64 protein-coding genes and 1 riboswitch (1 of these 65 only partly in view) are annotated in these 56,562 nt (G+C 38.7%); of the genes, 21 read left to right on the forward strand and 43 right to left on the reverse strand.

What is annotated here, in order from left to right:
• Nucleotides 1–252: 252 nt before the first annotated feature.
• The 4 genes from HMPREF2802_RS07265 to HMPREF2802_RS07280 form a co-directional block, all read right to left on the reverse strand.
• Nucleotides 253–1,740: an APC family permease gene (locus tag HMPREF2802_RS07265; RefSeq protein WP_002472589.1), complete on the reverse strand. Its 1,488-nt coding sequence runs from the start codon at nt 1,738–1,740 to the stop codon at nt 253–255.
• Nucleotides 1,741–1,810: 70 nt separating this feature from the next.
• Nucleotides 1,811–2,173, reverse strand: coding sequence for a DUF423 domain-containing protein (locus HMPREF2802_RS07270; protein ID WP_040806816.1), 363 nt, complete (start codon nt 2,171–2,173; stop codon nt 1,811–1,813).
• A gap of 24 nt (nt 2,174–2,197) precedes the next feature.
• Nucleotides 2,198–2,593 (reverse strand): DUF5327 family protein, encoded by a 396-nt coding sequence (locus HMPREF2802_RS07275; protein WP_070503326.1) that lies wholly within the window; start codon nt 2,591–2,593, stop codon nt 2,198–2,200.
• A 7-nt stretch (nt 2,594–2,600) separates the two neighbouring features.
• Nucleotides 2,601–3,254, reverse strand: coding sequence for a uracil-DNA glycosylase (locus HMPREF2802_RS07280; RefSeq protein ID WP_070503328.1), 654 nt, complete (start codon nt 3,252–3,254; stop codon nt 2,601–2,603).
• 175 nt (nt 3,255–3,429) lie between these two features.
• Here HMPREF2802_RS07280 and thiD point away from each other — a divergent pair, with 175 nt between their 5' ends.
• Nucleotides 3,430–4,260 (forward strand): bifunctional hydroxymethylpyrimidine kinase/phosphomethylpyrimidine kinase, encoded by an 831-nt coding sequence (gene thiD, locus HMPREF2802_RS07285; RefSeq protein ID WP_070503330.1) that lies wholly within the window; start codon nt 3,430–3,432, stop codon nt 4,258–4,260.
• Nucleotides 4,261–4,708: 448 nt separating this feature from the next.
• Nucleotides 4,709–4,882: a C1q-binding complement inhibitor VraX gene (gene vraX, locus HMPREF2802_RS12155; protein WP_049409110.1), complete on the forward strand. Its 174-nt coding sequence runs from the start codon at nt 4,709–4,711 to the stop codon at nt 4,880–4,882.
• A gap of 420 nt (nt 4,883–5,302) precedes the next feature.
• Here the strand turns inward: vraX and HMPREF2802_RS07290 are convergent, their stop codons facing one another.
• The 7 genes from HMPREF2802_RS07290 to hxlA all read right to left on the reverse strand — a co-directional run bounded on the left by HMPREF2802_RS07290 (nt 5,303) and on the right by hxlA (nt 11,576).
• The gene (locus HMPREF2802_RS07290; RefSeq protein ID WP_070503331.1) at nt 5,303–6,700 is read right to left on the reverse strand and encodes an MFS transporter; all 1,398 of its coding nucleotides are present in this window, start codon (nt 6,698–6,700) and stop codon (nt 5,303–5,305) included.
• 190 nt (nt 6,701–6,890) lie between these two features.
• Complete coding sequence (locus HMPREF2802_RS07295; RefSeq protein ID WP_070503333.1) at nt 6,891–7,154, reverse strand: hypothetical protein; 264 nt, start codon at nt 7,152–7,154, stop codon at nt 6,891–6,893.
• Nucleotides 7,151–7,534 carry a hypothetical protein gene (locus tag HMPREF2802_RS07300; RefSeq protein ID WP_070503335.1) on the reverse strand — a complete coding sequence of 128 codons (384 nt, stop codon included), beginning with the start codon at nt 7,532–7,534 and terminating at the stop codon, nt 7,151–7,153. The genes HMPREF2802_RS07295 and HMPREF2802_RS07300 overlap by 4 nt, the downstream gene beginning before the upstream one ends.
• Nucleotides 7,506–8,648, reverse strand: a complete 1,143-nt coding sequence (locus HMPREF2802_RS07305) for a thiolase family protein (RefSeq protein WP_070503337.1) — start codon at nt 8,646–8,648, stop codon at nt 7,506–7,508. The genes HMPREF2802_RS07300 and HMPREF2802_RS07305 overlap by 29 nt, the downstream gene beginning before the upstream one ends.
• On the reverse strand, nt 8,645–10,021 hold the full coding sequence (locus tag HMPREF2802_RS07310; RefSeq protein ID WP_070503339.1) for an AMP-binding protein: 1,377 nt from the start codon (nt 10,019–10,021) through the stop codon (nt 8,645–8,647). The genes HMPREF2802_RS07305 and HMPREF2802_RS07310 overlap by 4 nt, the downstream gene beginning before the upstream one ends.
• 372 nt (nt 10,022–10,393) lie before the next feature.
• Nucleotides 10,394–10,942 (reverse strand): 6-phospho-3-hexuloisomerase, encoded by a 549-nt coding sequence (gene hxlB / locus HMPREF2802_RS07315; protein WP_070503341.1) that lies wholly within the window; start codon nt 10,940–10,942, stop codon nt 10,394–10,396.
• A gap of 1 nt (nt 10,943) precedes the next feature.
• Nucleotides 10,944–11,576, reverse strand: a complete 633-nt coding sequence (hxlA, locus tag HMPREF2802_RS07320) for a 3-hexulose-6-phosphate synthase (RefSeq protein ID WP_002472586.1) — start codon at nt 11,574–11,576, stop codon at nt 10,944–10,946.
• A gap of 451 nt (nt 11,577–12,027) precedes the next feature.
• Here hxlA and HMPREF2802_RS07325 point away from each other — a divergent pair, with 451 nt between their 5' ends.
• From HMPREF2802_RS07325 to HMPREF2802_RS07340, 4 genes are all read left to right on the forward strand, one after another.
• On the forward strand, nt 12,028–12,387 hold the full coding sequence (locus HMPREF2802_RS07325; RefSeq protein WP_040806807.1) for a YojF family protein: 360 nt from the start codon (nt 12,028–12,030) through the stop codon (nt 12,385–12,387).
• An 11-nt stretch (nt 12,388–12,398) separates the two neighbouring features.
• Nucleotides 12,399–13,064, forward strand: coding sequence for a bacillithiol biosynthesis deacetylase BshB2 (gene bshB2 / locus HMPREF2802_RS07330; RefSeq protein WP_002472548.1), 666 nt, complete (start codon nt 12,399–12,401; stop codon nt 13,062–13,064).
• 15 nt (nt 13,065–13,079) lie between these two features.
• A complete protein-coding gene (gene folE2, locus HMPREF2802_RS07335; protein WP_002472552.1) occupies nt 13,080–13,958 on the forward strand; it encodes a GTP cyclohydrolase FolE2 in 879 nt (292 codons plus the stop codon).
• A 979-nt stretch (nt 13,959–14,937) separates the two neighbouring features.
• On the forward strand, nt 14,938–15,276 hold the full coding sequence (locus HMPREF2802_RS07340) for a transcriptional regulator, SarA/Rot family (RefSeq protein WP_040806096.1): 339 nt from the start codon (nt 14,938–14,940) through the stop codon (nt 15,274–15,276).
• Between the two features lie 184 nt (nt 15,277–15,460).
• On the opposite strand, the gene HMPREF2802_RS07345 is transcribed toward HMPREF2802_RS07340, so the two are convergent.
• The 3 genes from HMPREF2802_RS07345 to tadA form a co-directional block, all read right to left on the reverse strand.
• Nucleotides 15,461–16,027, reverse strand: a complete 567-nt coding sequence (locus HMPREF2802_RS07345; protein ID WP_049405936.1) for an NADPH-dependent FMN reductase — start codon at nt 16,025–16,027, stop codon at nt 15,461–15,463.
• 16 nt (nt 16,028–16,043) lie between these two features.
• Nucleotides 16,044–16,916: a Cof-type HAD-IIB family hydrolase gene (locus HMPREF2802_RS07350; RefSeq protein ID WP_002471175.1), complete on the reverse strand. Its 873-nt coding sequence runs from the start codon at nt 16,914–16,916 to the stop codon at nt 16,044–16,046.
• 108 nt (nt 16,917–17,024) lie between these two features.
• On the reverse strand, nt 17,025–17,519 hold the full coding sequence (tadA, locus tag HMPREF2802_RS07355; protein WP_070503343.1) for a tRNA adenosine(34) deaminase TadA: 495 nt from the start codon (nt 17,517–17,519) through the stop codon (nt 17,025–17,027).
• A 64-nt stretch (nt 17,520–17,583) separates the two neighbouring features.
• On the opposite strand from tadA, the gene HMPREF2802_RS07360 reads away from it, so the two are divergent.
• Both HMPREF2802_RS07360 and HMPREF2802_RS07365 read left to right on the forward strand, forming a co-directional pair.
• On the forward strand, nt 17,584–18,195 hold the full coding sequence (locus HMPREF2802_RS07360) for a deoxynucleoside kinase (protein WP_070503345.1): 612 nt from the start codon (nt 17,584–17,586) through the stop codon (nt 18,193–18,195).
• A complete protein-coding gene (locus HMPREF2802_RS07365; protein WP_049405929.1) occupies nt 18,195–18,857 on the forward strand; it encodes a deoxynucleoside kinase in 663 nt (220 codons plus the stop codon). Before HMPREF2802_RS07360 ends, HMPREF2802_RS07365 begins: the two co-directional genes overlap by 1 nt.
• Before the next feature lie 145 nt (nt 18,858–19,002).
• On the opposite strand, the gene HMPREF2802_RS07370 is transcribed toward HMPREF2802_RS07365, so the two are convergent.
• A complete protein-coding gene (locus tag HMPREF2802_RS07370) occupies nt 19,003–19,242 on the reverse strand; it encodes a hypothetical protein (RefSeq protein ID WP_049409094.1) in 240 nt (79 codons plus the stop codon).
• Between the two features lie 178 nt (nt 19,243–19,420).
• Nucleotides 19,421–21,454, reverse strand: a complete 2,034-nt coding sequence (locus HMPREF2802_RS07375) for a helix-turn-helix transcriptional regulator (RefSeq protein WP_070503347.1) — start codon at nt 21,452–21,454, stop codon at nt 19,421–19,423.
• 467 nt (nt 21,455–21,921) lie between these two features.
• Here HMPREF2802_RS07375 and HMPREF2802_RS07380 point away from each other — a divergent pair, with 467 nt between their 5' ends.
• On the forward strand, nt 21,922–23,073 hold the full coding sequence (locus tag HMPREF2802_RS07380) for a YSIRK-type signal peptide-containing protein (protein ID WP_070503349.1): 1,152 nt from the start codon (nt 21,922–21,924) through the stop codon (nt 23,071–23,073).
• 197 nt (nt 23,074–23,270) lie between these two features.
• Here the strand turns inward: HMPREF2802_RS07380 and HMPREF2802_RS07385 are convergent, their stop codons facing one another.
• The 8 genes from HMPREF2802_RS07385 to HMPREF2802_RS07420 form a co-directional block, all read right to left on the reverse strand.
• On the reverse strand, nt 23,271–23,597 hold the full coding sequence (locus HMPREF2802_RS07385; protein WP_070503351.1) for an antibiotic biosynthesis monooxygenase: 327 nt from the start codon (nt 23,595–23,597) through the stop codon (nt 23,271–23,273).
• Between the two features lie 4 nt (nt 23,598–23,601).
• Nucleotides 23,602–23,979, reverse strand: a complete 378-nt coding sequence (locus HMPREF2802_RS07390; protein WP_049405827.1) for a YbaN family protein — start codon at nt 23,977–23,979, stop codon at nt 23,602–23,604.
• A 377-nt stretch (nt 23,980–24,356) separates the two neighbouring features.
• Nucleotides 24,357–24,761 (reverse strand): hypothetical protein, encoded by a 405-nt coding sequence (locus HMPREF2802_RS07395; RefSeq protein WP_176744784.1) that lies wholly within the window; start codon nt 24,759–24,761, stop codon nt 24,357–24,359.
• 15 nt (nt 24,762–24,776) lie between these two features.
• Entirely contained in the window at nt 24,777–25,472 is a 696-nt protein-coding gene (locus HMPREF2802_RS07400) for an HAD family hydrolase (RefSeq protein WP_070503432.1), read from the reverse strand.
• Between the two features lie 364 nt (nt 25,473–25,836).
• Complete coding sequence (gene lepB, locus HMPREF2802_RS07405) at nt 25,837–26,418, reverse strand: signal peptidase I (RefSeq protein ID WP_070503353.1); 582 nt, start codon at nt 26,416–26,418, stop codon at nt 25,837–25,839.
• Nucleotides 26,419–26,510: 92 nt separating this feature from the next.
• The gene (locus HMPREF2802_RS07410; RefSeq protein ID WP_070503355.1) at nt 26,511–27,890 is read right to left on the reverse strand and encodes an AAA family ATPase; all 1,380 of its coding nucleotides are present in this window, start codon (nt 27,888–27,890) and stop codon (nt 26,511–26,513) included.
• 210 nt (nt 27,891–28,100) lie between these two features.
• Complete coding sequence (locus tag HMPREF2802_RS07415; protein ID WP_002471161.1) at nt 28,101–29,177, reverse strand: branched-chain amino acid aminotransferase; 1,077 nt, start codon at nt 29,175–29,177, stop codon at nt 28,101–28,103.
• A gap of 205 nt (nt 29,178–29,382) precedes the next feature.
• The gene (locus HMPREF2802_RS07420; RefSeq protein WP_002471166.1) at nt 29,383–30,342 is read right to left on the reverse strand and encodes an NAD-dependent epimerase/dehydratase family protein; all 960 of its coding nucleotides are present in this window, start codon (nt 30,340–30,342) and stop codon (nt 29,383–29,385) included.
• Between the two features lie 289 nt (nt 30,343–30,631).
• Between HMPREF2802_RS07420 and HMPREF2802_RS07425 the strand changes: the two genes are divergently transcribed.
• Nucleotides 30,632–31,270, forward strand: a complete 639-nt coding sequence (locus HMPREF2802_RS07425; protein WP_070503357.1) for a FusB/FusC family EF-G-binding protein — start codon at nt 30,632–30,634, stop codon at nt 31,268–31,270.
• A 151-nt stretch (nt 31,271–31,421) separates the two neighbouring features.
• Here HMPREF2802_RS07425 and HMPREF2802_RS07430 read toward each other — a convergent pair whose 3' ends face one another.
• A complete protein-coding gene (locus tag HMPREF2802_RS07430; protein ID WP_049408587.1) occupies nt 31,422–32,312 on the reverse strand; it encodes a LysR family transcriptional regulator in 891 nt (296 codons plus the stop codon).
• Nucleotides 32,313–32,441: 129 nt separating this feature from the next.
• On the opposite strand from HMPREF2802_RS07430, the gene HMPREF2802_RS07435 reads away from it, so the two are divergent.
• Entirely contained in the window at nt 32,442–33,623 is a 1,182-nt protein-coding gene (locus HMPREF2802_RS07435; protein WP_070503359.1) for an MFS transporter, read from the forward strand.
• A gap of 204 nt (nt 33,624–33,827) precedes the next feature.
• On the opposite strand, the gene HMPREF2802_RS07440 is transcribed toward HMPREF2802_RS07435, so the two are convergent.
• The 3 genes from HMPREF2802_RS07440 to HMPREF2802_RS07450 all read right to left on the reverse strand — a co-directional run bounded on the left by HMPREF2802_RS07440 (nt 33,828) and on the right by HMPREF2802_RS07450 (nt 35,410).
• Entirely contained in the window at nt 33,828–33,959 is a 132-nt protein-coding gene (locus HMPREF2802_RS07440) for a beta-class phenol-soluble modulin (RefSeq protein WP_002471158.1), read from the reverse strand.
• A gap of 142 nt (nt 33,960–34,101) precedes the next feature.
• On the reverse strand, nt 34,102–34,233 hold the full coding sequence (locus HMPREF2802_RS07445) for a beta-class phenol-soluble modulin (protein WP_002471171.1): 132 nt from the start codon (nt 34,231–34,233) through the stop codon (nt 34,102–34,104).
• A 583-nt stretch (nt 34,234–34,816) separates the two neighbouring features.
• Nucleotides 34,817–35,410, reverse strand: a complete 594-nt coding sequence (locus HMPREF2802_RS07450; protein ID WP_070503361.1) for a histidine phosphatase family protein — start codon at nt 35,408–35,410, stop codon at nt 34,817–34,819.
• A gap of 217 nt (nt 35,411–35,627) precedes the next feature.
• On the opposite strand from HMPREF2802_RS07450, the gene HMPREF2802_RS07455 reads away from it, so the two are divergent.
• The 5 genes from HMPREF2802_RS07455 (at nt 35,628) to HMPREF2802_RS11850 (ending at nt 38,806) form a co-directional block, all read left to right on the forward strand.
• A complete protein-coding gene (locus HMPREF2802_RS07455; RefSeq protein ID WP_070503363.1) occupies nt 35,628–36,569 on the forward strand; it encodes an agmatinase family protein in 942 nt (313 codons plus the stop codon).
• Between the two features lie 48 nt (nt 36,570–36,617).
• Entirely contained in the window at nt 36,618–37,835 is a 1,218-nt protein-coding gene (locus HMPREF2802_RS07460) for an Nramp family divalent metal transporter (RefSeq protein ID WP_070503365.1), read from the forward strand.
• A 106-nt stretch (nt 37,836–37,941) separates the two neighbouring features.
• Nucleotides 37,942–38,118 (forward strand): hypothetical protein, encoded by a 177-nt coding sequence (locus HMPREF2802_RS12160; protein ID WP_002471157.1) that lies wholly within the window; start codon nt 37,942–37,944, stop codon nt 38,116–38,118.
• Nucleotides 38,119–38,145: 27 nt separating this feature from the next.
• Nucleotides 38,146–38,346, forward strand: coding sequence for a hypothetical protein (locus tag HMPREF2802_RS07465; protein WP_002471179.1), 201 nt, complete (start codon nt 38,146–38,148; stop codon nt 38,344–38,346).
• A gap of 295 nt (nt 38,347–38,641) precedes the next feature.
• Nucleotides 38,642–38,806, forward strand: coding sequence for a DUF6440 family protein (locus tag HMPREF2802_RS11850; RefSeq protein ID WP_242244425.1), 165 nt, complete (start codon nt 38,642–38,644; stop codon nt 38,804–38,806).
• A gap of 95 nt (nt 38,807–38,901) precedes the next feature.
• On the opposite strand, the gene HMPREF2802_RS07470 is transcribed toward HMPREF2802_RS11850, so the two are convergent.
• Nucleotides 38,902–39,975 carry an amidohydrolase family protein gene (locus HMPREF2802_RS07470; protein ID WP_070503367.1) on the reverse strand — a complete coding sequence of 358 codons (1,074 nt, stop codon included), beginning with the start codon at nt 39,973–39,975 and terminating at the stop codon, nt 38,902–38,904.
• A 260-nt stretch (nt 39,976–40,235) separates the two neighbouring features.
• Nucleotides 40,236–40,338: riboswitch (TPP riboswitch) on the forward strand.
• 350 nt (nt 40,339–40,688) lie between these two features.
• Here HMPREF2802_RS07470 and thiC point away from each other — a divergent pair.
• Nucleotides 40,689–42,425: a phosphomethylpyrimidine synthase ThiC gene (gene thiC, locus HMPREF2802_RS07475; RefSeq protein WP_049409065.1), complete on the forward strand. Its 1,737-nt coding sequence runs from the start codon at nt 40,689–40,691 to the stop codon at nt 42,423–42,425.
• A 224-nt stretch (nt 42,426–42,649) separates the two neighbouring features.
• Here the strand turns inward: thiC and HMPREF2802_RS12475 are convergent, their stop codons facing one another.
• The gene (locus HMPREF2802_RS12475) at nt 42,650–42,763 is read right to left on the reverse strand and encodes a type I toxin-antitoxin system Fst family toxin (RefSeq protein WP_308409851.1); all 114 of its coding nucleotides are present in this window, start codon (nt 42,761–42,763) and stop codon (nt 42,650–42,652) included.
• Nucleotides 42,764–43,353: 590 nt separating this feature from the next.
• Between HMPREF2802_RS12475 and HMPREF2802_RS07480 the strand changes: the two genes are divergently transcribed.
• On the forward strand, nt 43,354–44,295 hold the full coding sequence (locus tag HMPREF2802_RS07480; protein WP_070503368.1) for a lactate/malate family dehydrogenase: 942 nt from the start codon (nt 43,354–43,356) through the stop codon (nt 44,293–44,295).
• Between the two features lie 506 nt (nt 44,296–44,801).
• Here HMPREF2802_RS07480 and HMPREF2802_RS07485 read toward each other — a convergent pair.
• Nucleotides 44,802–45,881: an aldo/keto reductase gene (locus tag HMPREF2802_RS07485; protein ID WP_070503370.1), complete on the reverse strand. Its 1,080-nt coding sequence runs from the start codon at nt 45,879–45,881 to the stop codon at nt 44,802–44,804.
• 269 nt (nt 45,882–46,150) lie between these two features.
• Between HMPREF2802_RS07485 and HMPREF2802_RS07490 the strand changes: the two genes are divergently transcribed.
• Both HMPREF2802_RS07490 and HMPREF2802_RS07495 read left to right on the forward strand, forming a co-directional pair.
• Nucleotides 46,151–46,543 (forward strand): hypothetical protein, encoded by a 393-nt coding sequence (locus HMPREF2802_RS07490; protein WP_002471494.1) that lies wholly within the window; start codon nt 46,151–46,153, stop codon nt 46,541–46,543.
• Nucleotides 46,544–46,558: 15 nt separating this feature from the next.
• On the forward strand, nt 46,559–47,224 hold the full coding sequence (locus HMPREF2802_RS07495; RefSeq protein WP_083307608.1) for a hypothetical protein: 666 nt from the start codon (nt 46,559–46,561) through the stop codon (nt 47,222–47,224).
• A 136-nt stretch (nt 47,225–47,360) separates the two neighbouring features.
• Here the strand turns inward: HMPREF2802_RS07495 and HMPREF2802_RS07500 are convergent, their stop codons facing one another.
• From HMPREF2802_RS07500 to HMPREF2802_RS07515, 4 genes are all read right to left on the reverse strand, one after another.
• Entirely contained in the window at nt 47,361–47,606 is a 246-nt protein-coding gene (locus HMPREF2802_RS07500; RefSeq protein WP_070503372.1) for a hypothetical protein, read from the reverse strand.
• Between the two features lie 78 nt (nt 47,607–47,684).
• A complete protein-coding gene (locus HMPREF2802_RS07505; RefSeq protein ID WP_070503374.1) occupies nt 47,685–48,881 on the reverse strand; it encodes an ABC transporter permease in 1,197 nt (398 codons plus the stop codon).
• Complete coding sequence (locus HMPREF2802_RS07510) at nt 48,878–49,558, reverse strand: ABC transporter ATP-binding protein (protein WP_070503376.1); 681 nt, start codon at nt 49,556–49,558, stop codon at nt 48,878–48,880. Before HMPREF2802_RS07510 ends, HMPREF2802_RS07505 begins: the two co-directional genes overlap by 4 nt.
• The gene (locus HMPREF2802_RS07515; protein ID WP_070503378.1) at nt 49,555–50,649 is read right to left on the reverse strand and encodes an efflux RND transporter periplasmic adaptor subunit; all 1,095 of its coding nucleotides are present in this window, start codon (nt 50,647–50,649) and stop codon (nt 49,555–49,557) included. Before HMPREF2802_RS07515 ends, HMPREF2802_RS07510 begins: the two co-directional genes overlap by 4 nt.
• 237 nt (nt 50,650–50,886) lie before the next feature.
• On the opposite strand from HMPREF2802_RS07515, the gene HMPREF2802_RS07520 reads away from it, so the two are divergent.
• Complete coding sequence (locus tag HMPREF2802_RS07520) at nt 50,887–51,501, forward strand: YIP1 family protein (RefSeq protein ID WP_070503379.1); 615 nt, start codon at nt 50,887–50,889, stop codon at nt 51,499–51,501.
• Between the two features lie 136 nt (nt 51,502–51,637).
• Here the strand turns inward: HMPREF2802_RS07520 and HMPREF2802_RS07525 are convergent, their stop codons facing one another.
• From HMPREF2802_RS07525 to HMPREF2802_RS07560, 8 genes are all read right to left on the reverse strand, one after another.
• Entirely contained in the window at nt 51,638–52,051 is a 414-nt protein-coding gene (locus HMPREF2802_RS07525) for a hypothetical protein (RefSeq protein WP_070503381.1), read from the reverse strand.
• Entirely contained in the window at nt 52,048–52,263 is a 216-nt protein-coding gene (locus HMPREF2802_RS07530; RefSeq protein WP_070503382.1) for a hypothetical protein, read from the reverse strand. The genes HMPREF2802_RS07525 and HMPREF2802_RS07530 overlap by 4 nt, the downstream gene beginning before the upstream one ends.
• A 367-nt stretch (nt 52,264–52,630) precedes the next feature.
• Nucleotides 52,631–53,386: a M48 family metallopeptidase gene (locus tag HMPREF2802_RS07535; protein WP_070503383.1), complete on the reverse strand. Its 756-nt coding sequence runs from the start codon at nt 53,384–53,386 to the stop codon at nt 52,631–52,633.
• A gap of 89 nt (nt 53,387–53,475) precedes the next feature.
• A complete protein-coding gene (locus HMPREF2802_RS07540) occupies nt 53,476–54,432 on the reverse strand; it encodes an ornithine cyclodeaminase family protein (RefSeq protein WP_070503385.1) in 957 nt (318 codons plus the stop codon).
• 308 nt (nt 54,433–54,740) lie between these two features.
• A complete protein-coding gene (locus HMPREF2802_RS07545; RefSeq protein WP_002471496.1) occupies nt 54,741–55,292 on the reverse strand; it encodes a TetR/AcrR family transcriptional regulator in 552 nt (183 codons plus the stop codon).
• A complete protein-coding gene (locus HMPREF2802_RS07550; RefSeq protein ID WP_040806280.1) occupies nt 55,261–55,653 on the reverse strand; it encodes a DUF3147 family protein in 393 nt (130 codons plus the stop codon). The genes HMPREF2802_RS07545 and HMPREF2802_RS07550 overlap by 32 nt, the downstream gene beginning before the upstream one ends.
• A 15-nt stretch (nt 55,654–55,668) precedes the next feature.
• Nucleotides 55,669–56,031 carry a DUF3147 family protein gene (locus HMPREF2802_RS07555; RefSeq protein ID WP_002471490.1) on the reverse strand — a complete coding sequence of 121 codons (363 nt, stop codon included), beginning with the start codon at nt 56,029–56,031 and terminating at the stop codon, nt 55,669–55,671.
• A 399-nt stretch (nt 56,032–56,430) separates the two neighbouring features.
• A protein-coding gene (locus tag HMPREF2802_RS07560; protein ID WP_002471470.1) for a GNAT family N-acetyltransferase crosses the window boundary here: on the reverse strand, nt 56,431–56,562 show its 3' portion. The gene runs 375 nt beyond the window's last position; 132 of the gene's 507 nt are visible here — the last part of the coding sequence; its start codon lies beyond the right edge, outside the window; its stop codon occupies nt 56,431–56,433.

Raw genomic sequence — 56,562 nt, forward strand, 5'->3', positions numbered from 1 at the left:
GGTAGCTCTTTCAAATGCAGACAACCACTGTGTATAATGAAATTAAAAGTGGCCGCTTCATCAGCTTAAATGATGGAGTGGCATTTTGTTATGTATAATACCCAACATTAAATTGATCACTTATACATGCTTGTTCCTTATTAGGTCTTCAGATTTTTCATACCTCTTTCATTGCCTATATCAATTTTTAGAACGTATAAGAAAAACGCCAACCTCGTTCGTTGGAGGTTGACGCTTCAATTGCTTAGTTGTCTACTTATTTGTACGATTGGTACTATTTTCATCTACTAAATCAGCAATGTCATCTTCACTTCTATTCAAGATTAAACGACTTAACTCATCATTATCGATACGTCTCAACTTCGGTAAGCGGATAAAGAAGAAGATGAGACCTAACACTAACCAAGCCGCTAATGCGATGTAAGAAGGTACAGAGAGTGATGCTGGTGAGCCTGGAATTAATAACAGGCACAAGAAGATAAATGAAATCACTGAACCAATAATCGCAAAGGTCTTGTAAACCGGTGCGTAAGTCTTACTTGTTTGGTCGTAACTGAACAGACGAACTGCTGATAGACAAGTGACAAAGTAGGCGATAGATACGCCAGTAGATGACATATCAACGATCCATTGTAAGGCTGTACGACCGAGCCATGGTGCAATGAGCGTCATCGCAACTAAGAAGATGACCGCTACATATGGCGTCTTGTACTTCGGATGCAGTTTACTGAAGACCGTAGGCATAATACCTGAACGTCCCATTGAGAATAAGAGACGACTTGAACTCATTAAGAAACCGTTTAAGCCGGTAAAAATACCCATAATAATCGCGATAGATAGAATCGCTAAACCGACATAACCAAAGGCTTCTTGAGTTTCAGCACCTGTCACCCATAACTGACCATTCACACCGTTATTTGATGTTGTGAGCCAACCTGTGAAGAAGAGCATCACAACGTATGTTAAAGCAGCTGCGATTAAACTGAACGAAATTAGTTTGAATGATTTATTAGGTGAAAAGTTAAACTCTTCGGCTGTCTGTGGAATATTGTCGAAACCAACGTATGCCCAAGGGGATATCGCCACGATCGACACGATAGACCAGAACCAGCCTTTATGTTCGTTCGCTAAAGGTTTCAAATTCTCTAAAGAGAAGTTGTTACCGAAGAACGAACCAAAGAAGAGTAAGAGCACTGTAACGACGAGCGCAATACAGAAATAATACTGTAAAGAACCTGACACGCTAGCGCCCACAATCGCAATAATCATAAATACAATAAGTAGAACGGAAGCAATAATAATTTCCGTTATGTATACATCCCATCCAGCGATGGTATATAACTTCCCAGTCTGCAATGCACTTGGGAACAAGAACTTAATCAGTAAACTGAATGCAGTTGCATTGAGAGCTGCTACACAAATATAGCCAAATGTTAAGAACCAAGATGAGAAGAAACTCACATATCTTCCAAATCCTAAGAAACTAAATGCAAACGCGCCACCAGAAACAGGGAAACGCGATACTAATGCACCATAACTTACCCCTATGAGAATAAGTAATAATGCGCCGATAAAGATACCGATTGATGCTGGGATGGCTCCTGATTGTTTAATCCAGTCACCTGGTAGGATAAAGGCACCCCAACCTATACAAGAACCATAGGCAATGGCCCAAACGAATTTCTCAGATAGGTTTTGCTTTAAATTCCCTCTATCGACTTTTTTATTATTTTCGCTCATAAATTAAACTCACCCCATGAGATGTACTATACCCAAAAGGTGAGTTTTTATAACACAAATCACTATTAATTTATAATTTAAAAGTTGCGATGACTAACATTAGCCAACTTGCAATAAACAAGACACCACCGATAGGCGTAATTGCACCTAATACGCGAACTTGTGTTAACGCTAAGATGTAAAGAGAACCACTAAATAAGATAATTCCAATAAACATGAGCCATCCTGCCCAGTTCACGTTAATGTTTGTTGTACCGCTAATAATACCGATCGCGAGCAGTCCTAACCCGTGATACATTTGGTACATCGTTGCTTTTTCCCAGACAGACATGTACTTCTCTGACAGTTTCCCTTCAAGACCATGTGCACCAAACGCACCTGTTGCTACTGCCATTAATGCGTTTAAAGCACCTAGAATAATAAATACTTTCATCATAACTATTTCACCTCTATAAGTTTAAAAATCAAATATTGAATCACCATTACCAATTTCATCATCGGTAACCATCTTATTCGACGGCAAATCACTGCTTTGACTTTGTTGCATCGACGCGGGAACCTTTCCACCCATCGCTTTAATCTCATCTACCGTCACATCTTGTTGTGATTTTTGTGATGAACGAGATGATGCTGCAGATTGAGACGGATAACTAGAAGCGCTATAGTGTGTCTTATTCACTTCTGGATAGTGTTGACGTGAAGTAGATGCGTTCTGCGTGCCTTGCTGTTCGACATACAACGAAGTGAGTGTATGTATGGCGTACAAGTGCTTTTCAAATGCCGCATCACTCGTTGCTTCATCTGCTTGTACTAACTCACTTTCAATCAATTGAATGAGTTTGTCTTTATTCATTCTTAAATCACTCACCTTCACACCAATTTACAGGTTCAATACCATGTTCTTCTAAATACGCATTCGCTTGGGAATACGGCTTAGATCCAAAGAAACCGCGATACGCAGACAATGGACTTGGGTGTACCGACTTAATAATATGGTGTTTTGACGTATCGATTAACTTGATCTTCTGCTGAGCTGGTTTGCCCCACAGAATAAACACGACATGCTCTAAATTGTCAGACACGGCTTGAATGACTTCATCCGTAAACGTTTCCCAACCGATATCACGATGTGAGTGCGCTTCACCTTTACGGACAGTCAACACGGTGTTCAATAACAACACGCCTTCTCTTGCCCAATCCTGTAGGTGTGGAGAACGTCTGACACAACCAATATCATCTTGCAATTCTTTATACATATTGCGTAATGACGGCGGAAACTTAGCGTTAGGCTGCACAGAGAACGCTAAACCATGCGCTTGATTCGGACCGTGATAGGGATCTTGTCCCAGTATTACTACTTTAACCTTATTAAAGGGTGTTAAATCAAAGGCTTGATAGATATTCTCTCTATCTGGATAAACAATTTGCGTCGTATATTCTTTTTCTAAGAAATCATGCATCGCTTGGAAATCGTGTCGCGATGTGATGTCGTGAAAGATATCTGCCCATTCCATTCTTCTTATCACCTCACCGTTTATCGTAACACATCCACCTGTCTAGCGTTACTTAGAAATTGTGACGGTCTCTTATATTTTACCTTTAAAGATACAAGAGTTAGAAAGCACGTCGATGTTGAGCAATTTGGAAACGTGGTAAAATAAAAGTAAAGACATTTAGGGAGTGAAGATAATGGCACTTAAGAAAACATTAACAATCGCTGGCTCTGATACGAGTGCTGGCGCAGGAATGCAAGCGGACTTAAAAACATTCCAAGAACTCGATACGTATGGCATGGTCGCATTAACTTCTATCGTTACGATGGACAAAGAAACATGGTCCCATGATGTGACACCTATTCCATTCGACGTCTTCGAGAAACAATTAGAAACAGCGATCTCTATCGGGCCAGATGCAGTGAAGACCGGTATGTTAGGTACGCAAGAAGTCATCAAACGTGCAGGCGAAGCATTTGAAGAATCTGGCGCAGATTACTTCGTTGTAGACCCAGTAATGGTTTGTAAAGGTGAGAATGAGGTACTAAACCCAGGCAATACAGATGCAATGATTGAACATCTCTTACCAAAAGCAACGATTACTACACCTAACTTGTTTGAAGCGGGTCAATTAGCTGGTCTTGGCACGTTGAAATCAATTGAAGATATGAAACGTGCTGCTGAAATCATCCATGACAAAGGCGCGCAACATGTCATCATTAAAGGTGGTAAAGCGTTAGATCAAGATAAATCATACGACCTTTATTATGATGGCGACAAATTCTATCAATTAACGACAGACATGTTCCAACAAAGCTATAACCACGGCGCAGGATGCACATTTGCGGCAGCGACAACAGCATATCTCGCAAATGGTAAAAGTCCTAAAGATGCTGTAATTGCTGCGAAAGCTTTCGTTGCTTCTGCGATTAAAAATGGTTGGAAGATGAACGACTTCGTTGGTCCAGTAGACCACGGTGCATATAATCGCATTAAACACATCGATGTAGATGTGCAAGAAGTGTAAGAGAGCTTACAAAACACTTTGATATAAGTTAAATTCACAGGAGATAAGGCTACGAAATGAGATAATCTTTTAGTCTTATCTCCTTTTTATATATAAAAATATTATGTTTATTACATATATTAAAATAAATAATATATGTAATAAGTTAAAATAGCTCTTATAACCAATTAGGAATAAATTTTCAATGTGTACTTGAGACGCTTGATGGAACTAGACCACAACGAAAATCCATTCTTCGAACTCTTTGAGCGTAAAGAATTAGTTGAGTGTGGCCCCATAAGCAAGCGAAAGTTTAACATTGAAAATTGGACATTTTTAATATTATATAGGTCTCTTTCCACTCTCGTACGAAAGGCGTAGTTAAAGTTGATACTACAGACTCATGTGTTACATAGACATATCCTTTATAGTGTTAAGTGTAGAGAGAGAAAGGAGGTCATGAAACAACATGATAATCTACAATAAGATAGTTGAAAATGGCAAGCCAATCTACGAAATCATAACCAAAACCTTTAATACGATTTCAGTTAAATGTGATGAAACCTTAACTTCCAACGATATATACAAACTACTCTCTCTACTAGAAAGTGACGTAGATCAAATGGCAAATCACTGTTCCTAGTCATTTTTCACCTCAAAATCGAAAATATAATTTACGTAAGATACACAATTTTTGACACAAAGAACATTGAATTACTCCCTTTTTGTAAACAGAAGTATGATATTCCGTATCGACATGTCATCTCATTGCCCCCTTCAATGAGTGACCCCTGTTGATACAACCATCCCTATAACCCTTTAGCACTTATATTAGACGAAGTTTGTCCCACTTCGACTGTTTGGAGAGCAACTCGAAACATTTCTAATATAAGTGCTATTTTTTTACCCTCTCACTTATATACACGTTGTTCCCGCCGGAATTACTTCTTTTTTCTTAAAATTTTTTCTAAATCACGCCAGTACTTTTACTACATAAGAAAAGAGAGAAGAACGACAACACGTGAATGTCATCATTCTTCTCTCATAACATCATCTTAAATGATTAAATACGTTGTTCTTTCTTCCACCATAAAGCTTTCTCTGGATATTTCACGTAATAATCATGATCTCTCTTATTGTCCACGTTTGGATATGAACCTTTGAGAGATTTTCCTGCCGTACTCACATGTAAGAAAGTGATCACTACGATACCAATCACGCTGATCGTAACGAGGTAATAGGCTGGCATAAACACATTACCTGTCTTCGCAACTAATGCTGAGGCTACTAAAGGCGTAGTACCGCCAAATAGAGACACAGATACGTTGAAGGTAACTGCTAACGTACGGTAACGCACATTAGTGTAGAACATTGACGGTAGTGATGCCGGCATTGTTGCTTCGTAAGTCGATAGGAAGAAGCCGAGCATAAACACGCCGAGAACAATCAATGGGATTGAGCGTGTTTGGAATAGCGTAAATGCGATAACACTAAAGATCGCTGTTCCGATTAATCCGATGAGAAAGACTTTCTTCTCACCAATCTTGTCAGTTAAGCGACCAAACATGAGTGCTAAGACAATCATGAAGGCCATGACAGCTACTGAAATAGAAGAAACTGTAGTTGGGTTAATCTTAATGATCTCTTCTAAATATGTTGGTAAGTAAGCTGTGATCATGTAGTTCGTTACGTTAAAGAACATAACTGCCACGAGACAAACTAGGATATTCTTCCAATAGTAACGAATAATCTTGAAGAAATGAATCTTCTCTTCTTTCGGTTTTGTCGCCAATTGATTCTCGTAAACAGGTGATTCCTCTAAACGACGACGTAAATATAGACCGAACAAACCGAGTAGTAAACCACAGAAGAACGGGATTCTCCAGCCCCAAGTATTCATCTGCTCAGTAGTTAATGACGCTGTAAGGACTGCAATTAATATAGAAGCTGCGATATAACCAGCCAATGTACCAATTTCTAAACCACAACCTAAGCGGTTACGTTTCTTGTCTGGAGCAGTTTCAGCAATATATGACATCGCACCTGCATATTCACCGCCAGTTGAGAAACCTTGAATCGTACGTCCGATAAGTAACAATATTGGCGCCCACATACCGATTTGATCATAAGTAGGTAATAGGCCAATCAGTAATGTTGAGAACGCCATAAGTATAATCGTGGACGTCAGTACAACTTTACGCCCAAACTTGTCACCTAATATTCCGAAGACAATGCCACCTACAGGACGCAATAGGAATGCGATGGCCATTGTGGCATAGGTATAAATCAATTGCATTTGTGATGGAAGTTGCGTATAGAAGTTATGCCCAATTACTCCTGCTAAATACGCGAACAGTCCGAAGTCAAACCATTCCATGGCATTACCGATGCCGGTCGCAAATACTGCTTTCTTCGCTTTCTTTGCATTAACATAATTAATTTGTTTTGAATCAAATTCCATCTTTTCAATTTCTCCCCCTTTGTTATGCTTAACTATTATAGCGAAGTAAAATATTTTGTCAAACTTAAATTTAAAAGGGGTATATTAAATCATAACCTTAAATTTTTATTAAAAAATAGCGATTCAAAACAATATATGTAACAATTTTTAACCTAGTACAAGGTTTTTGTTTTTTCATTTTCACTAATTGTTAATTCTTGCTAATTTGAATTGTCACTTCTTGTGATTGATTCAAAATGTGAATGGTCTGATCGTCAGTATTTTGAATTGTCAACGTTTCACCTATCATGACGCTTTTACGATAGTTAATTGTAAAATGCATCCACGTAACCCCAAGCGTTGCCATACATCGCTCAACGATGAATTGCCCTGGCACGATGCTCGAATGAAGCGGGTTCTCGTCGTCAACCATGCTCAAGTAACGTTCAACTTCACCACGAGAAAATTGCATCATTCTCTCACCTCTTTTACAAATGTCTGCTGAATCGTTACAGCTAGTTGTCCCTCCTCGTAAAGCACCAACTGCAACTGATATTTCGAAAAATGACGTATTTGACGCACATTTAATACGCGTAGTTCAGCCAAATAACGGCGGTGAACATCCAAAGTCAAATTCTGTTCCACATTTGTCTCTCGAAGTTTGAGTTCTTGGCCATTAATGGCTTGAAATAAATCAAATTCTGGCCAAAGTCGCGCACAATAAAGGACGGGCACACTGCGCGACCCGTCATCGACATCGCCTATCAACATTCGGTAACGCTCAACTTCTCCTTCATCAAAATGCACCCATTGTTGCTCTACATCTTCAGGTCCAAGGTTGGAATAAGATGGCATTGCCCATACCTCCTCCTATGCCCATAGTTGCTAAAGTCAGACCGTCACATTTCATATTGAACAATCGGGTCACGAGCGCCGCACCACTTGCACCATAAGGGTGTCCTATCGCAATCGCGCCACCCCAACGATTGAGTTGCGCTTCAGAAATTCCGAGTTCCCTTTGACAGGCAAGCACTTGAGAAGCAAAGGCTTCATTCAATTCAACTGCTTCGATATCACCCATCCGTGTTCGATTCCGCTCAAGTAACGTTTCCACTGTCGGAATAGGTCCAATACCTAATAAGGTTGGATCAACACCATGCGTTAAACCATCCACAAATTGTAGTCCGTGATTGTAACCTAATGCTCGTGCAGTACGCTCTTCCATCACAAGCAACACTACAGCCCCGTCATTTTTCATACAGCAGTTGCCTGCAGTGACCGTTCCGTCAGAAATGAGTGGCTTCATGCGTGATAACAATTTCTCACTAAGTCTCGGTTTCACGCTTTCATCTCTGTCTACACGCTGCCCTTTGACCGTTAAAGGAAGAATTTCATCAGCTAAGTGCTCTTCCTCATAAGCTTGTAATGTGCGTTTATGACTCTGATAAGCAAAATCATCTTGGGATTCCCTTGAAATGTCATAGCGCTGGGCAACATTCTCGGCCGCTTCAATCATCGACGGATCTTGTCCCTCAGGCGCAAATGACGCGCGTTCATAAATTTCTGGCATCGTTGTTTCATAAACAGATTGAGGCCGCTTGATCTTCCACGGTGCTCTACTCGTACTTTCAACACCCCCAGCAAGATAAATCTGCCCTGCGCCCGCTTGAATCATTCGACAAGCGTACAAGATAGATTCCAATCCTGAACCACATTGACGATCTAAAGTGAGCCCAGGAATCGTTTCCGACCATCCTGCTTCAAGCAACGATTTACGCGCAATATTCCCTCCATTACCGACGACGTTACCGAGTATCACATCATCTGTTCGATATTTTAATTCTGGACATTGTTCACTCAAATGTTGAAATAAAGGCTTTAATAGCATCTCAGGTTCTAAAGACCGGAGCGCACCACCATATTTTCCAAACGGTGTACGCTTGGCCGCTACAATAACTGGTTTATTCATCTCTTTAACCGTCCTTCCTCATAAGCTAGTGCCATCCGTTTGCGAGCAATTTTACCACTGGCCGTATACTCCATCTCAGCCACTCTCAACAGTTTAGACGGAATTTGATAACGTGCACACCTTTCTTCCATAAAATGTCGAAACTCGCGATAAGTCAATGTTCGTTCTCCGACATATAACATCACAGCAATCTGACCAAATTGCGCATGTGATTCGCCTATAACTAACACTTCAGAAATATCAGGATGTGTCAACGCTTGTTCCTCAATTTCAGATGGATAGACGTTGCGTCCACCAATAATGAGCCGGTCTGCTTGGCGCCCATGAAGAAAGAGATGATGTGTCTCATCAAGCGAAGCGTAATCCCCAATTGATATCCATGTTGACTGTGCCGCTATCGGATGCCCGACATAGCCACTAAAGGTCATATCGCTTCGCACGAAGAGTTGACCGATTCCCACTTCGTCCTGCGCTCTCAATTCCACTTGAACATTCGGGAAACATCGCCCTACAGAACGCACTGGCGCTTGTTGATTGTAGTTGTAGCTAATGAAACTCGCTTCTGACGTACCGAAGAATTCAATAATATGAGCACCTTGAAAGCGCGCCTTAATCTGTTCAAAGATTTCTGCTGGCAACTTATCTCCTGTGGTAAAAATATCTACACACTCATCCGCGATAAAGTCAGCATGCAAACTATAACGCAACATCGTCGGCACTAGGAACAATGCCGCGGGTGCCTTTACTTCTGCAATACTCTGCATCATCTTAGTAGGTTCGAAGTGATTCATACCGATAAACGTACGACCACTATAAAGTGCGTAAATACAAGCATAAAGAGATAGTGAATGGGATAACGGTCCAGGCGCAACGATGGCGTGAACTTCAGGAGATAACAATCGCTCATTCTCTCGATAAGATGCGAGCCATGAAGCTTCATTACGATAGTAAGCTTTAGGTAGTCCTGTAGTACCTGAAGTAAAGCCAATATGTAGTAAACCTTCTATCCTATGATGTTCATCGTTCTCGCTGTATGCTGGTAAACTTGTGGGCTGTACCTCGCCGCCACTCTGTATAATCACCTCAATCTCATAGCGTTGGTGTATTTGTTGAAGTTGCGTTTCAGACCATTTGGGGTCCATCACACATGGAACTGCCTCACACTGAAGGAGCGCCAAATAGTAAATGAGTGTTTGAGCTTGATCATGAAACCCTACTGCCACCTTAGTTTGAGGCGTAATTGAAAGCTGTTCCGCATACCTTTCAATGAGATCTTGTAGTTCCCCGTATGTGTAGCGTTGACCCTCAAATTGTAAAGCTAGACGTTTCGGACATCGCTCGCTATATACTTGAATCTTCTTCAGAATTTCCATATTCGCACCTCTTATCGTTAACTTATCACCTTATTATATTAACATTCCTGTACTATACTCGAATGTTTTTGCGTTATGTCATGATTATTTTATTCATTTTAAACGCTGAGTTATCCGTAATTTCACATCGCAAGTGGTAGCTCAGGGTCACTATTTCCCAATTTTGCAGTCAAATTTGAGTTAACATGTAACGAATGTTCCACACTTGCCTTATATTTTTTGAAAAAGTGGTGACGCAGCCCATTTTCACTACATAATGTAAAACGTAAGCTCACCCCACTCCTCCCCAACCATTCCTCAAAACCACAAAAAAGTACCAACGCATAAGCCGAAACTTACCGCGTTGGCACTTTCAAATCATCACCTATATTATTATTCTAAATTAGCGTGATTCTGTTGCATCGTTTCTTCACTCACATCAAGTTCTTTCATCAAGTCAAGAAGGAGACTATCTAACAGGATTTGAGATGCCTGTTCAAATAAGCTGCCTAAAGGTTGCGCTGAACCTTCTGCATCATGTTTCGTACCTGCTGGCAACTCAATCACTGTATTCGCTAATTCACCGATTGGAGATTCTGGTTTCGTACTGAGCAGCACCACTTGGGCACCTACAGATTTCGCTTTATCGGCAAGTAAACGTAGATGCTCAGTTGATCCTGAACCAGAAATTACGATGAATAAATCGCCTTCGTGAATAGAAGGTGTCGTTGATTCACCAATCACGTGCGCATTTTTACCAAGTTGGTTTAAACGCATCGCAAAGCTATTCGCTACAAATCCTGAACGACCCTTGCCTGCTACAAAGACATGTTCCGCATTGAGCACCTCTTGCACGAATGCTTGCGCTTGCTCCGCTTCCACATGCGCAAGCGTGCTATCTAATTCGTCAAGCACGAGACGATAGTTCGTTAACTCAGCCATCTTATTTACCTTCAATCGCTGCTTTACATTGTTTAGCTGCTTCAACTGGGTCGTCAGCGTTTGCGATACCGCCACCTACAATCACTAAGTCTGGTGATTCAGCCGCAACTTCTTCGATTGTCTCTGGTTTAATACCACCAGCGATAGCAATCTTAGAGTTCTTGATTACGCCTTTAACCTTACGTAAGCTGTCGAGTGGTGATACACCTTGTGCTTGTAAGTCATAACCAGTGTGCACTGCGATGTAGTCCGCACCCATTTCGTCTAATTCTTTCGCACGTTTTTCTAAGTCTTGCACTGCAATCATGTCAACGAGTAATTCTTTGCCATGTTTGTGTGCTTCTTCAACAGCTGCTTTGATAGATGCATCTTCAGCCACACCTAAGATAGTTACGACGTCAGCGCCAAATTTCACAGCTTGGCTCACTTCGTAGTCCGCTGCGTCCATGATTTTCAAGTCAGCTAATACTTTCACGCCGTCGATGTTTTCGTCCATGTGTTGAACTGATGGTAAACCTTCATTGATGACGATTGGTGTACCGATTTCTACGATATCTACGTAGTCTTTCACTTTATTTGCTAATTCTGCTGCTTGTTCTTTATTTAATAGATCAATTGCTAATTGTAATTCCAATGAGAACATCCTTTCTTTATCTGCTTTTCATAAAATGCGTGTTCTTTTTTATTACTTAGCATCTTCTTATTTCGAGATTATCTTGCATTATGTTACTACCCTCGTCCTCTCATTTTAAAACGAAGGAACAAGGAGCACTTACTCACACCTTAACATAAATGACCGAGCATTTTTATCAATATATTCTGAATCTCAATCACTGTGTCACTCTAACTCGGGTAAATCATCACTTTCTTGAGCATAGATATACATTTCTGAGTCTTTTTCTAGTAAAATAGAAAGATAATGAGTCTAATGCGTGGTTGAGGAAGTTGATTCAGTGAAACACTTCAATGAAACTCAACCCGTTAATATTGCCAATATCATTTTAACTGTAGCGTGGTGCTCACCTAACACGAGAATGTTGAGCACGGCTACAGAAGTGGATATAGACCGATTGGAGGAAGAATCGTTGGAACCGATTGATGCAGAACACGTACAATCAATACTCTCATCCTATGCGAATACGCCAGTTTATTTGCATGTTGAAACAACGAATGGAGCCTACGCGAACCATTTCGATCAACGCGTATTTAATGCTGGGGCTTTCTTAAGAAATATTCAACTCTCATTCGAACATGCACAACTCAAAGGTGGCCACAAAGATCCTTTCCGTGTCGGTCTCAAACTCAAAGAGAACGGTTGGGTCTATGTACAGGGACTAACACATTACGAAATCAATGAGGATGGCGAATTCTTAATCGCTGGGTTTAACTACGAGGGGCAGCTCGCAGCGACTTTAGAAATCAGCAAACATCCATTTAAAGCTTAAGGAGGAATACTATGCCAGAGGAGACACATGTGCTCGTCATCTTTCCACATCCTGATGACGAAACCTTTTCATCAGCTGGTACGCTCGCACGTTACATTGACCAAGGCGTACCTGTCACTTATGCCTGCTTAACCACAGGCCAGATGGCACGTAATTTGGGTAATCCACCTTTTGCGACACGCGAGTCACTCCCAACGATACGCGAACGTGAACTTGAAGCAGCTGCAGAAGCCATAGGGATTACTGACTTGCGTAAAATGGGACTGCGTGACAAGACAGTTGAATTTGAACCACACGACGAGATGGACGCGATGGTTCAATCACTCATCGATGAATGCCAACCATCTGTCATCATTTCATTCTACCCACAATTTGCTGTGCATCCAGACCACGAAGCGACAGCAGAAGCAGTCGTTCGCACAGTAGGTCGCATGCCAGCAAACGAAAGACCACGCTTACAACTTGTTGCATTTAGTAATGATGCACCTGAGAAGTTAGGTGACCCTGACATTCTCAATGAGATCAGTGATTATAAAGAGGTTAAACTTCGCGCATTCAAAGCCCACGCTTCTCAAATGGGACCTTTCTTAGAGGATCTTGCTAGCCCTGAAGTTGGCGGAGAAGTCCAAGGCTTTCTCGAAGTTGAACCTTATTGGATTTATAACTTTGAATCTTAAAGTGGAGGATATAGCATGAGTGAATTTGATTTATCTACGAGAGAGGGTCGCTGGAAACACTTTGGTTCCGTCGATCCTATTAAAGGTAATAAACCGACGTCTAAAGAGAAGATGACTGACTTACAGAGCACGAATAAAGACTTTCTCTTCGAAATTGAAGAAGTAGGGATTAAGAATTTAATTTATCCAGTCAATATTGATCGTTTTCAAACAGCAGGCAACTTTAGTTTCTCAACAAGTTTGAATCAAGATGAGAAAGGCATCAACATGAGCCGTATACTCGAAAGTGTTGAAAAACATTACAATCACGGTATTGAACTCGACTTTGATGCTTTATATCAAGTATTACGTAGCTTACAAGAAAGCATGAATCAATCATCAGCAGGTGTCGATGTCTCAGGCAAATGGTTCTACGACCGTTACAGCCCTCAAACTGACATCAAAGCTGTGGGACACGCTGATGTCACTTACGGACTTGCGATTAAAAACGATAACGTGACACGTAAAGAACTCACGATTGAAGCAGCAGTAACCACACTTTGCCCTTGTTCCAAAGAGATCAGTGAATACTCTGCGCACAACCAACGCGGTATCGTCACTGTGAAAGCATATATTGATAAAGACGCAGAATTAAGCGATGATTACAAATCTGTCATCCTAGACGCAATGGAAGCGAATGCAAGTTCTGTCTTGTACCCTATCTTGAAACGTCCAGACGAGAAACGTGTGACAGAACGCGCTTATGAAAATCCTCGTTTCGTCGAAGATTTAATTCGCTTAATCGCAGCAGATTTAGTCGAACTCGATTGGCTCGAAGGCTTCGATATCGAGTGTCGTAACGAAGAATCTATCCATCAGCACGATGCTTTTGCGAAATTGAAACATCGCAAATAGATTTTTTAAAGCAATTTCGGCGTTAACAAAGGATTTCTAGAACAAAGATGACAAACTTTAACTATGAAAGTCTGAGATTTACTTCAAAAATGTACGATCGCAATACGTTAAAGTGATTTTCATTCATAGTTGTTGTTAATTTTAAAGTGAATATAGAGATGTACTATTGCTTTCTCAATAACTAATTTCGAAATCAGTTATGTCGAGGGAAGTGGGACGGTGAAATCAAATCGATTTCTGTCTCACTTCCTCTTTTTTTATACTATAGACACTTCTTAAAGTAATATTTATTAAATCTCTTTTTACTTTAAAGGTGTAGTTTGAATAGAAATCGCATTATCTTGTTAATTTTTAATTAGATCAGTAAAATTTTAACCGATATTTCTTCTTTATCCGTGATGATAATAAATTTTATGTGACACAATGTGAAAATATCGCGTATCGGATTTATTTTATTCATAGTACAATAACAAATATACTGTCATTATAAATTTTAACTAGACTAAATTATATATCACATCGACTGTGATATAACTCAGAAACTGAATGCTTGATAGTGCTATTTTTAGAAATATCCAGGACTACTTAAATACTTATTTTCCTATTATCTCTCCGCTTCTAAATATACTTAGCCTTACTACAGAATATCCAACTGCTTGATAAAGAAATACTCCGCAGTCATATCTATCATTCTTATAAGTGCTTAACTATCCGACAACTCAATACTGAATTCAGCTTTCATTAAATTACAGACTTTTCACTCATATGCACAAAGTGATTTTGGGGATCATTTTAGCAGTTAATTCTTTAGAAAATTCTTACTTATTAAAATAATTTTAGTCTCACAATGATTTTATGGTCAAAATGATTAATGACAATATATGAATAATTAATCGCTACTACATACGTCTATCACACGCATAGGCTTTACAAATTGGGGAATTGTTTAACATTTTAAATACTATTTGAGGTGAATGAAATGGACATGATCGTTTACGAGGAAAAGCGTAATACCATTAAAAAGGAAATCAAAAATATTTTAAAGTTGTCGCTCACTGAGGTCATCTTATTACAAAAAATTCATGAGCTCAACTCTGAAAAATTAGATGTTATCGAGCTAAAAAAGCATTTGCATAACGGCAATGCACCAATTTCAGCACAACTCAATGACTTGATTAAAAAGGGATATTTCAAAAAACAAAGAGATACGAAAGATGAACGCCGCATCTTCTTGTACGATATCAATTTAACTAAAGTAGCAGAGGCACTTGCAGAATATCACAACATCGTTTCACTTATCGTAGATACAGAAATCTAAATCTAATGATGATTTAGCCTCCAACCTAAGGTGACGAGCGTCATCACTTGAAATCAACACTAATCATAAACACTACACGAATAAAAACCGATCCACTCTCGCATTCCCTGTGGATCGGTTTCTATTATTACATATTTACTTGAACTGAGTTAGAAACTCCAAACTCCCACTTACACATCTCACTTTATTTCAAGTGTTCATAAGGACTATTCTTCGCAAACGACACGATTTGATCAACAAATAAACGCGCACGAAGTTGGAATTCTTCATTCGCAAGATAATACGTACCATCATCAAGCTTGTTATAATCAGAATCATGTGTCGCAATTTGTGTTGGCACTGCAATACCTAATAACGTACGCACGATCAATCTTAAATGAGAAAGTGGTTCTGCACTCACTATACCTCCACTATTACCTACGAGGCCTACAGGTTTCATCTTGAAGTCATCCATCGTTAAGTGGTCTAACGCGTTTTTCAATATACCAGAGTAAGAACCATGATAGTTTGGACTGCCAAGTACAAAGAAGTCCGCTTCACGTGCTTTCGTCTGTAAATCTTTCATGTTTGCTTTATATGTTTCTGATGGTTCAGAAGCCCCTGAAACATCAAGTTGATGAATTGGACGATCTGCTAAATCAAAGATTTCCACATCAAATTCATGATCTTCAAATTGTCCTTTTAAGTATTTAGCTAAAGCAGCGGTATGTGAACCGACTTTTGCACTTCCTACGATAATTAATCCTTTCATCTATAATCACCTCATATTACTCGTAATTGTGTTCATCTAAATATTTGATAATCGCGTTACCTACGCCATCTTGTTCGTTCGATTCTGTGATATAGTTTGCCACAGCTTTCACTTCGTCTGTCGCGTTCTCCATCGCCACAGGATAACCTACGCGTGATAACATTGAAACGTCATTCAAGTTATCACCGATTGCCATGACTTCATCCATATCCACGCCCAGTTTCTCAGCAATGCTTTCTAGTGCAATTCCTTTCTGAGCGTCACTATGCGTAATCTCAATATTACCTCGAGATGAGGACGAAATAGCCAAATGATTCGATTCAGATAAACGCTTACTTACACGATCAATCTTTTCTAAATCACTATCAAACGCGAGTACCTTCATGATCAATTCGCCTGGCACAGACTCAATCTTACTGTAATCTTCTACGACTTTCAGCGAACCATTGTCAATACGATCTTGAATCGCATGCTTAATCTTCTCAACATCGGCTTGTTGACCCGCGCGTTCAGCAATATCTACGTAAATCTCTAAATCTCGATCAGGATTCTCAGTATAAATCCCTCTATTCGTGTAAATTTGATAATACACATCTTCATTATCGAGTTCAGTCGTAATACGTTGCACTAACTCATGATTGAGATTAGAAGTGCTGATAATGTTAAAAGATTCATCGCGTACTTCTGCCCCGTTCAAACAAATGTAAGGGACCTTCAAACCGCTATGCTCTACAGGTGTGCTCGCTTCATAGAAAGCACGGCCGGTCGCAATAATGACAGTGATGCCCAAAGACTGCGCATAGCGAATTGCTTCGGCATTCTTCTCCGATATTTCATGTGATGCATTTAACAAAGTACCATCCATATCTGATGCTATGAGCTTAATCATTCTATCTCTTCGTTCCTCTCTCTTTAAGATTACGCCGTTTATATGATCAAGATGTTAAATAGTTGTCACATTTAAGCAGCATATTCTCATTCTACCATTTAAACGTCGTTATGTATGCTCGTCTGTTCGTATGATTTTCACTGACTTTTTACGCTGTCTCATCTGACGAAAGAACTGACGCAACAACTCACCGCATTGACCTTCTAGTACACCTGTACGTAGTTCTACACGGTGGTTAAAACGCGGTTCCTGAACTAAATTCATCAGGCTTCCAGCACATCCGCCTTTCGGATCGGTAGCGCCATAGACCACGGTCGGAATACGGCTCATCACGATAGCACCTGAACACATCACACACGGTTCCAACGTGATATATAACTGACAATCCTCTAGGCGCCAACTTCCCATGACCTCCGCAGCCCGTGTAATAGCAAGATGTTCGGCATGCGCAGTAGGATCTTGACTTGATTCACGCAAATTATGCGCACGTGCGATGACAGTATCTTGATAGACAATGACCGCGCCTATTGGGACCTCTCCAATACGTTCTGCCTTTTTCGCCTCTTCAATCGCCAGCGTCATATAATATTCATCTAACGTCATCTGTCTGATTCACCTCTGATGTGATAAAATAACTACTGTCTATTTTAGCATTGGAGCGATAAAGATGAAAAAGACTTTTATAGCTATCGAAGGACCCATTGGTGTAGGGAAATCCTCTTTAGCACACAAACTGAGCCAAACCCTTGGTTATCAAGAAGAACAAGAAATCGTTGACGACAATCCTTTCCTCTCAGATTTCTACGATGATATTTCTAAGTGGAGCTTTCAAACTGAAATGTTCTTTCTTTGTAATCGCTACAAACAATTTCAAGACCTTGCCAAGAGCGAGAACAACGTTGTGAGCGATTATCACATTTATAAAAATAAAATCTTTGCGCATAATACGTTAACGGCAACCGAATTTGATAAATTCTCAAGAATCTACGATATACTCACAGAAGACTTAATCATGCCAGATACTGTCATCTTTCTAGATGCAGATCTTGCAGTACTCAAAGCGCGTATTAGACATCGTAATCGCAGTTTCGAAACCCAAATAGAAGATGACTATCTCACTCAGTTGAAAAGTGATTATCGCAGATTCTATACTTCTTTAGAACAAAATGGCGTCAATGTCATTTATATAGATACAACACATCTCGATTTCGTGAATAATGAAGAAGATTATTCTTACATTTTAAACTTACTTGAACCGATGATTGGAGGCACACATTGATGAATGACTACGGTATTCCTCAAGATGCAGTAATTACGATAGCGGGAACGGTGGGTGTAGGGAAGTCTACACTTACACAAGGCCTAGCTGACCGTTTAAATTTCCGCACTTCTTTCGAGAACGTCGAGCACAATCCCTATCTCGATGATTTCTACAAGGACTTTGAACGTTGGAGCTTTCACCTGCAAATTTATTTCCTAGCAGAACGTTTCAAAGAGCAGAAACGCATGTTTGAATACGGTGGCGGTTTCGTCCAAGACCGCTCAATTTACGAGGATGTGGACATCTTCGCGAAGATGCATGAGGAGCAAGGTACGATGAGCCAAGCGGACTACAACACTTATTCCGAACTCTTTGACGCGATGGTGATGACGCCGTACTTCCCGCAACCAGATGTTCTCATCTTCCTCGAATGTGATTACGATGAGGTGATTGAGCGCATTCGTCGTCGCGGTCGCGATATGGAAATCAACACAGACCCTGAGTATTGGAAGAAACTTTACGACCGTTACGAAGCATGGATTGATAACTTCAAGGCATGCCCAGTCGTTCGCGTGAATATTAATGAGTATGATTTATTTGAAGATCCCGCGTCATTAGACCCTGTCATTAAGAAGATTAAACACGTGATTGATACCCATCGCCAAGTTGATCCTCGCTAATCTATGACTTTTGTGTTAGGTAAAAGGAAAGTTCAACATCAACAAGCCCATTTCTATCACCTTTGAATAGAAATGGGCTTGTTTGTAATAATGCGGTAGTAAATTGATCAAAAATACTACCATAATTTATTACTTTCCTACACATTTAACGTCTACTTTTCGCATAATGTGCTGTCACTGCAGCTAAAATTAACGTTAAAATAATATAAATGATAATCGACACAAAGATAATCAACTTATGTGGGTTATCCAATGAAAATGGTAGAGGTGAATAACTTACCGTTATCGCATGTTTCGTGATAAATAAAGCTGCGATCATCTTCAGTGTAGACCAAGCTGAACTCAATGTAATTAAACCTAATATCAATAAAGTAATTCTCTTCATGCAAGTTACCTTCTTTCTGATGTTTGTTGTCTGGTATAGTACTACACTTTATATCATACTATAAGTTTCACCGAAAAAGTGAATATTTTTCGATATTCATCTCTTTTCCATTTTCATAGTGACGTGCTTTCAATACTCTCACTTACCTGCTCATTTTCCCAACTACACAAAAAGCAAACTACAAATAAATGGTGACTAAGGTCACTGCATTGGCTTTCGCTTTAACCATATAAGGTTCATGTTGAAAGTCGTGAGAGTCCACCGTCAGTTTCGGTCTATTGTACTTGTTCAATTTATACTTTAAATGCGTCGGAAGTTGCTGGCCTGACGAGATATTATCCGAAATAATCGAGTTTAAGCAGCCTTTCTCTACATCCGTAATCGTCTCAGTAGACACGATATAGCTCTGCTGTTGTGCTGCATCACTCATATGCAAAGCGTATAACGTTTCATCATAACTAGAAGCAGATGTAGACACCGGAGAAGGATTATACAACAGAATGTTATAAGCATAGTTCTTCTTCGTTAGGATATAATGATCTCCATAATAACTCGCTGTTTCTCTGAAGTTAGCGAGCATATAACTCATAAACGTATACACCGTCTTCGTCTCGTAATCATTAAATATGGCCAGATCGCTTTGATTCTCTTGTCGATAAGAGAAATAGACACTCACCCCTGCAAGATGCTGTCTTAATGCAACGACCTTTTGTATATAATTTGCAATCGCATTCACTTTCTCGTGCTTAATCGCTTCTTGATTCAGAAAGATAATACTTTTAGGAAGCTCAATCGAACTGAGGAATTGTTTGAGGTGGTTTAAAAATGCTAAAGATTCCGTTTCAGTAATGATTTGTTTCTTATTTAAACGTTTTAAATCCAATGTGTAGTAATCTGTCTTCAAGCAAGAAAGTTGTTTTAATTGTTGTTGATGACCAAAAAGATAGACATCTGTTAAATCAATGGCAGTCAATATTTGAATACCGAATATTTCTGAATTAAATTGCTCGATGGAATCTAAATATTTCAACTTCCAATCTAGCAACAGTAACACCTTAAGTGACTTCAAACTATCTCCTGAAGTCGTCTCAAGCTCTAGAATTCTAAAGTCTCTAATCGTCTCCTCCACGATACGGTATTCCTCTACGCTCTCAATATGCAGAGCGAAAGGTACTTTACCCTTCAACAAACGCTTAATCCCTTGTATCATACGTTGCGCGTTAGGCGCTGTTTGACTAATGTAGACGAAAGCAGATAATCGATGCGCCGTATAATTCTTATACGTATAAATCTGTTCATCCAATATGCCATCCAGGTCGTCAAAGCCACCAATATTAATCAAGTTAAAGTAAGATAAATGGTCGTCATCGATACAATCATCATCTATCACAATACTTTGTTGATGTGTCTGCTTCGCTCTTCGAAACTTCAGATTGTTAATGATTCGCAAATCTTCAATCGCATGCGGAATCTTGAACTGATGCGCTGTCGATTCTTTCATAGTGTACTTTTTAGGTGTCGTATGCATATAGGTCTTAAAATGCGTAATGTATTTCGTCGCGCTCGAATAACCCCAGCGATTCGCTATTTGTTCGACGCTATAGTGTTCAACGACAAGATCTTCTATCGTCTTAGCTACACGTAACGAACTGACATACTCATTAAATTTGATAGCTAAATGTCTTTTAAACAAATTGGAGACATACGACGGTGAAACGTAAAATTGTTGCCCCAATTCATCTAACGTAATCTTATGATGCAAATTCTCTTTCACATAATTCAATATACGGGTGATTAAATCATTCGAATGTTGATATGTAGGTGTTTCAATTAATGTCAGTCGTTTCATAATCTGGCCTACCAACGCATCTATGTCTAACGCTTTCGCTTGATCACGCAAATGATTGAATAAAGTATTTAAATCTGTAATTAATCCCTCTTGGTGTTGGGATTCAATAGTGTAATGAGCATCAAAGATCGATTGTTCTCTTATGCTCCAATAGTGACTCGGTATATAGAATATAATAATTCCACTACTGTTCACTTTAAATAACTCTCCCTCGTTGACGACATGGATAGCTAAATTATTCAGCGTTTCTCCCTCAACCTGAATATTCAAACTCCCTTTGATAGCTGTGACAATCATCATACCATCGTAGCATCGCTGAGGTTGTTGCATTGCTTCCGGTAAGTAATAAATTGACGGAAACACGTCATCCCCTCCACATATTCCCTTAATACAACAACTTCCTTAAAAAGTGTTGTATTCCATTGTTTCAATTATTTTCATCTTAGTGTAGATACCTTATAATTTTGTAACTAACCTTACAAAATTTTATCTTGTTTTTTTACTATTTGTACAGATATAAAGTATCATTTACCAAATAAATATTTTTCTATTAAAGCGACATAAATATAATAGAAAGTCAACTTTTTGAGTGCTTTTTCACTGTATTGAAAATATATGGCGATATTGTAAATAATCGATGATTTTTCAGATAGTTGACTTACATTTTAAATACTACTAGAAAATATGCGTAAATAATTAAGTATATAAAGCATATAAATATATTTATATCTAGTGCTATGATGGGAATTACAAATAGATAATAGTTTAAGGTTTATTTACTATTTGGGATTGTTAATTAAATACTTCTTATTTATAAAGGGGATGAAATGATGAACAATAATCAATTCACTAAGAAAGACAAATTTGGAATTAGAAAGTTCTCAGTAGGTGTGGGCTCAGCCCTTTTAACATCTCTACTATTCTTAGGCGTTAGCCACTCTGCAGATGCAGCAGAAACTGACACAGAAGATACTGACCTCGTAGTCGATCAAGATAACCCAGGCGCTGATGGTTCTCTTCCAGCCGCAACAACACCTGCAAACAACGGAAACACTTCATCAGATGGTGTAGATCCTTACGCACCAACAAGTGAACATAATGCAGAAATCGACAATAAAGATCCAAACACAATCACTAACACTTATGATGGTAAGAATGAAATGGAACCTACTCCAGGTAACCAAAACATGGATCCATTATATGACACTAGCAATGAATCTAATCCAACAGCTGGTGATCAAGGTACTAGTCCTTTAGAATATGATGGCAATCATGAAATGAACCCTACTCCTGGCGACCAAGGTACTAGTCCTTTAGAGTATGACGGTAGTCATGAAATGAACCCTACTCCTGGTGACCAAGGTACTAGTCCTTTAGAGTATGGTGGTAATAATGAAGAAGATCCTACTCCTGGTGACCAAAGTCAAGATCCTTTAGCTGACGGTAGCGAAGAAGTAGACCCTACTCCTGGCGACCAAAGCCAAGATCCTTTAGCTGACGAACCAGCTACAGAAGATAACCAAGGTACTGATGCATCTAATGGTTCAAACGATGCAACTACTGATGCTGAAGGTAATACTACTGTTACTGATGTAGAAGGTAATACTACTTATACTGACGTAGAAGGTAACACTACTTATACTGACGCTCAAGGTAATACGACTGTTACTGATGCTCAAGGTAATGTTGTTCAACAAAGCACTGCAAACGCTATGACTAACGAAGGTGCTATGGGCGAAGAAGGCGCTATGGACGCTCAAGGCACAAATGGTATGACTGACAATGGTATGGCAGAAGGCGAAGAATCACAAGGTACTTCTGAACAAGGCGAAGACCAAGGTACTCAATCTAAAGAAGATAATGAAGCAGATGAATTACCTGAATCTGGTGGTTCTGACATGACTGTACCACTTGCTACTTCTTCAGCAATGTTAATTGCAGGTCTTGCATTATTATTCAGAAGACGTAACACTGAAAAATAATAACAATTCCAAGGTATAAATCGCTACATTCTATCGAATATACTTTACGCACTGCTAATAAAGTCGCTAAGTTAGACAAAGAGTCTAGCTTAGCGGCTTTCTATTTGTAAAAGGTATTTACTCTAATCCCAACACGCTAAAAAAGCTCATCTCCTCAAACATTAGGAAACAAGCCTTTCAATCACTTTATATTCAATTTATGCATTCTTACCATAGTGATATGCGATAGAATAAGTAGAAACACTGTTTTTCAATATCGGACTCGCACTATCTTCTTTATGTTGTTTCACATTTTTATGTGCTTCCTTAAACTCATCTGATTGCAACCAATCTTTAAATGACTGTTCAGACTCCCATATCGTTAAGATCTTGACTTCATCAAAGTCTTCCAAATTATTCGTGGTCGTGACGAACATATCTTGGAATCCTTGAATATTCTCGATACCTTGTCGATTATAGAAACGCTTAACTGTTTCATCTGCGCTACCTTTTTCTAAAGTTAAACAATTCTCAGCCATAAACATGATGTTATCTCTCCTTCGCTTCTTGTGGAAGTGTTTTTACAAAAGTGAATAGCACAATCGTTTGAATAAGCACCATAACGACTAAACCTGCTCTAATCCAAGTATGATCAATCATATAAATTGAGAATCCTACCACGATGTAGAGACTAGCTAGTAACTTGAACTTATTCTTCAAAGTATAGCCTCTCTCATTCTTGAAACTTTCCACAAAGTTAATATAAATCTTAGTATTCACTAACCAATTCTTAAATCTATCTGAGCTGTTTGAAAAGCAAATCACAGCTACCAACAAGAAAGGCGTCGTCGGTAGTAAAGGCACTACGGCTCCGATAAAGCCAATTATCGTGAACAACACCCCAATTGTAATTAATACGTACTTCAATACAAACCCTCCATTGATAATCGTTATCAATTATACTAGATAAAGTAGCTAAATACAATCTTTAATTCACGGTATTCTATACATTATTAATTATAGAAAATAGTGTCTCATAATCTAGGTAGCATATCTGAGCAATAACTCAAAAGAACTAACTTATACTGCATTTACATCGCTTCGTTATCATTGGAAAGTGTCATTAATATCGCTCTACTTACCTTCAAAAATGTCTCATATGTAAGCGTCTCATAAGCCTTCTCTATCGCTCAAAAACAATAAAGAGGTTTGCCTCTTACATCTAGCATAAGAAACAAACCTCATCATCTGACTAACGCAACATCGCTCTAGCACAATGCGCACCTTCATACCGCTTCTTCATCTTACTCTACATCTTTACGATAAACGATCTTCTCAATTTCGTCGTCTGTAACCCTTTTACTATAATACCCATCAACGGGCAAATCTTTGACCGGCTCCAAGCCAAAGGACAACGCTTTATCTTGATTATCGGTACCAATATAGTTGTAACCTTCGTCATCTTGAAACAAATCAAAGATTGAACCTTCGTATCTCGCTTCATGCGTCAAGTCGTAGAGACGATCGACATCATCCTTCGCTACCGTTTTAAAATAAAGCGTGTGAGAAGACGCATCCGATATATCTGCTGTAAATCCTAAATCCTCAGCATAATCTTCTTCAGTAACAAGCAAGAGTTCGTTGCCCATAGGTTTCACTACTTTGAACGTTAATCCGTGATACTCAGCGTAAAGACCATCAATGATCATCGTCATCACCTCAAATTATATGTCATTTAATATATCAAGAACTGCAGTGGCATCGTCTACAACACGGTCTGCATGGGTGAAACTCTCTTTCTCTCCAACACCTGTTAACACAGCTACACTATAGCCTAGTTGCGTGTTCACTGCTGTTTGAATATCGTTTGGCGTGTCACCGACCATCATGATTTCTTCCGGTTGGACCTCGTATTGCTCAAACAACGGCTTCAAGACCTCAGGATTCGGTTTCTCTACTGCATGCGCCTCTGTAGAAATAATCACGTCGAAGAGATGTTCGGAATCCGTCGCTTCTAGGAATTGCTCCGTACCTTTACGTGTGTCGCTCGTCACGATCGCGAGCTTATACCCACGTTGCTGCAGTGTTTCAAGCATTTCGTAAACGCCGTCAACCCACTCATTGTCCGGCTCACGTTGATCGATCAGTGTCTGGCTACGTTCTTTCACCCAATCTGAAACATCGCGGTTAGCGATTTGGTTAAAATGAGTAATCATCTCTTCTAATGAGCCTGAAGCCATGACCGTCCCAGGTAGGATGTCTCTATCGACAACACCTAAATCTTTGTAAGCTTGCTCGACATCTGCAATCGACTCACGATAACGTTCTATAAAATCATCTACGAGTTGAATACCGATGCGCGTCCAGCTTTGGTCAAAATAAATGAGCGTACCATCTTTATCAAACAATATCCATTGAATCATCACTATGCACTCCAAATTGAATCTTACTTACTCTTATTATATCAATATTATTTAATTTAAATAGTAAAAAAGCTCTAAGATTATGTAAATGTGCTAAACCGCGCACTAACTGAGTTACGCTGCCTTTGCCATACACTAATTACATATCTTAGAGCTTCGTTTCTTCATTATTAAATTGAATGAGTTTTGTTCTAGCAACTAACTATCCTAGTCAAACCAATCAACAGTACTCGCGAAAGTCACTAACTCACCTTGTCCTCATAAGCGATTAACTAGCTTCGTTTCAAAAATTAATTAACGCCGTACTCACGCTTAATTCTTCTCATTCTTGTAGTAAATTAACGCTAAGGCACTATTATGATTAATTGACCTCATCAAAGCTATGAGGGTAGAACTTAAAGCGCATTTCACTCAATGGCGCCCAACGCACCATGGTCTTACCGACCATTCGATCTTTATTCACTAGACCAAGTTCTCGACGACTATCGATACTGACTTCGCGGTTGTCACCGAGCACGAGATACTTGCCTTTAGGTACTCGTTTCTTACCGCCTGAATGTTTCATCTTCGACACATCCGTATCTTCAGTCAGATAACGTTGTGTCGTCGCTTCTTTATTCGACTTCAAGTAAGGCTCCTTCACTTTATGACCATTGATGTAAAGTTGGTCTTTCTTATAGCGGACAGAATCTCCAGGCTTACCAATGAGTCGCTTAATATAATCGCGTTTTTGCGTCGCGTGGAAGATTACCACGTCACCGCGTTTCACTGTATTCAAGTTCTTCGACATCCGATTGATGATGAGTTTATCTCCATCTTTAAACGTCGGATACATCGAGGAACCATGGACATTATATTTCGTTACCACAAACTTACTGATTAAGATTGCGATAACGACGCCCACCACGATAGCTATAATCCATTCAATTACATTTCTAGTCATCTCTTTCTCTCCCTAGAAGTGTAGTTTGTACTATATCAACTTTAGCTTAGTGCAAATTTCGTGCCTTGTAAAATGATAGTAGAAGAGGTTCATTATTTTTCATCTAAATTATATTCACCTTCTTCAATAAGCTCTTGAATATATTCTAAATCGATATCATCTATAAATGGCACTCCACCAAAATGTCCCTGCAGATATTGACTATATATACTATGATTAGGTTGAATACGTTTAGAAGTCGCCCCTAAATTAATAACTTGCTTATTCGCTTCACTATCTAAATCAATAATATAGACATTTTTCTTATCAATATTTTGCAATAGCATTGTATTATGAGTAGTAGCTATGAGTTGGCCACATTTTATATCTAATATACTTTCAATTAACGCCTTCATTAATAAATCATGGATTTCATAATCGATTTCGTCCACAACTACCGTCTTACCTTGAGCTAATGAAATAATCATAGGAACGAGATGTAGTAAATGAGTAGTACCTGCAGATTCAATTTTGAACGGAATAGGTACTAATTCACCATATAATTTCTTTACTACATACAATTCATACTCTATCTCTGTATTTTCTAATTCTTTAAATTGATAATAAACTTTATTAATATCAGTATATAAAGAAGTAAAGATATAATTCAGAATATGTTCTGTCAATTTAAAGTTCTTCTCATTAAATTGGTTGTGCTTAATCTGGCCATATTCTAAACGATGTGTTTGTATTTGATTTAAGCTCTCTCCTCTAATAATTCTAAATTCATTTCCTTTATAATCTACACTCAAGTTATCAATTTCATTTAAGACAAGTTTCATATTATTATTAATCGCTCGATTAATATAAGATGAATTAGTATGGTGACTTAGCATGGCATATTTTGTTATAGCTAAGAAAGTATGTTTACCCCAGTATTTCTTAATTTCACTTACAATTAATTGTTTGGCTTCTCCGTCTTTCAGAAGATGAGGTGAAAGCCGTATTAACGGTTCTCCTTTCTCATCTATTTTAAAGTGATATAATGTTCCTCTCTTTTTCTCAATTAGGTAAAATAACTTTTCTTCAATAACACCTTGTGACGCATTTAATACTAAACTATATTCAGCTACTCTATTATTGATTAGTAATTCCAAGACAATTTTAGTGTTTTCATTATTTCCTCTATAAGCAATGTTTTCAGAATCCATGAGTTCTATAGTATTAGTTATTTTTGAAAATGGTAAGTGCTTTAAGAGTCGACGTGGATCGACTTCAACCCCCATTTCATCAATAAACTGTAATAATCTCTCATTACTTATGATGGTATCTTGTAAATGGACAATAAAACTAAATACACTGATGATATTAGACTTCCCAGAACCGTTTTCACCATAAATTAAGTTGATGTTGTTGCTCTTTTTAGGGCTTAAAAAATCAACATCAATATGCTTGAAAGACTTGTAATTTTCTAAATATATACGTTTTATCATGATTTATCCTCATTTATGATATACTTTGTATCATTTTCACTTAGTTATACCTTTAATATACCACTTTCTTCTCACCACGCCTACTTTAAATATTATTTAAATTTTATTTCCCACCGATATCAAACACCCCTCACTCTCCAGCAAATACTGAAAAGTGAGGGGCATCCTTTATACCAACATTCAATATTTAACAATTTCACCAAAATGAACTTAGTATTTAGGTACAACGACTCTCCAACCGTTTGGATCTTCAATCTTACCACTTTGAATACCTACGTAGTGGTCATAAAGTTTTTGAGTCATTTCGCCTGTTTCGAAGTTGTTAATAGTGATTTCACGATCTTCGTATTTTAACTTACCTACTGGTGAAATAACAGCAGCTGTACCTGCACCGAAGACTTCTTCTAATTCACCTTTGTCGTGAAGTTCGATGAGTTCGTCAATCGCTACATGACGTTCTTCAACTTCGTAGCCTAATTTCTTAGCTAATTCGATGATAGACTTACGTGTAATACCTGGTAAGATACTACCGTCTAATTTCGGTGTAACGAGTTTACCATTGATAACGAAGAAGATGTTCATACTACCTACTTCTTCAACATATTTACGTTCAACACCATCTAACCAAAGGACTTGGTCCCAACCTTCTTTGTTCGCTTGTGTTTGAGCGAGTAAACTTGCTGCATAGTTACCTGCAGTCTTCGCGAAACCTGTTCCGCCTCGTACTGCACGTACATATTCGTCTTCTACGTAAATCTTAGTTGGGCTGAGTGAACCTCCACCATAGTATGAACCAGATGGTGATAAGATAATGAGTAATTTATAGTTATGAGATGCGTGAACGCCTAAAGTACCTTCTGTTGCAAACACAACTGGACGAATATAAAGTGATTGTCCTTCGCCTTCTGGTACCCAATCACGTTCAACATCAACGAGTTGTTTCAATCCTTCTAATAATTCTTCTTCGTCAATCTTAGGCATGTTAATACGTTCTAAAGAGTTGTTAATACGTTTGAAATTCTGATCTGGACGGAATAATACGATATCGTCACCATGTTTGTAAGCTTTTAATCCTTCAAATACAGATTGACCATAGTGTATACCTTGAGCTGCCGGAGAAATCTCGATTGGTCCATAAGGTACAATCTTCAGATCATGCCAACCTTTATCTTTATCATAATCATAGCTTAGCATATAGTCTGTGAAGTGCTGTCCGAAACCTAAGTTCTTTGGATCTGGCTTTTCTTTAAGTTGTTCACGTTTCACAAATTCAATTTTATTTGACATGATGCGTTCCCCCTATTAATTTAATCATCTTTATCTCATATTATATCAATCGGCATTGAGCCGTTCAATAATTTTCTAAAAATTTCAAATAAATTTGACTATGGTGACTATTATTAAAAAAACTGAGCACGTCGAGATGATCACGACGTACACCTTCGTCTCTATTCATCCCGTTGATGTGCTCAGTTTCTTCTATTATATAGTATTATTTTTGTTTGCCTTCTTGTTTTTCAATCGCGTCTAACATAGTCTTAGTCATGCGATCTAAGTCGAACTCAGGATTGAAGCCCCATTCTGCACGTGCACAGCTCACATCTAAGTTGTCTGGCCAAGTGTCTGCGATGCCTTGACGGTCTGGGTCTACATCATAAGTTAATTCGAAGTCAGGATAATATTCTTGAATTGCTTCTTTAACCATTTCTGGTTCAATACTCATACCGCTTAAGTTATAAGCGTTGCGGTGAATAAGTTTGCCGCCGTCAGCTTCCATTAATTTGATAATCGCATTGATAGCGTCGTCCATGAACATCATGTCCATGTATGTGCCTTTGTCGATGAAGCTTGCATATTTACCTTCGCGCACAGCTTGGAAGTAAATTTCAACGGCGTAGTCTGTAGTACCGCCACCTGGTTCTTTAACGTAAGAAATAAGTCCTGGGAATCTTACGCTACGTGTATCGACACCGAATTTTTCAAAGTAGTATTGGCATAACAATTCACCTGCAACTTTGTTGACACCGTACATTGTTGAAGGTCTTTGAATTGTTACTTGTGGTGTGTTCACTTTAGGTGTGGAGTTACCGAATGAACCGATAGAGCTTGGTGTGAAGAATTGTAAGTCATATTCACGTGCTGTTTCTAAAGCGTTCATTAAACCACCCATGTTTAAGTCCCAAGCGAACATTGGGCGTTTCTCTGCAACTGCAGACAATAACGCAGCCATGTGCATCATTGTGTCCGCACCAAATTCTTCAACTGTCTTAAACATTTTCTCTCTATCTGTAACATCAAGGATTTGGAAAGGTCCTTTCGCTACTTCAGAACCTTCTTCAGGCTCGTTGATGTCTGTTGCTAATACGTTATCTGTTCCATAAAGTTCTCTACATTTAACTACGAGCTCAGTACCAATTTGTCCTAAGGCACCTGTGATAATAATCTTCTTCATCAATATCTCTCCCCTTGTGTGTATTACAATCGTCGTAGTGTATTCTCGGTGTGAACAAAACTTTTATTAACAACTTCATTATAATATAAAAACGCTTTCTTGTATACATAGAGCGTACATACATGACCTGTTCTGTGTTACTAAAATGCGTCTATATCCCCGATAAGCCTTGATATGTTACACTAAAATTCATGTGATGATACACGATTTCGATTAACAATAACTCATGATTATAAATATTTATGCGCGTATATTAATCTCTATACTTTTAACAGAAAGGGTGAAACGTATGTCTTTACTTTATCCGCATCAATTTCACGACATTGAACATCGCGTGGCTCGTCTGATTAACGTTTATAAATCGGTCAATGATACACGTACGATTAGTCTTATTCAAAGCGAGACGCAAGATCATATTCTGTCACTATTTCCAAAGAAAACGTTAGAACTTGAGAAGTGGGTTGACCAACTCATGACGCTCGACCTCTCCACTTACAAAGCTGAGAAGTTGCTTGCAGAGATGAAGCCCTACGTGAAACCTTTTACTCACCCTAGTCCTCAACAGGTTAAAAAGGTCTTTCGCAAAGTGAAGAAATTGAAGACGCCGAAGATCAGCGACGAGGTGCTGTACGATAGCACGTATATTGGTTGGACGGATATCGCTTCGCAACGTAAATATATAATCTATTATGATAAAAATGGTAAACTTCAAGGTTTCTATGGGGATATTTCACCACAAGTGGTTAAAGGTTTCTGTTCAATTTGTAATAAGGAATCGAACGTGTCGCTCTTTATGCGTAAGACGAATCAGTCTAGCGATGGTCGTTATACGAAGAAAGGCGACTACATCTGTCATGACAGTCTAAAATGTAATCGCCAGTTGGATAGTTTAGTGCATTTCCAGAATTTCTTGCATAAGATTCAGTAATTTGAGGATGGCGGGCGCCTCGTGAAGCAGATAGTCGGGGTACTCGTCGCTTTTTTGTCTGGCACATACTCAAGCCGGATCCGTAGCATACTGAGGTTCAGTTTAAACAGACGCATATCGAACTATAGTTCAAACTACGCCCTTCTTACCCTCACTGTCTTAAATACTGAATAAAGGTCTTTACAATTGCGTCGTTAGGCTGATTGGCATGTGTTAGCGCTGTAAAGAACACGTGATAATTGAAAGGTTCGCCCATCGGAACTACATCAATTAAATCTTGTTCAACAAAGGGATCGTTCTCTAACATAAGACTGGAAATAATACTCAGACCTAACCCTTCGGAAACCGTCCGTATTAACACACCAGGGTTGTTCGTGCGAAAGACGATTTGAAGACGTCCATGTTGCGCTTCAAACTGCTTAATACTGTGTTGATAAAGATTGCGATCAAACAAGACGAACGGATAGTTTTGAATTTGTTGTAAGGAAACGGAACTTTGAAATGACAATTTCGATTTCAATGGCACGATGAGTTTGAAATCAGTAGCTAAATTCAAGTCATTATCAACGATGGTGGATTTAAAGGTCTCACTCTCCCTTTTAGCCACTAACCCAATATCTACTTCTTGGTTTTCTACACGCTGCAGAATATGATCTCGATCATCCTCCTCTACTTGAACTTCGATGTGTGGATAATCTTTCTTGAACTCAGAAAGCGCACGTGGAACGATTTGATGAAATAATGTAGGAATCGTCGCAATCTTGAGCGTTCCAGTTAATTTAGAATCTAGCGCTCGCACTTTCGTCTCTAACTTCTGTTGCGCTTCATAAATATCCAGAATATATGGAAGTAGTGTGTTACCCATGTCAGTAGGATATGTTCCTTTACGTGAACGCTTAAATATTTTATAACCCAGTTCATGTTCCAAATTCGCTAAAGATTGACTTAAAGCCGATTGACTAATATGTAGTAATTCTGCTGAGCGAATCATAGATTCTGTTTCATAAATCGTCTTAACATACTGCATTTGTTCAAAGTTCATCGTCTCATTTCGCCTCCTATTTACATTAGTGTTACTTATATTAAAATCACTAATTCTAATTATACAATAAGCAACACTAAAGTTATAATAGATATATTGAAACTTCAAAGGAAAAAGGGCGGTATCATTATGTATGATAAATTGTGGACGAAGGACTTTATCTTTATTACTTTCGTCAATTTTTTAATGTATATGATTCATTATACACTCATCGTGACCATTACCGATTTCACTATTCATCAATACCATGCTTCTGAATCTATGGGCGGTTTAGCGGCAGGTATTTTTATTATCGGTATGTTATTCGGGCGTTTAGTCGCAGGTCGATTTATCGATCTATTTCAACCGAAGTACTTCCTTTTGGGCGGTATTATCTTTTCAATCATTACCGTCGCGTTGTACTTCACAATCAATAGTTTACTCATCATTATGATTGTGCGTTTACTTCACGGTGTCGCATTTGGCTTTTCATCTACAGCAACAGGTGCGATATCTTCAACCATCGTTCCAGAAGAGCGTAAAGGTGAAGGCATTGGTTACTATGCCTTAAGTACAACGATTGCTGCTGCAGTGGGACCTTTCGTCGGACTTGAAATCAGCGGCAACTTAGGTTTCCAATCTAACTTCTTAGTTTGTCTCATCGTCATTGTCGTATCTTTACTCTTTGCGCTTACAGTCAACAAAGTGCCTAAAGAAGAGGACGAAGTAGCGGAAGAAGCTGCTCCTGCGAGTGGTTTAGCTAAGTTTATTCAGAAAGAAGCCTTACCGATTGCGACAGTTATCGTCTTTATCGGTATCGCCTATTCAAGTGTACTTTCTTATTTAAGTATCTATACTAAACTCATTGATTTAGCGTCATTCTCTGGTTTATTCTTCGTGGTTTACGCGATCACCACTTTCGTGACACGTCCAGTGACAGGTAAAATTTATGACGCTTATGGTGAGAATAAGATTATGTATCCTGTGCTAATCAGTTTCGCACTCGGATTCTTGATACTTTCAATGTCACATGGTGCTGTATTGCTTCTTATTTCAGCCATCTTTATCGGTTTAGGCTACGGTACGATTATTCCTAGTGCCCAAGCCATCGCCATTCAACAATCACCGAAGAAGAAGATTGGTTTAGCCACTTCTACATTCTACATGTTCACAGACTTCGGTGCAGGTATCGGTCCAGTATTACTTGGCTTGATCATTCCGCTGACTGGTTACCGTTCTCTTTACGTGATTATGGCTATACTCGTCGTGTTTGCGACAGTTCTTTACTTTGTCCTTCATGGTAAAAAGGCTACACAACAACGTAGCTATTAACTTCATATTCTTATACACTACTTTGCCCCACCTTGGTCATTGAACTAAGGCGGGGCTTTTATAATATGTAAAAGTGTTGGAAGCATTGAAGTTGAGTTTCTACCCTTAAGACTATAACTACGCAACATATGTAAAAAAGCGATGGAACATCACGTCCCACCGCTTCATTATAGTTATCGAATCATTGTATTGAAAAGCTTGAAATTAGCCAAAGAAGCCAGCGATGAAGTCTACACCTTTAGCTGCAGCTTCTGCAATGCTTGTTCCCATTGTAGCCCAGTCTTTGTCTAATCCTGCTTTTACTGCATCTGAAATTGCACTTACGATACCTTCCATGAATAATTCATCCTTTCAAATTAATTTATTTATAATCAAGTTATTATTGTACTAATCAAAAATGCTTAGATGGTGGATATGACTGCTTAAGTGTCCAACCCAACCATCTTAGCATGGTTGGAACTCCTTCACGCTTTCGGAATTAACCGAAGAAACCAGCGATGAAGTCAACGCCTTTAGCTACTGCTTCAGCGATGCTTGTTCCCATTGTAGCCCAGTCTTTATCAAGACCTGCTTTTACTGCGTCTGAGATAGAACTTACGATACCTTCCATGATTTTCACCCCTTTCTGTTGTCTTCTGAACTGTTAACTATAGTGTAAGGGATAGAACGTAACTGTGGTAAATGAGTGCCTAGATGTACGTAAAACGTACCTAAGTGTAACATTTTGGTCATAAATTACACGCTCACTATTCCAATCCGTTGATTTTCGAGTATTTATTTACTTCAAAGATGTATTTTTACTCTTAAAATAGTTAGCGCACTTCTTAATTAAGCAAAATTTTTTCAAACTTTTTTGCTACAACTGGGTTATAGTTTAATTCGTGCTACTTATTACGGGCATTCGTTTCGTAATATTTATATCTATCACGCCATTGCTTCCGTTGAATTCGTATGCTTTTAATGAGCATCTTGGATTAAATGCTTGAGCGTGCCTTAAAGTGTGACGGTGAAATTCGAAATTGCGTCTCACGCTTAAGAATGTTCTCACGCTTTCACCAATTAAGAAAGCCGGTTACGCTTATCCGCTTCAGACACCATCACTTTCTCTCCTACCAGTAAAAAAGTCCGCAGATGTTACCGAAACATCTACGAACTTCACTCGTTCCTACATATATAATGTACTCGAACTGCACTTACATTTTACCTATCTCTTTATAATGAGAAAGATGATGCGTCATATTAAAGTCTTGAACATGCCAAGCACCATCGCGGAGAGTAATCATACTCATACTCCCATTCACTAAACTGTGGCGTGGTATTTCCATATCGTGCGTGCACATCGTTCTCAATAAATAATTAATTACAGCACCATGAGAAACGACAATCACCTGACCATGAGAATATTCCGCTTGAATCTCATTCAACGCGGCTCGTAAACGCTGCTCCAAATGTGCTTCTGTTTCCTGTTGAGGATAAATTCGATCAGGGTAAGCTGTTAGTCTCTCTTCCACGGTCATCCCCTCTGCTGTACCGAAACTGCGCTCAATAAAGTCCTCCATCTCCAATAGAGGAATCTGTAATTGTTCTTGGATGAGCTCAGCCGTACGATATGCACGACGCAAAGGACTCGTTACGATAGCTGACCATTGTTGACCGCTCAAAGCTTTCGCACATTCTTTCGCTTGCTGAATACCGTTGTCATCGAGTTCTGTATCCGTACGCCCTTGGAGCTTTCCAAGTTGATTCCATTCCGTTTCACCATGTCTCACGAGGCAAATTTCCGTCATCCGTACACTCCCTTTCTTGCGTTAACTCTATCATAACTGTCCTCTAACCTCTGCGACAAAGATTTCTTTCTGAATCCTCCACTTCCATTTACTTTAATTCACTCAGTGCTTAATATCTTAATTATTAACTAATCATTTCACTATGTAGTTTTCAGATTTATTTGAAAAGGCAAAGAGATAACTATATAATAACTAACAATAAAGGAGTGGGTAGTTTATGAAAAATAATATTTACGGTAATACACCGTGCTTTTTAAATAGTAAGAACTTGGTTCAATCTGGAACTTTAGATACTGACGTCATCTTCTATGGTGCACCTTTCGAAGGTGAAAGTACTTGGGGAGATTATACAGGCGTTGAACTCGGACCGAAACAAATTCGTTTGAGTTCTGCGCGTTATAGTTGTTATTTACCAGAACTCAATCATATTGATGTGAGCGAACACCTTTCTCTCGGAGATGCTGGAGATGTTCCGTTCGTGGCACATAATAATGAAGAAAGTTATCACAACATCGAGACTTTTACCCAAAACTTGTGGGAAAGCGGTAAGTTTCTCGTCGGATTCGGCGGTGAACATGGGGTGACCTATCCTATATTGAAAGCTTTGACGAATACAGGTAAGAAAGTCGGCATCATCCACCTCGATGCACATTATGATAATATGCCTGATTATGAAGGTGAAAAATTCGCGCGTAACACACCTTTTATGCACCTCTATAAGACTGAAGGTGTGCGTAATGAAAGTATTATTCATACTGGTATTCACGGGCCACGCAATCAACCTGAGACGGGTCGCTATGCGGAAGAAGCTGGCGCAAAGACGCTGACGATCAATGATATTCGCGCCGCTAAAGATTTAAAGGCTTTCGCTAGATACATTTACGAACAAGCGCAACAAGATGTAGATGTGGTGTACTTAACTATTTGTAGTGATGTCTTGGATTTCGCCTTTAACCCTGGAGGCCCAGTAGATGGCAACGGTCTCTCTTCTTTCGAATTACTCACGCTCATCCACGAATTTGGCAAACTCGGTTTATGCGGAATGGATTACGTTGAAGTCTATCCAATGAATGACGCTAATCAGAACTCTTCACACTTCGTCTCTACAGCTGTATTGTACGTCCTCGCTGGTCATGTCGCTTATTTGAACAATAATTAAACATCGCGCATTTAACTATAACTCATATGCGCACAAGGGGTTGGGAGTATGTTATCTAAAGGGATTCAAATCTTGAAAGCACTAGGGCCAGGTATGATTATCACCGCTTCCTTTATCGGACCTGGCACCGTCACTACGATGACACAAAGTGGGGCTGGCTTTGGTTACAGTTTACTTTGGGCAGTCGTCTTCTCTGTAATAGCGACTATTGTCGTTCAAGAAATGATTATTCGCCTATCTTTAGTAACACGCGAAGGACTTGGGGAAGCCATTCAGTCGTTACTTCAACATAAAGTGGGCAAATTCATTCTCGTGTGGTTTATCTTAATCGTCGTAACGCTCGGTTGTGCTGCCTATATTAGCGGTGATTTAATTGGGACGTCACTTGGAGCAGCCTACTTGTTACACTTACCGAAACATGTCGTCGCCCCGATTATTGGGATTATTATTTTGTTAATTGGTGTGCTAGGGAATTATGATTTTTTAGAAAAAGTCATGATTGTACTGATGGTCATCATGGGACTCATCTTTATTACAACGATGATTCTTGTGCAGCCTGATGTTGGCGCTATATTTAAAGGTGCGTTGGTTCCTACTGTACCAAACGGATCTATGTTGACGGTTATCGCTTTGATCGGAACTACTGTAGTTCTTTATAATTTCTTTATTCACTCTACTGCAGTTCACGAACGCTTTCACAGTATAAAAGCGCTGCGCTTTGCGCGTTGGGACACCGTTCTTTCAATTACGATTGGTGGAATCATTTCAGCAGCGATCTTAATTTCAGCTGCTACGTTAATTCGAGGTGAAGAAGTATCGAGTGTCATCCAGCTCGCTCGACCTTTAGAACCTATCTTAGGTCAAGCAGCACCCTACGCAATGAGTATTGGCTTGTTTGCCGCAGGTCTTTCTTCTGCTCTCGCTTCTCCAACAGGTGCAGCTGCTACGATTAGTAGTTTACTTGGTTGGAAAGATGGCATGTCGAGCAAGAAATATAAGACCGTCTTTGCATGCATCATCATCGTCGGCATTATTTCTTCTGCTTTAGGATTCGAACCGCTTCAGGTGGTACTTGTCGCACAAGCATTAAATGGAATGATCTTGCCGATTGTTGCGATTGTGATCTTTATTATCGTCAATCGCCGTCGTCTACTCGGCGACTATGTCAATAACTGGAAATGGAATGTGATTGGTGGACTTGTCGTTGCAGTCATTACTTTTCTCGGTGGTTATAGCTTAGTGGATGCTGTAGCGCAATTATTTTAGCTTTAATTATACCCAGCGTATATAATGAATATAAAGAGAAAGACTTTGTTATTAAGGCACTTCGAAATATGTTACGCTACAACTACCCAGAATGGAGTGAAGATCCTTGCGTTCAAACATCACGATGTTATTACTAATCATCATAGGCTGGATTCTTGGAATCACGTTGATTGTGAGTGGTTTCATCAATCACCACTACGTTGTTATGAGTGTCGGTATTGTGGGACTAATCATGAATATCTACTATTATGTTCAATATCGCCAAAGATCCAGAGAAGATTAAGAACGCTAACGAAAGGAGTTGAAGGTAATGGATAACAGTATGCTATCACCTTTAGCGACAATTGTTACGTTGATTGTGGCAATTATCATGCTCATCATGGCTTTAGTCGGTCATCATTCCGTCTTAGCCTTCTTCGCGTTAATCTTGGTTCTTCTACAACTGTTTAAAGTCTACGTTAATTATAAGAAGAACTTTACGCACGAGGATGATAGAGACCATATTGAATAAGGATTTGTGATTGTTAAAACTGCGCTGTAATAAGAGCGCAGTTTTTCTATATGTATACGGGGGTTAGGCGAATTTGCGGGCCGCGACGCAATGTTTTATCACTTATAACAATTCTTATATTTATAGTAGCTCTAGTTGGCTATCACCATTTACTAGCATACTTTAGTCTGGTATTAATAATACTACATGCTTTGATTATAAAAAGAATGACGAAAGGCAATATGGAAAGTATGAATCATTATTTAGAAAGTGAGGTAATACTATTTTTGGTAAGGATAAAGATGAAGACCGTTTCGTGACGGAGAAAGCTTCGAGTGATAAGAATGTTAGAACTTATATACTAACCGACAAAGTGACTGGAAATCAGTATTTAGCAAGTTGGGTTTCAACAGGTGGTGGTCTCACTCCTCTACTTGATGAGAATGGGAACATTAGTAAATCAGACCGATACCCTGAATAATTTAAGAGCTGGATTTCGTTTACCCCTATCGTTAGATTTAAGTATAAATATACGTCGTTTAACATGGGGAACACTAACGGAATCCAGCTTCTTTTTTATGAGAATAGTTGTTTGCTATTTCGGTTAAATATACTTTCTTTTTCTTCTTCAGTGAAGTAATTTGTACGACTTATATCTTGCTGCATTTTATCTATCCAAGAATCTGGCGCATAATGCGCATCTGAACCGAAGAGCACATGTGACACATCTGTCGTTTCTTTTAAGCTTGCAAAGGTCGCATCCCCTGTCGAAAGCGCTGTATCGTAATAGAATCGACTAAAGTATTCCGAAACGGTTGAGTTTAACGTATTCCAGTCATCAAGACCATGTTTATACTGCTTAAACATCTTCGCATATTTCACAGGGTGTTTGATAACCGTCTTCACTAAATCTTTCTTCTTACTCCCCATCATCGGCTGTAAACGCGATTTCGGATCTTCCATAATATAGCGTTGTGTCTCTAACGCCTCATGAATACGCCATTTCAGATACGGTAACGTTCCACCTGCATGCGCGAGAATAAACTTCAACTGATCATAACGTTCCATCGTGCCACTGAGTACAAGGTTCGTTGCTGCGCGTGTCGTATTAAACGTAAATTCTTCGAGGAAATCTGCAAAGACATATTGCGGTTTCGCAACTTTATCTGACGTTGAACTTGGATGTACAAAGACGATACCTTGATGACGGTTAATCTCAGCCATCACTGAATCGAACTGATCATCACCTAAATACGCATCGCCATAGTTAGACAATAAACCAACGCCATCTAAATTTAATTCTTCAAGCGCATATTTCACTTCCGCGATAGACTCTTTGACATGCGGCATAGGGAGTAAAGCGAAACTTTTGAAACGCCCAGGATACTTCGCCTTGAGTTCAGCTTGGTATTCATTGACTTGACGTGCGACTTTCGCTGCTTTCTTTTTCTTAAAAGGAAGTGTCGCTGGCTCTGAAATTGAAGTCACACCGACATCAATACCTAACTCGTCCATCATTCGTAGACTATCTTCAGGCTCCCAATCTTTAATAGGATAACCACCTGCTGTCGTTACGCCAATCTTCTTCAATGCATGTTTATAAATTTGAGGGATAATATGATGATGAATATCTACTATTTGTGGAGACATGGTAAAACCTTCTTTCGGGATAATGTATTAGTTTCTACTATTATATTTTACTACTTGAACAATAGTAAACGCACTTACTCTCCAATATAAAATACAGATTAAATCAGAAGAAAATATATGTTTCTAAGAGACGCTCATAAGTTAATGTATTATTGTTTTTACTTTTTATAAAGCTACTTACAAAAGTATGTAAAGTTATTCATTCAATATAAGTTTGTAACTTCTGTTAATTATTGCTATGATATAAATGTAATTTCATATTACATTGCTAGGGGTGCTTTAAAGTGCTGAAAGAGGAGGATTCCTCAACCCTTTGGACCTGAACTAGATAATACTAGCGTAGGGAAGCAAATGAACGTACGAAGAGTAGTGAATATACAAGGGCTTAGTTGCTCTACTCTATCGTTTTGTAAGTCAATCCACGTGGGATTTCATATGGATAACGCGTGATTAGTGCGAGATTTATCATTATTAAGCACTTGCAGAATAGATAATGGCTTACACACGAGACGTCTCTATATGTCGTTCTTTGCGCATTCCTTCTTAAGGATGTGCTTTTTTAATATTTACTACTTAATTATAGAAATCAAATTGATTATATTCTTAACTGCCACAATTCACCTGCCTATCAGTTGATTTCTCTTAACCGCTTCTCTTGAACCTCTCCACTTAAGCCCTCCTAGCGCAATTTAATGGAGGAGGACTTTAATTTCATGAAACAAGAAAATATTGAACTTCAGAAAGCATTTCCCGCGAGTGAACGCGTATTTAGACAAGGTATGGATAGCGATATCAAGGTGCCTTTTAGAAAAATAAACCTCTCAGAAACAGTCTTTGAGAATGAAACGCGCACAAATGAACCACTCTATGTCTACGATACTGCAGGACCTTATCACTCTAAAGATTACGAAGTCGACGTCTTCAAAGGTATCCCTAAGACGCGTGAACAATGGATTGAAGATCGACAAGATACGCAAACGTATACCGGTCGCCGTGTACAGTCGATTGATAACGGCTTTAAAAAAGCAGGACATAAGAAGTTAGTTGAACATCCATTTGAGTATGACCCTAGAAAGTCTAGTAGCGACAAACCTGTTACTCAAATGTACTATGCCCAACAAGGCATCATCACGAAAGAAATGAAGTTTATCGCTTGCCGTGAAGACGTCGAACCGGAGTTCGTTCGTGAAGAAATCGCTCGTGGACGTGCAATCATCCCAAATAACGTCAATCACCCTGAATCTGAACCGATGATTATCGGTAAGAACTTCCAAGTGAAGATTAATGCGAATATCGGAAACTCTGCTGTCTCTTCATCTATCGAAGCAGAGATTGAGAAATTAGTGTGGGCGATTCACTGGGGCGCTGATACGATCATGGATCTTTCTACAGGTAAGAATATTCATGCGACGCGCGAATATCTTTTACGCAACTCACCTGTCCCAGTAGGCACTGTACCTATCTATCAGGCATTAGAAAAAGTCGATGGTGTCGCTGAAGATTTAACATGGGAAGTCTATCGCGACACGCTCATCGAACAAGCTGAACAAGGCGTAGATTACTTTACTATCCACGCGGGTGTCCGCCTGCAATACGTACCGATGACAGTCGATCGTCTCACAGGTATTGTCTCTCGTGGTGGTTCAATCATGGCGCAATGGTGTTTAGCGCATCACGAAGAAAGCTTCTTATACGAGCATTTTAGTGAAATATGCGACATCCTCGCTCAATACGATATCGCAGTGTCCCTAGGAGATGGCTTGAGACCAGGTTCGATTTATGACGCGAATGACGAGAGTCAAATTGCGGAGCTTAAGACATTAGGTGAACTGACAGATATCGCTTGGGACCATGGTGTGCAAGTGATGATTGAAGGTCCAGGTCACATTCCAATGCATAAGATTAAGGAGAACCAAGATTTAGCAGACTTCTACTGTAAAGAGGCGCCGTTCTACACTTTAGGCCCGCTAACGACAGATATCGCTCCAGCGTATGACCACATCACTTCAGCGATTGGTGCTGCGAACATCGCGAGCCATGGTACTGCGATGTTATGCTACGTGACGCCGAAAGAGCACCTCGGTTTGCCGAATAAAGACGATGTGCGTGAAGGTGTTGTTACCTACAAGATTGCGGCACATGCGGCTGATTTAGCTAAGGGGCTTAAAAATGCTGAAGAGCGCGACCATGCGATTAGTAAAGCGCGCTTTGAGTTCAGATGGATCGACCAATTTAATCTTTCATTAGATCCTGAAAAAGCTAGAGAATACCACGACCAAACTTTACCTGCTGAAGCTGCTAAAGTGGCACACTTCTGCAGTATGTGTGGACCTAAATTCTGTTCAATGAAGATTTCACATAATATTAGAGAAGAACATCAAGAGAAGTTAGAAGGTATGAAGGAAAAGGCCGAAGAGTTTAAAGAACAAGGAAGTAAGATTTATCATTAATTTGTGTATAGAGTGCGTTAAAGTAGTTTCATCGGACGAGAAGTATGAATTTTTATAGAGTGAACTAGCATGAAATCTTAAATCCAAAGGCATTAGATAATTTTTTTAAATAATGCGCTTTTCTATTGCTTTATCGTACTAAACTGAAGTATAATAAAAATAACTCATACACTTATTATTATCTAACGCGCAATGTTAATAGTATAAGATGAGTGTAGTGTTGGTTATTTGTCATCTTTTTTATTGCGCTTATCTAACCAGTGTTTAAACGCAATAACTATACAACTGCTTATTATAGTTTGTACCAGGATGGTGCAAAGGACAGACGACTCTATAATAAGTCACATACAAATCCCCATATTTTTTGGTTATAACATGGGGATTTGTGTATAATGGAAAAGATCTACATTTCAGAAATAAATTAAATTTAACATTAAAGATATGTATACTTATAACACACTACATAATTATCCAGATGCATACATCTATAGCATCTTTTTACTTGCATTCTTAATTGCTTTAAGGTATTATGTAAGAGTAATTCAAACACGACAGCATCACCAAACCCCCATGCTACTGACCTAGCATGGGGGTTTATTAGTGCTGGTTATTTGTCATCTTTTTTATTGCGTTCTTGTAACCAGTTCTTAAACGCAATAATTATACAACTACTGATAGTAGTTAGTATAGTATTTATTATTGCTTCAAACACAACAACTCACCTCCTCGTGACATATTCGTCACGTTTAGATGACGCTATAATCATAGCACGATTTCTTCTTTTGTATATTTATGCAAAATTGATAAAATATATTCTTCTGCCTTAATTTTATCTAAAATTTCATCACCTATAAGCCGATAACTCAGCTTTCTCAAGCTACAGTGTGATAAAGTTAATTTATCTACAAATTATTTGAGGTGAAGCAATATGAAATTGGGTCTTATTGGAATCGGACACGTAGGAAGCCAAATACTCACAGATATTCAATATGAGAATTTATTCTCTGAAATCACTGTAATCGATAGCAACGAGAATCTCGCTTATGGTGAAGCACTCGACCATGTACATATGCAGGGGTTAGAGAACGTTAATCACATCGATATCCATCGTGGAGATTATGCCGACCTTCAAGATGCTGATGTGATTGTTATCTCAGCAAGTGCACCTATGGATCCGAATATGCCAGACCGTGTCGCTCTCACAAAGGATAACGCAAGTCTCGTGACAGATATTATGCAACGTATCGCGCAAGTCACTCAAAGCGCGCTTGTCATCTTTATCACAAATCCAGTTGATGCGATGACGTATCTCGCTCAAGATCACGTGGATTATCCGAAAGAGAAGATTATGGGCACAGGTACTTTGTTAGAGAGTGCGCGTTTTAGAACATTGATTGCGCAACATTACCAAATTGATCCGAAATCTGTGAATGCTTTCGTGATTGGTGAACATGGTAAAAATGCTGTGCCTGTATGGAGTAAAGTGACAATCTTTGGCATGCCTATTGCAGAATATGAGAAATTGGCAAATGTTGAACCGATTGATCAACAAGCCATTACAGATCAGGTGGATAAAGTAGCGTTTGATGTCTTGAAGAACAAGGGTTGGACGAGCAGTACAGTTTCTCGTGCAACAACTTCTCTCATCCGTCATCTCTTACTCAACGAACGCTCAATCTTACCTATCACTGCCCCACTTCACGGCGAGTATGATTTGAATCACTGTGCGATGAGTTTACCTACTTTAGTGGATAAAAATGGTATCGTTGAACGTTATGCAATCGAGCTTAACGAAGACGAAACACGACGCGTGAAAGATGCTTCAGATTATATTCAATCCGCAATTCAACTCGGTCAAGAAAATCTTTAATCAAATACTATGAATATAGTAATCGCCCGCACTACCTACTGTTGAATAGTACGGGCGATTTGTATTAATTTGTACTGAGTGAGCAATATTCACTTACATACAATATAAACTTAATTGATAAATCCAAGATATATTTATGCAAAAATTGTTAAATTTATTTTTAAATCTTAATTGAAAATTAGAGCAAATAAAATGAAGTATTTAACTGTTATGATTGTTTTCATTCATTAAGAAACTAACTTTCTAGCTTAGTAATGAATGAGCTAAATTAGTTCTTCCTAAGAAATAATGAACAAGAAACATATTAAATATAGTTAAATGATCGATTTCATATTTGTTTTTAAGGACGTCTTGACACGCTTGAGGGATTAAGGCTGCAATGAAAATCCATTTCTTGAGCTTTTTAAGCGAAAGAAATTAGTTGAATGCAGCCCCCTAAGCAAGGGAAAGCGTCAAATAAAAACAAAATATTTTTTAAATCAATCATTTTGACAAATAAAAGTTCATTATTTCTGTTGCTTACGCTCCATCAAATCTCCAAATTCTTTCAAGTACGCTTGTTCAGCTGGAGAGCCAAGTTCTGCTGAATTCATCGCACGATGCCAATGCGGATATAATGGCTCTGGTTGTGTAAGCTCAGTAATTTTATCCTGCTCATCTTTCGTCAACTGAAGTTGATAAGAAGCAATATTATCGATAAGTTGCTCTTTATTACGTGCCGCTAAGACAAGTGAATCTACATTCGGGCGCTCTCTTAACCATGCCAAAGTAACTTGAGGTACCGATACTTGGTGATGGTTCGCAATTTCTTGAAGCACATCGACTAAATCATATAATAAATTGTAATCTTTAACATAAGGCTCGGCCCAACCGTCACCTTGACGTGTACCGGGTTGACCTTGTTTATTATCGCGAGTAATCTTACCAGTCAAGAGCCCTTCACCAAGCGGAGACCAAATACTATTACCCACACCGAGCTCACGGGCAGCTGGAAGCAACTCATATTCCGCTTCTCTCGCTTCTGGTGTATAATAGATTTGTTGAGCTACAGGAGGCGCCATGTTGTTCTCTGTCGCTTTCGTTACCGTTTGTGCCAGTGACCAAGCACTGTAATTCGAAACGCCCCAATAACGAATCTTGCCTTTCTGTATTAAATCATTCATCGCTTGAATGGTTTCTTCAACTGGAACATTACCATCCCATAAATGCATATAGTATAAATCAATATGGTCAGTTCCTAATCTTTGTAGTGACTCATCAATTGACTTCTCAATATTTGAACGCGTTCCACCTTGGAAATTGGGATTATCTGATAGTGGGAAACCTGTCTTCGAACTAATCACCATTTCATCACGATGGTTGCGAATCGCTTTACCTAATGCGAGTTCAGCATCTCCCTCCGCGTATAAATTTGCTGTATCAAATTGGTTGATACCTTGGTCAATTGCATAGTCAATCATATAATTAAGTTCTTTCTTTGAAATACCCCCAGCATTCTCGAAGCCATTCGTACCTGAGAATGGCACTGAACCCAATGCGTATTGGGACACTCTCAAACCTGAATTTCCTAACTGTTTATTGTCCATAGGTTCATCCTCCTCTATTAATCCAGTCATAGTTATAAATTCCCTGGTTCCGCCTACTCTAATCTCGCTAATTTCAGCAGGCGATACGTATGGTAAAAGGTTTTTGGAAAAACGGAGAAGAAAATATGCCCTTTCGATAACATTCAGTCACCCTATTCAGGAAATATCTAATATTTTTATTTAATCTCAGATTTTAGACTCTCCTATATATCTCAATTCAATTATGATATGTTAAATAATGAATATAATACAAAGGAGTTATATGTTTTATGAAAAAAAGCATTTTAATGATTCTCACACTCATGCTCAGCACTACAGTACTCTTAAGTGCTTGTGAAGATAGCGATAAAGGTTCAAAGAAGCCAAGTTCAGACGCGAGTAAAAATAATACTTATGACCTCGTTTACTACGAAGTCTTAAACAATGGTGACGCTGAAGATGCGAAGACAGATGTCGCTTATAAAGAGAAAGGTTCATCTAAAGTTAAGCATTACCACCCATCGCTCGATCACGTTTATGAGCACATCATTGATGACGGTGATGAGAAGCCTCATGTCGTTAAAGATGGTAAGAAGTTCTTTATTTATCGCCCACCGTACATGACTTATGGCGACGATGATTTCAGTGGTAAAGTAGAAGATAAAAGTGACGTTAAGAAGTAAGTGAGGTGATACAGAATGAAGATCATGAAACGAATTGGACGAGCTGCAATGATCTCAGCACTTGCGATTGGATTGACTACGCCACAATGGGCAGATGCAGCGGGAAGTAGTGGCGGAAGTTCAGGAGGCAGCTCTAGTTCAAGCTCAAGTAGCAGTGCTTCTTCTAGTAGTAGTGCTGCGCGTAGTTCGTCAACAAGTTCTACCAACTCAACTTCAATGGCACGTCAAAGTGCGATTAATGCGAGTCGTCAAAGTGCTCAGCAAGCGAGTCGTAACACTTCCCGAAGTGCAAGTCAGAAAGGTTCTGCGGCGAGTCGCCAACGTGCGAGAGCTTCATTAAACCGCACAAAGTCTTTAACACCACCGCCACGACGCTATCAAGACTCAATACCCTATCATAATCAGTTTATGGGTACGAGTTTTTATAATAACTGGCTCTTCTATTACGCCATTGTGAATAATAAAGATGAGCATAAGAAGAAGCAATCTGCAGCGCTTTCTATCCAGCAACAGAAAGATATGTTGCGTAAACAAATGAAGAAAGGCGAAACCTTGCATACGGTAACGGTTCAAACCAAGCATGGTAAACGTCTGATAGCCTTACCTAAGAAAGATTACGATAAAGTACAAAAAGGTGCCACGGTGCACTATAATAACGGAAAGATGAGTGTTGAATCCTAAATAAAAGCGGAGAATCCCTTAGTTATATGAGGGTTCTCCGCTTATTTATGACGTGTTTCTTCTATTATAATAGTAAAGCTTAGGTTGCTAAACGATTAACTGGTCTATTTAAAAGTGAAAACAACCGCTTCCATAGTTAATCCTTTTTACCTTCACGCTCTGTCTCTTCATCTTCTTCATCGTCATCGCCTTCAAAAAAGGATTCTAATATAACGCAGACAATCACTCCTACGATAATACTCGTCTTACCGTAGGGTAGATGACTTAAAAAGGCTAAATGCGTTCCTTGCCAGTTATCATATAAGTGAAGAAGAAAGTTAATAAAGAAGAGCATACCGCCTATCGAGGCTAGCGTCCCAAAGAAAGAAGCTAAAAATCGCATTACTTTACCTCCCAAACTTCAAATTTCATTAATAAAATCTGGACGCCCACTGAATGTGAGGCCCAGATTCCGTAACGCTTACTTGATAATATCGATAAGTTCTTTCTTCGCTGCGGCACGCGCAGGTACCCAACCGAAGACTACACCAATCAGTGTAGATACACCTACGGCTAGAATAATCGGTCCGATTGTAACAATCGCTTTCACTTGATCTGGAGTAACTGCAGTAACAAATAAAGCTAAGAGTATTCCAATAATTAACCCTAAGAGTCCTCCGAATAAGCAAAGTACTACACTTTCGATAAGGAACTGGATTTCAATGTCTCGACTCTTCGCCCCAAATGCACGACGAATCGCAATTTCTTCAGTACGTTCTGCGACTGAAATATACATGACGTTCATGACACCTATACCTGCAATAAACAGGGAAATTCCTGCTACAGCCGCTACAAAGTAAGTAATCATATTAAACGTTTTATCAAATTGTTTACTCATACTATCCAAGTCTTGGTACATGTACTGACCTTGATCAGCTCCACTACCTTTTTTATCCAATTTATCAGCGACTTTATTCGCTACCTCTTTTTTATTAGCTCCTTTTTTTAACTTTACATCAAGTGTAGGAGAGTCTTGAGATAAATCACTCATATACTTTTTAAAAGTATTTGTTGGCATTTGAACTACATTTTTATCCTCTGACATAGACATAGGATCATTATTAGTTTTATCCGCAACGCCAACTATTTTAAATCCTTGGTTATTAATATAAATAACTTTACCTACTGCTTTATTGTGAAAAGCTTTCTTAGCAATGGAATGATCTACAATCGCAACTTTATTTTGCAATTCATTATCTTCGTCAGAAAAACCTTTACCTTCATCTACAGAAGAAAGAGATTTTGTTTTAAAAACATTTATATCTTTATTTTTCTCAGCATTAGTCATTTTAGAGGAATAACCGCTATTCTCAGACTCTTTAATTTTAGCATTCTTAATACCTTTAACTTGTTTAGCTACATCAATATCTTCTGATTTAAATGGATTATCTTTCACTTTTTCAGTATTTGGAATATAATCAATTGAAGCTGTAGTTTTACCAGCTCCAGAACTTTCCATTTGATCTTTGGAAGCTTGTTTAAATCCATTTCCTAAAAACATAATAAGCATCACTGCCGCGATACCGATGACAATACCGATAATCGTTAAGATGTTACGACGTTTATTCTTCATAATGGATTTAAAAGAAACAGCGATGATATTCGATAAGTTATTCATGTCATCACCTCTTCTTCCTGAATACGACCATCGAGAATATGGATAATGCGATCCGCTTTCTCAGCCACTTCACGTTCGTGTGTGACCACAATAATCGTCGTATTAAGTTCTTTGTTAAGCTCTTCAAACAAATTAATGATGTCCTCTGAAGTCTTCTGGTCAAGTGCACCTGTAGGCTCATCGGCAATGATGAATTCAGGGTCATTGATCACCGCACGCGCGATAGCTACACGCTGTTGCTGACCTCCGGATAACTTGTTGGGAATGTGATTCTCTTTGTCATAAAGCCCAACTTGATGAAGTTTATCCATCACACGCTTCTTACGTTCTTGGGATGAGAGCCCCGCATAAACGAGCGGGATACTCACATTCTCCAAGATGGTATTATTCTGAATCAGTTTAAAGTTTTGAAAGACGAATCCAACTGTCTTATTTCGAATTTCAGCTAGACGGTTATCTGACGTCTTTTTAAAACTTTCCCCTTTAAACTGATAGTCACCTTCGTAACCACGATCGATAAATCCTAATATGTTGATGAGCGTACTTTTACCTGAACCAGAAGGACCCATAATCGCAACAAACTCACCTTTGTGCACATTGAGGCTAATATCTTTCAAGATGTGATTGGTTTGATCGCCATTCTTGAAAGAACGATTGATATCTTTGAGTTCAATCATGATGACACCTCAACTTTGTCTCCATCATTTAAAGTTTTCTTAGGATCTTTCAAGACTTTGTCGCCTGGTTTCAAGCCTTTCTTCACATAAACTTGGCCGTTCGCTTTATTCACTTGGATGTCACGTTTATGCGCTTTATGATGCTTGTCGACAACAAAGACTTTGTCATCTTTCGTCAACGCAGATTTAGGTAATTTCATCGTCTTAAGCGGTACATCCGCTTGCATTGAGAAGCCAGCTCTGACCGGAATATCGATGTCGCCAATCATCACTGAATATTTAGATGAATTGTTAGAGCTACCGCCACTAGGGTCGTTATCTACTGGATTACCGCTAGCGCCTTCACCTTCGCCACTAGCAGATTCTCCTGCAGAATCTGATTTATCGTAGCTTGTTGGCAATTCACTAATCTTCGTAATCTTACCTTTACCAGTCTTACCGTTATTGTCGACTTTGACATTGACTTTATCGCCTTCTTTAATCTTATCAAGATCAAATTCTGATACAGTTGATTTCAATTGTGGCTCAGTAGAGATCAATTTCAAGATCGGTTGACCTTCACTTGCATCATTCTTGCTCTTGATGTCGACTTTACCATCAAATGATGCATACGTACTGTCATTCACTTGCTTATCATGTTTAGACAATTGTTGTTGAGCTTCGTTAAGCGCACTTTGGTCTTGATTCAATTTCTTCTGTAAATCATTGTTGTTAGGTTCTTGATTAATCTTCTGATAGTCGTCGTTCACCGCACTTTGCGCGTCATCTACTTTATCCGCAAGCTGTTGACGCTTACCTTGATTCGTATCGTAGTTGATGAGCGGATCACCTTGTTTCACCTCTTGGCCATCTTTCACTTGCACATTAGTAAAAGTACCAATCTGGCTGTTATTCGTATATGTCTTCACTGCATTAGGAGCAGCCTTTCCTTCAAGATGTAACGCATCTTCATGTTTCATCTTGTATGTATCGTAACCTTTACTGCTATCATCTTTGGAGCTATTGCCACTCACCTGTTTGAGTATTAAAGCAATTCCTAGCAATACCACGATGATAATAGCAATAATAATCCATAACCATTTGTTCTTCACGTTGTAACTCCTCCCTTAAGATTTTTCAACTGTGATTATATCATATATACAGTTGTAAAAAACTATTCTTCGGGAATTTTACGAAAATGATTATTTAAAATGTCTTGTGTTTATTATAGTAGTCGAATAAAGTAAACTATTTCATATCTTTTATTAATAAAATTCCATTATTATATTCCAATGTATCGCTTTTAATGTTAATGTGAAAGTGATTACATATTGAGGAGGACTTAGTTCATGGAGAATTCGAAATTACCCTTTGCCAATCATTTCTCTAAGTTAAGAGAGAATCCGAAGTGGTTGGTTAAGTTAATCGCTTTCTTAATTATTTCATTTTTTGTAAGTTGGCTTCGTTTTACCGCTATCGATCAGACAAAATTACTTAAAAAAAATGATGCTGGTCAACAAGCCATAGATGCTTATAATCAATTCAGATGGCCTATGATCATTGGCGGAGCGATAGGTAACTTTATTTTGCTTATATTAATCGCTTTCTTAATCTTTTTAGTAATTTCTAAAATTATGAAATCTGATGTCTCAGCTTTAAGTATTTTTTCTGCGTCACTTTCTTATAACATTATTGTTTATACTTTCGCGCTTATAGTTTTCGCAATTCAAGCAATCGCAGGAATTGATTTGGGCGAGTATAACATAGCAAGTCTCAACATATTTGATAAAGGTAACGGTTTCTTGGAGGCAATCAATTTACAATATTTCTTATCTGCTTATGTAATTGGTTTATATTATTACTTTACTGCTAAACTTTCTAAAAAATCAGCAGTTATTTGGGCTATCGTTGCATTGATAGTGCTTATTGCAATAGGAATGATGAATGCAGGTAATGGAATGTAGTCCGAGAAACGATTCAAAATTATAAAGAGATTTAACGGTCAGCGATTATAAATTGCTGACCGTTATTTTTGGTATTGTACTTTCCACCAGACTTCTAAAAATGATTATAGAAAAGATTTCTATTAGTACGAGTGAACTAAGTATTCTTTTGTTTTTTAGACTTTATAATTTTAATAATCTCTCGGCCGGCTGATATCCAACCTACAAAAAACGCTAAGATGAGTGATTGCGCCATGAAACACATAATGACCGCACCAGAAGCATCTTGGATAACAAATATATCAGCTGAAGCTTTCAAATCAATGAATAGTCGACTTAAAGCACACGAAATAAATATATTAGCACACTGTAAACCCGTAAATAGCCAAAAATCTCTCTCCCATTTATAGAGAATGGCTATAAGTACGGGTATGAGCCCTACAATAAAGAGCAGTATATATGAAATGCCAAATAAAAAATCACTTTCTAAAACTGAAGGAATACACATATATGCAACATATAAGAAATTAAAAGGAAAGCCAAATAGAATCATTAAAATAAAACGTCTCATGGCCAATCCCACCCTCTCTCTAATATAAATGAACCAATTTCTGTGTCTATCATAATAGTAAATATAATAATCACAAGCATGACAAAAGGTAAGAATACGAATGCGAATACTCTACCTGCATCATTTTCTATTTGATGCGTTTTATAGAATATAAAATGAATGATTAAATACATAATCATGAATAGAATTGCGATCAAATAATGACCTGACATATTACTCCCTCCTCTTAATGATTGGTAGCTCTAATGTTATATATCTGACCAAACAGTTTGAATTAACGTTTGTAGCAGTGAAAACACATTCACAAAATAATATATTAAAATCAATACAATAATTATAAATGTATTCAATATTTATAATTAAAGGATATATTATTTATATCATAATTATAGATACTTATACACCCTAATATTTATATTTAGTTCAAAAGCAATAAAAAAGACTTGTGTCCTAATCATCTAGGAACAAGCCTTTAAAATTACCTACTTAACCTCAGCACAACTTTGGAGGACGTTCAGTAAAAATTTGATACTCTAGTTTCTTTCGATTTCATACTTTTTTAACCCCAAATCTATCACTTTAATTCTTTTTCTCATCTTCAGACGCTATACCTAAATTCCTTAAACGCTCATTTAGACTTGGATGAGAGGATAAGGCGCCTCGTTTTTTATTGTTAATGGGTTCTAATTTGGCTAATTGCTGAAATGCATTGTTAATATCCTTTTTACCAACGAATTTAAATCCGTAAGCATCGCATTTCAACTCGATGTGTCTTTTATACTTAAACGCCCCCGCTAAACCTGAAAGATAGACAATAACGAATAGCACAACGAAAGTAATGATAGCTATAACGTTATTTGGTAATGAGAAAATATCTAATAATATTGAAACAATAAGTGGTACTAGTGCAATCGCACACAGAGAAGCGATCTGTATTTTAAACGGATCATTATCTCTGATATGACTATACTCATGCATAATAAAGAATCGTAACTCTTTATCTGATAGTTGGTTAAGAATACGGTTATCGATAATTATCGCAGATTTTCTTTTCTTCAGAGCGAACAAATTAGCTTTTAATGGTACATCCGCAGATATTATTTTGATATCTTTATCCTTTAATTCAGGCACAGTTCTTTGAATAAATTCATTACTTACCTTTTTCTTATTCGAGAAAATGATGTCTATATGTGGTTTTACAAATGCATAGACAAATAGACCGAAAGCAAATATAAAGATGCATCTCATTTGCGCATCGTTAATAAAAGATAAATGAATGATATCGAATTTAACTAGAGCAATAATAATTAACAGTATTAACGAAACAATTCTCATTAATCACAAAATCCCTTTATTAAAGTATTGAAGATTAACTTAGGAATCGCCTTCTATCACAGTTCATTCTATACATTCCTATTTCAACCTTATTTCTCTTCAGCCATCTTTTTATAGAAATATTGCGCCACGACAATATCTACAATCGCGAGTCCTACTGATTTAAAGACAGTGACTTCATCATCATTGTCACGTCCTGTAAGTTCGCCACTGACAATACGGCCGAGTTCTCCGTAAAGCGCATCTTCATCAAATTTGCCAGCTTTCATCGCTTCAATAAAGTCGCCTGTCTCTTCTAACGCAGCATTTTTAGACTCTACAGCCACTTTATGAGCGTGAGCTAAGACGTCGCTTGGAAGTTCTTGCATATCTGGCTTGAACGAACCTACCGCATTTAAATGAACGCCGGCATCTAATTTGCCTTCAAATACCGGTTTAGGTGAATTCGTTGCTGTGACTACGACGTCAGCGCCTTTCATCGCGTCATTCACATCTTCAAACACTTCTGTGTCGAGGCGATCGAAACGTTCTTTCATTTCATCCGCAAAGCGCACGGCTTTCTCGTATGTACGGTTGAAGAATTGGATACATTTGATATCACGTACTGCAAGCACCGCTTCAATCAATCCTTCTGCTTGCTCGCCTGTACCAATGACGCATAACGTGTCAGCATCTTCGCGCGCCATGTACTGCGTTGCGACACCTGAGATTGCGCCCGTTCTGATTTTAGTTAAAAATGCCCCGTCGAGTACAGCGAGTGTTTCACCAGTTTCATGATCTGTTAACATTACAGAACCCTCAATTGTTTGCTTACCACGTTGTGGATTGCCCGGTACGAAACTGACAATCTTCACACCTGTTGCCTGTAATTCATCACAAATTGCTGGCATGACTAAATAACGGTTCTCATCATTGAAAGGTAATGTGTAACGAAGTGGCGTCTCAGTCTTTCCTTCTGAGTAGGCCTGTAACGCTTGTCCTGTCACCTTTACGACTTCTTTCATATCCATAACGTCACGTTGGTCCTTGGCACTAATATATCTCATCGATTTCGCTTCCTTTCTTCTTAAATTCTATGTATGAGCACTTTTAGCTCTTAGTATGGGTAAAATTAATGTTCATTGGAACTTCGTCTTTTAAAGCACCTACAAAGCCCACATGTTCACTACTTCACTTACTGATATCCTACCCTGAAACAGAAGTGATTTAACTCATCTCTATGATAACAAATTGATATAAATTAAGCTGAAGTATGACTGTAATCACACTCCAGCTCGCTATTGTATTCATAATCATTTTTTAAACGTATGTCTTCCTATTATAATGTGCGCTCAACCCTTTTACACAAAGCACCTTACTGTTGATGATAAAGTTCGTACATTCTCAATATCAATCGGAGCATTTTATCAATATAAGCCTCATCTAATACTTCAGGCTTAATAATCAAATTGAAATAGATCGGCGAGAAAATTAAATCTATAAACAAATCTTCATCGTCTATCGTCGTATATGTCTCGATAATATCCTTGAGCACGCTACGTTTCTCACTAAAGTAAGCCTCCATGAAACGCATCTTGGCCTCTTTATGATACTGATTGATCAAGATTTCCATCACTGCAATGCCTAAATTGGATTTATAGATGTGCATGACGTGAATGAGAAACTGATACAAGTCGTCGTACAAACTCACAGGATGGGGTTTGTAGGTCTCGGTCTGCTCGAGAAACATATCGATGATGATAAAGGATTTGTCAGACCAACGTCGATAAATCGTCGTCTTCGATACACCGGACTGATTCGCAATTTGATCAACGGTCATATCATGATAATGTTGTTTACTTAAAATATCGTCTATTGCGTTAAATACTTTCTGATTAACCGTGGGATCTTTGGGTCTCCCTGCCATGTGCGCCACCTCTTCTATGTGCTATCAACTCGACTAGCTCAAACACAATCATTGCAGTGACAAACCATGCGATAAATCCGACGATGATGCTCAATAACCACATGCCTGTGTAAGTCAACATGATCCATGTCACTAATATATTGGCTAGTACACCTATCATACCAAAGACTGCGCCACGACTCACGTGCATCGCTACTTTGTCACCGAATTCGTATCCAGAAAGATACATCGATACGAGATAAACTGCGGGGAACGTTGCGAAGATACCTCCAAACTCTCTCCAAGGTATGACCATAGATATAATGTAACTTAAGGCTACTGCTGCGCCGCCGAGTACAAATTTAATGACGAGTGATTTCACTGACATTCGCTCTCCTTACATTAAATGTTTGATTCCGAAAAATGCACAAGATAATACGAGCCAGAACAAGACTGCAAACACGGTTCCGCGTTGGAAGCCTTTATTCTTTATATAATAGGCAGTCACAAATACCGTAACGATACATGCGACAATACCTAGAATCGCTCCTGAACTTAAGTGAATCGACATGTTGACGAGCGTTTGTCCTCGATGGTCAATCGCAAGCGCAATCACTGCTGCAAGATAAACTGCCGGCATTGTTGCGATGATGCCGCCGATCTTACCTCCGACTTTCTTCGCGAGCACTGATGCAGCCGCTACGGCAAGCCCACCTATTAGAAATCTCAAGATTAAACTAACGAGTGATATGCCAAACATCTTACATCCTTCTTCCTTCTATTATAAAACGATACGTTTCGTTCACTAATTATCATAACGCCGTCACGGTAGGATGTAAATAGTTAATTTAATGTAAGGGCTTTCTTGAGGAAAGAAGCCAGAAATCTATACTTGTGTTGTCTTTCTCCCTAGAATTCATAAAAATTAAAACCCTTATGAATCCAAATCTCTACTGCGCTTTTTAAATTATTTTACAAGAGTTGATGGACGATTATCGAGTTAATTAATGAGAAGGGAACAATGTGGATCATGAGGAATGACAAAGTCCGCGTTGTAGAGGCAGTACCGCGAAAACAACGACTCCTTCTTGTCCTGCCACCAAAAAAGAACCTAATGACAAGCCTCAGCTCGCATTAGGTTCTCCAACTTCACATCATCTTATGCAATTTCAATAATAAAGCGACGCACCTCAGTACCGTCTTCCATCACGCTCGGCTCGATTTCTTCGCCACCGTTCTTCTCGATGACTTTCGCCGATGATGTATTCGACTTCTCGCAAGTCACCAACGC

The organism is Staphylococcus sp. HMSC071G07 (genome assembly GCF_001811435.1).
Classification (GTDB): domain Bacteria; phylum Bacillota; class Bacilli; order Staphylococcales; family Staphylococcaceae; genus Staphylococcus; species Staphylococcus pettenkoferi.

Excerpts from the sequence above, each read along its gene's own strand:
- HMPREF2802_RS07265 (WP_002472589.1), bottom strand. The coding sequence starts at position 1,740 with ATGAGCGAAAATAATAAAAAAGTCGATAGAGGGAATTTAAAGCAAAAC.
- HMPREF2802_RS07270 (WP_040806816.1), bottom strand. The coding sequence starts at position 2,173 with ATGAAAGTATTTATTATTCTAGGTGCTTTAAACGCATTAATGGCAGTA.
- HMPREF2802_RS07275 (WP_070503326.1), bottom strand. The coding sequence starts at position 2,593 with ATGAATAAAGACAAACTCATTCAATTGATTGAAAGTGAGTTAGTACAA.
- HMPREF2802_RS07280 (WP_070503328.1), bottom strand. The coding sequence starts at position 3,254 with ATGGAATGGGCAGATATCTTTCACGACATCACATCGCGACACGATTTC.
- thiD (WP_070503330.1), top strand. The coding sequence starts at position 3,430 with ATGGCACTTAAGAAAACATTAACAATCGCTGGCTCTGATACGAGTGCT.
- vraX (WP_049409110.1), top strand. The coding sequence starts at position 4,709 with ATGATAATCTACAATAAGATAGTTGAAAATGGCAAGCCAATCTACGAA.
- HMPREF2802_RS07290 (WP_070503331.1), bottom strand. The coding sequence starts at position 6,700 with ATGGAATTTGATTCAAAACAAATTAATTATGTTAATGCAAAGAAAGCG.
- HMPREF2802_RS07295 (WP_070503333.1), bottom strand. The coding sequence starts at position 7,154 with ATGATGCAATTTTCTCGTGGTGAAGTTGAACGTTACTTGAGCATGGTT.
- HMPREF2802_RS07300 (WP_070503335.1), bottom strand. The coding sequence starts at position 7,534 with ATGCCATCTTATTCCAACCTTGGACCTGAAGATGTAGAGCAACAATGG.
- HMPREF2802_RS07305 (WP_070503337.1), bottom strand. The coding sequence starts at position 8,648 with ATGAATAAACCAGTTATTGTAGCGGCCAAGCGTACACCGTTTGGAAAA.
- HMPREF2802_RS07310 (WP_070503339.1), bottom strand. The coding sequence starts at position 10,021 with ATGGAAATTCTGAAGAAGATTCAAGTATATAGCGAGCGATGTCCGAAA.
- hxlB (WP_070503341.1), bottom strand. The coding sequence starts at position 10,942 with ATGGCTGAGTTAACGAACTATCGTCTCGTGCTTGACGAATTAGATAGC.
- bshB2 (WP_002472548.1), top strand. The coding sequence starts at position 12,399 with ATGCCAGAGGAGACACATGTGCTCGTCATCTTTCCACATCCTGATGAC.
- folE2 (WP_002472552.1), top strand. The coding sequence starts at position 13,080 with ATGAGTGAATTTGATTTATCTACGAGAGAGGGTCGCTGGAAACACTTT.
- HMPREF2802_RS07340 (WP_040806096.1), top strand. The coding sequence starts at position 14,938 with ATGGACATGATCGTTTACGAGGAAAAGCGTAATACCATTAAAAAGGAA.
- HMPREF2802_RS07345 (WP_049405936.1), bottom strand. The coding sequence starts at position 16,027 with ATGAAAGGATTAATTATCGTAGGAAGTGCAAAAGTCGGTTCACATACC.
- HMPREF2802_RS07350 (WP_002471175.1), bottom strand. The coding sequence starts at position 16,916 with ATGATTAAGCTCATAGCATCAGATATGGATGGTACTTTGTTAAATGCA.
- tadA (WP_070503343.1), bottom strand. The coding sequence starts at position 17,519 with ATGACGTTAGATGAATATTATATGACGCTGGCGATTGAAGAGGCGAAA.
- HMPREF2802_RS07360 (WP_070503345.1), top strand. The coding sequence starts at position 17,584 with ATGAAAAAGACTTTTATAGCTATCGAAGGACCCATTGGTGTAGGGAAA.
- HMPREF2802_RS07365 (WP_049405929.1), top strand. The coding sequence starts at position 18,195 with ATGAATGACTACGGTATTCCTCAAGATGCAGTAATTACGATAGCGGGA.
- HMPREF2802_RS07370 (WP_049409094.1), bottom strand. The coding sequence starts at position 19,242 with ATGAAGAGAATTACTTTATTGATATTAGGTTTAATTACATTGAGTTCA.
- HMPREF2802_RS07380 (WP_070503349.1), top strand. The coding sequence starts at position 21,922 with ATGAACAATAATCAATTCACTAAGAAAGACAAATTTGGAATTAGAAAG.
- HMPREF2802_RS07385 (WP_070503351.1), bottom strand. The coding sequence starts at position 23,597 with ATGTTTATGGCTGAGAATTGTTTAACTTTAGAAAAAGGTAGCGCAGAT.
- HMPREF2802_RS07395 (WP_176744784.1), bottom strand. The coding sequence starts at position 24,761 with ATGATCATTGATGGTCTTTACGCTGAGTATCACGGATTAACGTTCAAA.
- lepB (WP_070503353.1), bottom strand. The coding sequence starts at position 26,418 with ATGACTAGAAATGTAATTGAATGGATTATAGCTATCGTGGTGGGCGTC.
- HMPREF2802_RS07410 (WP_070503355.1), bottom strand. The coding sequence starts at position 27,890 with ATGATAAAACGTATATATTTAGAAAATTACAAGTCTTTCAAGCATATT.
- HMPREF2802_RS07415 (WP_002471161.1), bottom strand. The coding sequence starts at position 29,177 with ATGTCAAATAAAATTGAATTTGTGAAACGTGAACAACTTAAAGAAAAG.
- HMPREF2802_RS07420 (WP_002471166.1), bottom strand. The coding sequence starts at position 30,342 with ATGAAGAAGATTATTATCACAGGTGCCTTAGGACAAATTGGTACTGAG.
- HMPREF2802_RS07425 (WP_070503357.1), top strand. The coding sequence starts at position 30,632 with ATGTCTTTACTTTATCCGCATCAATTTCACGACATTGAACATCGCGTG.
- HMPREF2802_RS07430 (WP_049408587.1), bottom strand. The coding sequence starts at position 32,312 with ATGAACTTTGAACAAATGCAGTATGTTAAGACGATTTATGAAACAGAA.
- HMPREF2802_RS07435 (WP_070503359.1), top strand. The coding sequence starts at position 32,442 with ATGTATGATAAATTGTGGACGAAGGACTTTATCTTTATTACTTTCGTC.
- HMPREF2802_RS07440 (WP_002471158.1), bottom strand. The coding sequence starts at position 33,959 with ATGGAAGGTATCGTAAGTGCAATTTCAGATGCAGTAAAAGCAGGATTA.
- HMPREF2802_RS07445 (WP_002471171.1), bottom strand. The coding sequence starts at position 34,233 with ATGGAAGGTATCGTAAGTTCTATCTCAGACGCAGTAAAAGCAGGTCTT.
- HMPREF2802_RS07450 (WP_070503361.1), bottom strand. The coding sequence starts at position 35,410 with ATGACGGAAATTTGCCTCGTGAGACATGGTGAAACGGAATGGAATCAA.
- HMPREF2802_RS07455 (WP_070503363.1), top strand. The coding sequence starts at position 35,628 with ATGAAAAATAATATTTACGGTAATACACCGTGCTTTTTAAATAGTAAG.
- HMPREF2802_RS07460 (WP_070503365.1), top strand. The coding sequence starts at position 36,618 with ATGTTATCTAAAGGGATTCAAATCTTGAAAGCACTAGGGCCAGGTATG.
- HMPREF2802_RS07465 (WP_002471179.1), top strand. The coding sequence starts at position 38,146 with ATGGATAACAGTATGCTATCACCTTTAGCGACAATTGTTACGTTGATT.
- HMPREF2802_RS07470 (WP_070503367.1), bottom strand. The coding sequence starts at position 39,975 with ATGTCTCCACAAATAGTAGATATTCATCATCATATTATCCCTCAAATT.
- thiC (WP_049409065.1), top strand. The coding sequence starts at position 40,689 with ATGAAACAAGAAAATATTGAACTTCAGAAAGCATTTCCCGCGAGTGAA.
- HMPREF2802_RS07480 (WP_070503368.1), top strand. The coding sequence starts at position 43,354 with ATGAAATTGGGTCTTATTGGAATCGGACACGTAGGAAGCCAAATACTC.
- HMPREF2802_RS07485 (WP_070503370.1), bottom strand. The coding sequence starts at position 45,881 with ATGGACAATAAACAGTTAGGAAATTCAGGTTTGAGAGTGTCCCAATAC.
- HMPREF2802_RS07490 (WP_002471494.1), top strand. The coding sequence starts at position 46,151 with ATGAAAAAAAGCATTTTAATGATTCTCACACTCATGCTCAGCACTACA.
- HMPREF2802_RS07495 (WP_083307608.1), top strand. The coding sequence starts at position 46,559 with ATGAAGATCATGAAACGAATTGGACGAGCTGCAATGATCTCAGCACTT.
- HMPREF2802_RS07500 (WP_070503372.1), bottom strand. The coding sequence starts at position 47,606 with ATGCGATTTTTAGCTTCTTTCTTTGGGACGCTAGCCTCGATAGGCGGT.
- HMPREF2802_RS07505 (WP_070503374.1), bottom strand. The coding sequence starts at position 48,881 with ATGAATAACTTATCGAATATCATCGCTGTTTCTTTTAAATCCATTATG.
- HMPREF2802_RS07510 (WP_070503376.1), bottom strand. The coding sequence starts at position 49,558 with ATGATTGAACTCAAAGATATCAATCGTTCTTTCAAGAATGGCGATCAA.
- HMPREF2802_RS07520 (WP_070503379.1), top strand. The coding sequence starts at position 50,887 with ATGGAGAATTCGAAATTACCCTTTGCCAATCATTTCTCTAAGTTAAGA.
- HMPREF2802_RS07525 (WP_070503381.1), bottom strand. The coding sequence starts at position 52,051 with ATGAGACGTTTTATTTTAATGATTCTATTTGGCTTTCCTTTTAATTTC.
- HMPREF2802_RS07530 (WP_070503382.1), bottom strand. The coding sequence starts at position 52,263 with ATGTCAGGTCATTATTTGATCGCAATTCTATTCATGATTATGTATTTA.
- HMPREF2802_RS07535 (WP_070503383.1), bottom strand. The coding sequence starts at position 53,386 with ATGAGAATTGTTTCGTTAATACTGTTAATTATTATTGCTCTAGTTAAA.
- HMPREF2802_RS07540 (WP_070503385.1), bottom strand. The coding sequence starts at position 54,432 with ATGAGATATATTAGTGCCAAGGACCAACGTGACGTTATGGATATGAAA.
- HMPREF2802_RS07545 (WP_002471496.1), bottom strand. The coding sequence starts at position 55,292 with ATGGCAGGGAGACCCAAAGATCCCACGGTTAATCAGAAAGTATTTAAC.
- HMPREF2802_RS07555 (WP_002471490.1), bottom strand. The coding sequence starts at position 56,031 with ATGTTTGGCATATCACTCGTTAGTTTAATCTTGAGATTTCTAATAGGT.